A 57,671-nucleotide genomic window follows, 5' to 3' on the forward strand; every position below is an offset into this window, starting at 1 on the left:
TGGTCGATGTAGAGGTCATCGCGGCGGACGCCGGCGGCCAGAAGGTCCGCCTGCTGCCGGTCGGTGGATTGCTGCCGTGTCGAGACACGAGCGTATCCAATTAGTTTTGTCATGGGCTGCTCCAATGTGTCTCATAACTAATGTTGGATACAACGATTCCACCAGAAGGTTATGATACAAAGTTACGAGAATCGCCGACCGCAGAGGAACTCTACAAATGCAAGAAATGGGAGACAATCGCGTCGTCGCTGTCGTCGCTGTCGTGCAGCCGGTGAGACCTCTCATATCCTAAGGGTTATGACGGCAGGGCGTTGAAATTGGGGTCTTCCGGGTCATCTAATCGGACAGGGTATTCGGGATATGCCAAGCATCTGCACCACCCGGAAAGCGTCGAGGGTGGAGAGGGCGCCCATTCACCACCGTCTAACGGGATGCCTTGCGGGCGAGCCGCTTTCGGGACGTTAACCGCGGGCTGCCGGTCGATTTCAGTTCTCCACGGCGCATAGGATCCCCTTGCACATCGACAGAGCGGATCAACGCGCCGGCCAAAGGCACCGAAGCTCTGCCGAGACTTTACCAACCCGTCGCCGCGCGAAGATCTCCTATACGATCTGAGCAACGTCTCGATCAAAGGATGAAGATATGGAGAATACTCTGATGTTAATAGCAGGCTGCCTCGCAGTACTCGTGGGCATCCTGGTAATTATCAAACGCTCCTCCTTTACAAAATTCACGTCGGATGCTCAACGAGCTACATTCGGCAAAGCAGGCGACAAAGTTGCGGATCAGGCCAGCTCCGGAATGACGGCATTGGTTGGTGTTGTTTTCGTCCTTATCGGTGCAGCAATGGTTGTGTTGGCTTTAATCGGCGTAGAGATTTAGGAAAGCCCGACTTGGAAGTCTTCTGGCCCGCCGTACTCTTGGGTTCCGCCTTCGTGGTCCTCGGTTTCTTGATCCTGAGGTACGAACATCGAGCCCAAGACTTACTGCGTAAGCGCTATAGCAAAGCGCAAGAACGGCACCCAGAGGTTCGATTCCCCAGCAAGTCCTTCCTACCTCTCCTGGGGTGGCTCATCGTGGTCTTCGGCATCGTAGCCATCGGGCTAGGGCTCACCACGCCGCTACGCGTCGGATAGAGGTTGATCTTCACCTCAAGAGTGCCGAATAACGTTCCCAATCCGGGTGTCTCGAAACCTGTGCGCCTCGAATCCCTAGGGATTCGAGGCGCAAGGGTTTCGAGACAGTCACCTCGGATTAGCAGACGGTTCATGTCCGGGTAAGAAGCCTGGCCGCGGGCTACTTCAAGTGTCAGAGGGCTCAGGTGGCTTTTGCCCGGATATTTGCCGCTTGGATCTTTTGTTCAGCCACTGCTCGCGATACTCGTCGGTTTCCTTAGCGCGCTTGTTACCGGCCCTAGCTCCAATCCAGGTGCCCAAGCCAGCACCCAAGCCGATAAGAACGCCAGCGCCCCATTGCCAGCCCAACAAGAGCCCGAGTGTCACGACTACAGCGGCGGCGATTATCGCGGCTATTAAGACCTGGTGCTTTCCCAAGACGTTTGAGCCTCCCGAATTTGGTGATTGCGGCGGATTGGTGATTGAGACAACGGTGGGTCAGATTGTGCCATGAGAACAACCCGCACCACTACGTTCACGAGGAACTGTGGGCTGGCGGGGAACATTTGTCAGGCTCTCCTAATTTCGTCTCTTATCCCTAGGGTTATGAGACGGCAAGGTACCTCAGTTGAGAGAGGCTCACCGGGAGGCTAATCGGACAGGTCATACGGGGCTTCCGGCCGCCAGTGCCGCACGTAGGCGAGAACACGAGGCGCTGCACCCCTTCCATCGACTGACTAACGGGACGTTTTGCAGGTGGGCCTCGTCCGGAACATTAAAACAACTACTCACTAAACGGGGATGGCATAGTTGTAATTGGCGGCCGGTTACTCGGTGCGAAACTTTATAGGGGGCGCACAGGAACATGCGCTCCGCCGAGGGGGCGCGGTGAACAGCAAGCATTCCATCAGCTTTACCTTTCCGGAAATCCAAGAGTTTTGGGACCGTCTGGTTAGAAGGATGTTGATCACCTCCGCACTCTGGTTGATGCTTATTCTCGCAACTATAGGAACGAGACAGGGGATGGGAGACGGTCCTTACCTAGTCGTCCTCTTGGTGTTTGGCGGACTGCAATTAGCGCTGTCACTCGCTTATTGGAACCGAGAAAACAAGCTGGTACCGGGCATCAATCAGAGACTGGCCATCGAATTTATGTTGCGCACAGGCACCCCGACGCCGCGGGAAGACCTAGACATCCTTCAGGTTAAGCAGACCGTGACCGCGCATGATGCAGATGGCGCCCCGCACATCTGGATCGTAAAACGCCGACGTGACGTTTTCACGCTCCTCTCCGCATGAATATGCCGCGGCGGGCCGACTGGCAGGCAGGTGTTCCGATGACAGCCTGTACACTGCGCGGACGTGCAGGTTGGCGCGGTGAGTAACCTCCGGCATGGCAGGCTGCTCGGGCGCATTGGGGCGTTAACTTACTAGGGGACACATGAACTTATTCCGAGTGGTCAGAGATCTACCTCAACCCCAGAAGACCATCATGGTGGTGTATCTTGCGATTGCCGGGGCGGCCTTTCTAGCAGCCCTGATTGCCCTTTTGCTGGATAAGCCAACCCAGATAGTTGCGACGTCTTGGCTAACCGTTGGCGTGGGAGCGCTGGCTTTCCTCTTTGGCCTTGTTCTAGTCACCAATTTCCGCGAATCGGCGGTTGTTTATGCCGATATGTTCAAGAACCTTCGGCTCTGGGGCAAGACTACTCAAAAACACCTTTTGCTACACCTCGGTTCCTTCGCCTATTCGGAGCAGCGTTCATGCTGATGGGTGCTTTCAGTGTCGCGATAAGGCTCGCAGCGATGCCACTCGTCCCAGGAATCTGAGCTGCTTCCTAGACCTGATGTTGCCGGCCTCCGGCGCGGATCGACCCCGTTGAGGGTTCCCACTCGAGACACGTCAAGCTGGACTTGGAGAAGGATCGGCTGTCCGTAAGAGGATCCTCTAGGGGACGCTCACGCAGGCGGCCCCACCCGTAAAGTTGAGCACTTGCCAGCCGAAGCTGAGCTGCTCCACCAGGCTGCTCACTCGCTCAGGTCTGCTCTACGCCAGCCTCCCTGTGAACCGTTCTCGTGCATTCAGCAGGACGCCTTCGTATTCGGCTTCGTCAAACACAAAGTCGACTGCATTCTCGATTCGGTAGGTGTCCGCATCGAAGGAGTCATCCCAGCCTATGCCGGACCAGTAGACCTTTTCGTCCTCGTGGCGAATGTCGACGGTGACTCCGCCGCAACCTTCATCCCAGCAGGCACGACAGAAAAGCAGCCAGCCGCGGTTCCAATACTGGTGCGGTAGACGCCCGAGGAGCCGGTCGATTTGCTCGACAGCAAGATCGGGTCGTGCAGGCGTGAGCAGGGAAACTTCCTCCGGCGGCCTTTCCGCGCCTTCCCATTCCTGAATCCAGGTACGCAGCGACTTGCCGTCGATGAGGAAGTCTAGGTGCATCTCGACGGTCTCCTCGGCGCGCCGGAAAAACAGCAGCCTCCGCTTCCAGGTAATCCCTGGAACGTGCCGCTCTGCGAGGGACAGGACATTAGTCATGCTGCCATTCTGCCCGCTCCCATCGGGGGGGGTTGCTTCTCAATACGCCCTTCCATCGACCGACTTACAGACGGCTTGGTTCTGGGGTAGGAAGCCAGCCAAAGGCGCTGTCAGGGATCGGGTAGAAACGGGCCATAGAACAGATGTGATTGCATGAGGTATTCCTCGACCGTTTCAGCGGTCAGGATAACGTCAGGACTATGCGTGAACCCTTGTTAGTGGCCCTCGGATTGTTCTTCGTTGTCGGAGGCATAGGAACCTTCCTATGGATGCGCACGCTTGAGCGCAGGACAAGCCAGCTCGGTTGGACGGATCCACGTCAGGCGTTCAACAAGCGTCGTCGCGTTCAATTTGCCTTGTGCGTGGCGGCAGCCGCCGGCGTTTACTTGCTTGCGGTAGACAGGATCGGATTACACAACGGATTTGGGCTGGTGCTCCTTCTCGTCTCTGCGATTTGGTTTACATTCCGTAGGGACATAGCGCGATATCAGTACCAGACCATAATGACGATGTTCAACCGCCGCCGACCCGAGCCGGATGAAGCGCAACGGCAGGTCAAGGCTATGGAATCCCTCGGAATTGGTTTCAGCGTTTTGCTCTTCTCCACCGGGATTCTGTTGCTCACCTTGAACTTGGTGTTTGCCTGACGCCGGGCCCTCTTACTGCCCGCTTAACGATCCCTTGCGGGCACCCGAAGCTGCGTGTAGCCCGACTCAACGTGTCTCGTAACCCGGGCACCTCGAATCCCTAGGGTTTCGAGAGATGCAGCGGGAACTTTCAAAGGTCCCACAAGAGGTACTCATAAAGGCGGCAGAACAACTCTCGTTTCTCCGTATTCGAGCGTGACCTCTTGGGAGGCGTCCACGTCAATAGGAGTCTTGATTACGTAAGTACGGGGGGCCATATCGGCTGTACAGGCCTGGGCACCACGCGTTGCAATGCTCAACTTCAGGTGCTGGGAATTGAGGACCTCGATTGAGGACGGGAAGGCAGGACAGCTTGAACTGCCGCTGAGGACGACAGCAAACTTCGCGCCGGCATCCAGCCAGCCAGCCACTGGAACAGGAGAGGGAAACGACGGATCCTGAGCCCAGGAACCGGGTTTAGCGGTAATCGCCTCCGACGGAAGTCCGCCGCTAAATTCAGATTCGGCAATTGATGACGGGGCGGCTGAACATCCTGCGAGTATCGCGGCCAAGCCGAAAACAGAAAATCGAAGTGAAATCTCCATACGACCGAGGCTACGCTGTCGATCCGCCTCAGGTGATCGTACGAGACCGCACCGGCCGTATCGTGCAAGCAACCGTGCTCCGGATATGACGGGGGCTACCACCTTCGGATTGATTGTGGTTCAGTTCAAGCATGTCACCGCAATCCAGGCGTACGTGGGGCCAGTCTGTTACCCCTGCGTCTGATGAAGTGAAGCGGAGGTTTGGCCGGCTTTCTCGATACATGCTGGTCTTCACGCCGGTCTTGTTGATTCTGAACTTCTTGCCAATCGATTCGGAACCGTGGATCTGGATCAAAGTGATCATCCTGGGTATTGGAACTGCCATTCTGCTCGTACTGGCTGTCCGGTTTTCCTTGTGGCAACGAGATGAATATTGGAGGGAACGGGGCAGGGACCCGAAGCACCCCCAACGTTGGCCCGAAAAGGAAAACTGAGTAAGACCTCTACCCCCTATCCGAGTGTCTCCTAACCTTCCACGCCCCGAAACCCAAGGGTTAGGAGACGGTCCGTGCTCCAGTTTGGGGACCTTCACGGGGCGGCAAACCGAACAGGGCATACGGGCAACAGATGTCAGCCCCTCTTCCGGTCGAGAATCCCAGGGATGCACCCTTCCATCGACCGGCAAACGGGACGGCGTGAGGGGCGCCCGCTTACGGACATCTGATCATTTAGAGGCGGAAATCGTGTGGCGACCGTATGCCCAGCATTCGCAGTGGAAGGCCCCCAGGTGCCTCACCCAGCAATCTCGAAGATAGTGGGTGTGATTTTGATTTCCATGAACTACTTTGAAGCCATGAGCACAACGCCCTCTTCCCGTTACGGACCTCAGCCTCTGAATTGGTGCCTTCTCGCAATTGGCCTATTGACCGTCTTGCCTCCACTTCTGCGTTTGGACAACGAAGGCTGGACAGGGCCTAACGTCATCTTTGTTGCACTTGGCATCGTAATGATGTGCTTTTCGGCCGCGAGGCTCCTTCTTATGGGCAGGGAGAATCGGCAGGAACGAGACAGAAAACGAGCCGAGAGCCCGTAGAACGATCCCTAGTGTTACGCGGCGGAGGCTTCCGGTCTTTCGTCGGAACTTTGCGGTATCTGTGCCGTGGAGGGTTGTCCGATGGTCAACCCTTACCGCCAGTCACGGTTGTGTTCCAACCTGTTGGCTTCTGTAGGTCATCTTGCTGAGCGAGCGTAGCTTCTGATTATGGGGAAAATAGCGAGGGTGACAGCTACAGTAACTGTTCTCTTCGTACTCGGAACTGGCTGCAATAGCGGACAAACTACTACTGATGCATGTGTCGACTGGGTCCGTTTTGAGGACCCCCGAGATCAGTTCGACAAGGCCGAACTTGTTGCAGTGGGAAAGCCCCTGCGGCAGGACGGCGAGACGAGCATCTACAGTTATGCAGCGAGGACCCACCTTATAGAAATTGAAACTGTCCTTAAGGGCGAGCCAGGACAAGGCCCCATCCCTGTCTCGTGAATGCCCCAGACCTGCACGGGTGGGGAGTCTTATCCGGACGGTGACCCCTTGGACACCGATCAACAAGTCCTCATCTACGCGACCAAACAGGCCGACAATTGGTTCACCATGACCCCGGACCAAGGCGTTGTCCCATACGAACAAGGCTCGCCTCTCCCATTCCGATCCAGCTATACAACGCCGAAGGAGGGAGAGCAGCGAGCGTGGACCCCGGAACGCATGAGAAGCGCGACGCCAGAACCAATGCCAAGGGTCCCCTGAAGCCGGCTAACGACCTCCCGCATGGTGACATCTATAACTCTTGCGCCGGTAAAGGTTCCCCATCCAACTCGATGTCTCGAAACCTCTGCGCCTCAAAACCCTTGGGTTTCGAGGCGGTGAGGTTCCGAGACATATCGAACGCGACGCGGAGGACGTTTACCGGGTGTCCAGAAACCCTGTGAGCGCTTCTATCCACTGTTCAAATGCGTCAAGATGGGCGTCGTGTGACCCTCCGGCAAGGTCGATGCGTGTGACGTCGTTTCCCCTCTCGACAAACTGCGTTTTCTGTTCCTCCGTGAACATCCCGTCGGCAGCGTATACGACAAGTGTGGGTGCCTGGACGCGGGACCATTCCTGCCAGCGCGGTTCTGCCAGGGGTGCAAGCACCGCGACCATCACCTCCGGATCAAAGCGGGGGCGCAGGCCGTCTTCTTGGTGCTCCATGTCCTCAACCCAGGCACGCTGCAGCGGATCGTCGCCCAAGAACCCGGCCGCCGCCGCACGGTCTGGGAAGGGTACGGGCCAGGAGCGGAAGTAATCACCGAGAGCTGCATGCTCCGGGTCGTTGCCATCTCCTTCGCCGCATTCGAGGAGTACAAGAGTCCGGACCAGGTCCGGACGCGCCCCGGCAGCGAGCATAGCGGTGTGAGCGCCCATCGAGTGTCCGACTAGTTGAACCGGGGCCGATGCTTCACGTTCAATAACTGAAACAACATCGGCAACGAATGCGGCACGGGAGGTATCAGACGGTACCCTCGTGCTCCCGCCATGCCCCCGCTGGTCCACCAACACGATCTTGCGGCCCGACAAGGCGCCCGCGGTAGGAAGGAACTCCCGGCCACTACCGGCGAGGCCATGGAGGATCACGACGGCCGGCTCACACCCGGGCACGACGACGTAGCTGATATCAGTACCATCATCCGCGCGCAGGACGTGCCTTGTTTGATCCACCCAGCGATCCTACGCAACCAGTCGGCCGTCTTCAGGAGGAACCCTGGGTCTGACGCGGAACACCATCGGCTACGGCTACGTCAACGGGCTGACAGAAACCTCGGCATGGTCAGGGACACCTCCGGGTACTGTCAAGTCAGCTGGGGAACCCGAAGCGTACCCGCGTGGAATTTCGGCGAGGAGTCACTCTTTTTAGGCCGGGCTACCTTGCGCTATTTTGCACGGAGTGGCGACGTAGACTCACCTGAGCAACTACAAAATTGGGGGATGGATGTTCGATAAGAAGCGGACGTGCGGGATGTGCGGGCAGGCTCTGGCGGCCCACGATAGAGATGTTCGGTTCCGTCTCCCGGATCCAGTGCTGGAGAGCCCCGAACAGCACCGGGTCGAGGACAGCTGGCTGAGCGACCCGGACCCCAATAAAGCCACACTCATGCAGATCCCGAATATCAGTCCTTTCGTCCGTGCCCTGCTTCCGATCAAGCTGCAGGGCGGCCACGAGTTCCGGTTTGGGGTCTGGATCGCCATCCACCCCGATGACCTCCAGCACGCCTGCAGGGTCTGGAACGCGCCCCAGTACGCCGACCTCAAACTCACTGGGTACCTGGCCAACAGGGTCCAGCCCTGGGGTCTGTTCGCCGTGCCAGTAGATTTGGCTGTCCTGAACGTGGACCAGACTCCTTACTGCGTGTCCAGCTCGAACGAGGAGCTGAACGAGGTGCTAACCAAGGAGTGGCCACATGACATCCTGACGTCACTACCGTGATTCAGCAACGGCCAGCCCGCAGCCCATGGACGTTCGCCGCGGTCTGCGTGATGGTGACCTTGCTGACGCTACTGGTGTTCGGTCTGACGCAGGTGCCCGTGATCGAGCTATTGCCCGGGTACGTGGCCGCCTACCTGCTGATCGGGGGGTGCATCTTCGGCCCGCCCGGCAAACTCCCGGCACTGCGGCAGGCCGCGGCGTTCCTGCTCCCCGGCGCCCTGCTCGTGGTCCTGGCGCTGCTCGACCTGGGTTTTTGGTGCGGCGGCTGGCTGCTCGGGCTCCCGGCCTGGGGGCTGCTGCTGAACCGATGGACGATGGCGAACCCGCTCCGGACCGTGGACGTGTTGAAATTCTTTGGGCTGCTGGTGCTAGCCCTGGTGGTCTTCACGTTCAACATCCTCTGGGTGATTTTCAGCCTCGGCCTGTTCCTGCTCCCGATAGTCCCCCTGGTCCGGCTGGCCCACCCTGAGTACCGGGCCAGGCCTCTGCAGGCGGCTGTAGAGGTACTTCTGGCCGTGGCCTCCGTCATTATTGCCTTTGCCATTCCCACCCCCGAAGGGTCATGGTCCTCGCCCTGGGTGTATGCGGGCGGAGCCGCGACGGCTGGACTCATCATCACATATTGGGCCTGGAGCGTCCCCCGCCGCTCCCGGCGCCCGCAGCTCAATAACGGAGCCATCGTTTAGCTTCCGGTCTCCTAACGGGGAATGGTGCTGAGGCCCACTCTCATAACCCTAGGGTTCCAAGACAGCGAGCACGTGATATGCCAACCGGCTCCGGGGGCAGCGGATATTCTCAAGGTCTGTGAGACAACCTCGCCCCCGTATCCATCACCGATAAAAACGGCATAGGCAGCACCCGCTGGAAGAAGATCGGCTAAGCGTCAGATGGTGCTATTTTGCGGTTGGTACAGCCGTTCCATGGGTGTAAGTCGCCTTGCCAGCGGTGCTGAGATCGATGCGACCACCCTGATAGTTCTGCGACGTTCCCCTGGAAGTCTTATAAGCATCCGTCTTCGGGTAACCGAGGCGGCCGTTCTCGTAACCAGCCTTACCCCAAGCGGCATGCATCGCTCCGGTTGACAGGCGGGCACCCGTCGTTGGAGACCAGTAGATCAGACCACCACGGAATGCCTGGTAGTAACCGCCATTCTTGATCTTGGTCATGTTGTTGCTAGCTGTACCTAGCCAGGTTGCTCCCTGCCAGCGCGCGCCGATGGCTCCGGACTGGGCAAATGCCGTCTTGCCATTCCATGTGATGGAGATGCCGTTCTGGAACTTCTGCGCCCTACCGCCCGGAACTGCGTACTCGTCAGTCGTCGGGTAACCATAGGAGCCGTTGTAGGCTCCTGCGCTTGACCACCTATTACGGATGGCACCACCGGAAATCTTAGCGCCTGTGTTAGGTGACCAGTAAATGCCGCCGCCCTGATAAGCGCGTGCCGCCCCACCGTTCTTCAGTCCAGTGAGTTCTTTGTTAGTCGGGCTTTTCAGACCTCCAGCGACGCTGCCTGAAGCCGCGTACTTGCCCATGATCGCGCCGAACGGATTGCTGGAGTACGGAGTGAACACGTCATCCACCGCTCCCATGATGATCCTGTCACCGGGTCGCGCTGAGCGGAGAAACCGTGTTGTTGTAGCTAGGCTCGTGGATACGCAACCTGCTGACGTGGTGCGACCAGCGTGCAGGAAGATCGCATACGAAGCGCCCTGCGTCACTTTCATGTCCGGCGCGCGGTTGTAGTTAATAACTGCCGCCTGCTCGTAGTAACCCTGATTCATGTACGTCCAGAGGTTCTCGTCAGAGGGTCCACCGCGACCCTCGAAGTACTGGTTGTAAGTAGCTCCGTATTCGCCACCCCAGCGCGAGTTAAGATTCACCTTGTTGTACTTCAACGCCGTGCCCGGATTGGAGCGACCAAGCGACTCAGTGACGCTATAGGAACCAGTCGGAGACTTGAAGGTGTCCTCCCATGTCAATCCGGGCGCAGCGAATCCTTTGAGGCCGACGTAGCCCCAGTCCTGCCACTCTTGAACATAAGTGTTCCCGCGCCGCGCGCAGCTCGTGAGGGTGGCAACGTTCGCGTCACGCGTTGTTGTGGTGACGAAAGTGACACGGCTTGCTCCGAAGGTGGAGTATTTTGTTTGACCCGACGTTGCGCGTGCACAGGGGTTATATACCTGCCCCGCAGCCTGCGCTGCCGGTGCGGGTGCCACCAGAAGCGCCGCAGCACTGACAAGCACCGCAACAGCAACCGTGGTGATCCTTTTCACTGACATGGGGAGTGACTTCCTGGTCAAAACTATCCAGAAAGTTTTCTGGCCATTGTCAATATAACCGATTCCATACCATTGGCCGTCTAATCAGTAATGACAACTGAGGCGACATCGATCCCGATCTTCCGCTGATTCAAATCGATATTTCTACCTGCTTCTTTCCAAGAACTTCGACAGGACATTTAGACCAATTCCAGACGTCGTCGATCAGCCAGCGGGCGACGGCGGCGAAGATTATTAGAATTGGCCGCTGCCAGCTATCGCGTAGGGGGCCGCTCACTGCGCATCTACGCGGAAGACTGACCAAGGAGAGGTCAAAAACGATGTTCAATGTTCTTAAGGTCGGTGAGGACGGCCGGCGCTTCCTGACCGGCCAACACGGCGAATCATCAGTGAGCGCCCCTCCCCCCTGCCGACGCCCCCACCTTTCTGGTCACCAGGGAGCACAGACGATTCGAAGAATTCGCCGATATGGTGCGCAAAACCGGCATATCGACGTTTGCCACGGACCGCCAGGCGTCGGAAAAACACTCTCCGCGCGAACCTATGCGCGTGCAAACGGATGGAACGAAGGTGGGCACCATTCAGACCGTCCTGCTGGCACCGATCGAATTGACATACTCATCCATCCCTCAGACCTACGGAGCACATAAGCAAAAGACGATCGGCTTACGGGTCGACTTCCACCGGGGGCGCCACCGCGACCGTCGCGACGAACAAGGGCCTCAACGTGCAGACCGCAGCAGAAGTGGAGGCGGCCGTGTACCCGGGTCTGGCGCTTCTCGCCGGGGCTCCTCGCGGCCGGCATCGCGATACCCCCAGCCGTCGCCATGAGGATGCGCCGCTTGGAGCGCACCCGGAAGTAAGCACACCTAATTGGAACCGCAGACAACGTCCAGCCAACCCTGCCCCGTACGCCGGCGCTGGTTGGCCGTTCCTGCCCTTGCCGCGGCGGGTCTGGCAGCCGCTCCTTACCTGACGCCCTCAGGGCGACGGCGGCAGCACCGCCGTCGCCCCTTCCACCGCTCCTTCCGCGCTGAGTTCACCGAGCGCAACCGCTGCCCGCAAGCCGTCTGCGCCCACAGCAGCAGCGTCCCCTGCAGGTCTCAATCGAGGCTGCAGACCTCGAGGTGCGTGTGCTGCCGCTGACGCCGAATGCGCACGAGCTGTCCTCAAAATTGCTCGTACCGCCGCTCACGCTTGATGCCTACTGGCTCACTCGTTACGGCGTGCGAGCTCGAGCAACAGCACGTACATCGTCGGGCACAGCTGGGACGGTAGGGATGCTCCGTTCAACCGTCTCAGCGACAACAGCCTCGCGGGTAAGGCGGTCACTGTGACCACCGTGAAGGGGACACTGAAGTATGTGGTGGATGATCCGGTGACGACGCACGACAAGAACACGCTCAAGGACAGCGACATCTGGAACGTCGTACCCAACCGGGTAGTGCTCATCAGCTGTTACACCCAGGACCCGTGGGGCAAGAACGTGGTGGTCACGGCCTCCCCGCCGCTCGTCCCGGTCATCATCCGGCTGGGCAGCGTCAGCCTGCCGCGAGCGCTGTATTGACGAGCTTGGCCAGTTCGGGTGCGTCAGCTGCGGTGACCGCTCCGACGGCGCCGCTCTTCATCACAGTGACCGCCAAATTCCCTTTAACTCCCGTCACGGTGACATTACAGACCTGTTTCTGCCCGGTCGGGGTGGTCTGGATAGTCAGGGCGGCCAGCGACTTATCGGCCTGCACCGCGGCGTCCAGGGGTTTCAGCTCACTGGTGACCTTCTTCCCCTGCAACTCGATAGTGTACGTCGAACAGTCATTCAACGCCGCTGCGCTCTTCTCGAACTGGGCCGTCATCACTGAAGGGTCTTGGACGGAGAACACTGTCACGACCGTCGCCGTTTTGGCCTTCCCCGCCAGAGTCGCCCCGGCAGCGTAGGTGCTGCCCTCGGGAACCTGGGTGTTGTTATCGATCAGAACGCCGCAGGACTCGGGCGTAATGACGGCCGTCTTGAGCAACTCCCGGGCCGCGATCATCCCTTGGTCGATCTGAGCGGCCGGGGCCACGATCAGCTCCTGCCCCTGAGCATCCTTCAGGCCGGCGACAATCGCTCTGAGGTCCTCGTTGCTGTAGGCCTTGGCCGCCGGTAAGGGGGGCGGCGCGGATGAGGAAGCGGCCGCAGGCGGTGCGGTCGTATTGGTTTGGTCAGAGCCGCCGCAGCCGGTGAGGCTTAACGCCGCTGCTGCCATGGCAAGTGTCGCTGGAATGATGCTGCTGTGCATGAGTGATTCCCCGTCCCCTTAGGCCGGTCTGCCTGCGGATTTTCGCGGGCGCATCCCGGAACCGCGCCATCAAGGGCGGAATGGCCGGCATTGGCCCCCTTCACCCGGCTGGCGCGAATGCTCAGAGCCTACGACCGGCGGGCAGCCAGCAACAGGGCCGCCCAGTACCTGTCTTTCGCCAACTCACCACCTGCTTACCTGACCACCTCTGCACCATACGGGCTCCGAGAACACATACCCGTGCTTCCGCAGAGAGTCCCCATACTTCCGGGCACCTGCGGCGAAAACCAGCACCTGCTGCCGGCGGCTTTTCAGGACCTGTTGGGCGGCCGCGACCACATTCCATCGCGGTTGAGATGCCGTCCCGGTTCCCTGGAACAGGGACACCCTAGCGGGGCACTCCCCCGGCCAGGGTCGTAGAGATCGCCTCGACCCTGCCCGGAGAGCATCCGGGCGACTGTGGTTCGCAATGAGCAAGCGAGCCGCATCAGCGTCACTCACCCCCGGAGGATTTCGTCGGTGTAGGGCGTTACTACTACCTGCAGGTTGTCCTCTTCGGCCATCACCGACCACGCCCGACTTGTCTCGGCCCGCGGAGAGCCAGGAGACGGAGGCTGCGTGGCGGTGGGCCACTGCCGGCAACAACTGCGCCACACCCGGGAAAGGCGCAGGAATACCCTAACCTGGCCGGTATTTGTCACCCTGCAGCCCGTAAAAGGGGAACCTCCAACGGGTCATTACTGGGAGGGTGGGCAGCGAGTCGGACCTATTGCGCGGCCACGAGCTCTATTTCGAAGCCATCTGAGTTCTCGAGATACGCCGCGTAATGCTCGCGGCCGCCGGCGTGTGGATACTTCTCCGGGAACAACGGTGTCCAGCCGTACTCAGCACTGTCTCTAACCAGTGCGTCCACGCGGAGCCGACTGGCCACCGAGAACGCCAAGTGATTCAAACCAGGCGCCGTTCGTTGATGATGCCGGCCACTCAAATCCGGCGATTCTTCTAGAACTATGTATGTAGAACCATTCACCCAACTGATTCCATTTGGCCATGTCTGGTATGCCGCGTACCCCAAGGTGGACAATACCCAGCCCCACTCAGTGGTGGCTCTCTTCAGATCCGGCACCCACAGTTCGATATGGTGCAATGCACCTTCTGACACGTCACTCACTTTGTGAGTCTTTCACACGTCCAATGCTGTGCTATCTAATCCCCTCCTTCGCGCATTTCGCGTTAAAAAACCGGGAACCATAACCGGGAGCACTCGCCTTCCATAGTCACTTTGGGCGCAACACTGCCCTCTTCGTGACTTTTATGGCAGTTATGTGGTTGCTGATTGCGCTCATCGGAGGGCCGGAACCAACACCAACCGCGTCTCCGTGACGCCCGGGACGAATCCCGAGCCAGGGCCACGTTCATCTTCACCAAACTGGACCGCCTCGCCCGGTCAGTTCGTGACGTCTCCCAAAGCGCCGATGATTTGGCGGCCAGGGAATCAAAACTCAGTATCAGCGGCTCCGTTTACGATCTCCCACCGACCCAATGGGCAAGCTCCTATTCAACGCCACGGTTGCCGAACTCGAAGGTGACCTCATCAGGCTCCGAACGAAGGAAGGAAGGAAGGAAGATCCCAAGGGCGAAAGGCCGGCTTCGGGGTAAGAAGCCTAAGGCGTCGCCCAAGCAGGAAGCGCTCCTGGTCCAGCTGCACGGCGCCGGCGAACACACTATGTCAGAGCTGGCGGATTTGTTCCCGGCTGGGAGGTCAATTGTCTACCGCACACTGGACCGCGCCGGCTTCAGCGAAGCCGCCGCAGAGGCTAAGAAGCCCGGGCAGGGCCAATAGTGCAGGCAAACTTGTGCCCACCCCTCAGCGGCCGGTGTCGCCTTTAGTAGGGCCCCTACAAAATACGCGCAGACCTCCCCCAGTAACGTCGGCAGTACATTAGATTCCGCTTGTACAACCCGGACAGGACCACCATGAGCAACACCGACACTGCCGTCAAAAACTCCGCCACCAGCCGGCGCCGCCGCTGGAACGCCACCGACCTTGGGCTGATCGCCGTCTTCGCTGCCCTCGTCGCCGGCGCCGCCCTGGTGCCCGGACTGGCCGTCAACGGCTTCGGCGTCCCCATTACCTTCCAGACACTCGCGGTGATGCTCACCGGGCTGGTCCTTGGCCCGGGACGTGGCTTCGCCGCCGTCGGACTCTACGTCCTCCTTGGCCTCGCCGGCCTGCCGATCTTCAGCCAGGGCCGCAGCGGCCTGGGCATCCTCGCGGGTCCATCCGCCGGCTACATCATCGCCTTCCCCATCGCCGCCCTGGTGGTCGGTTGGCTGGCCACCGTGGTGATCCGCCGGACCACCAAAACCCGTGCCCTGTGGCTGTTCCTGTCGGCCACCATCACCAGCGTTGTGTTCGTGCACTCACTCGGCATCGCCGGCATCGTCCTGAACACCAAGGCCACCCTCGAACAGGCCTTCTTGGGCGACGTCGTCTTCTACCCGGGAGACGTGGTTAAGAACATCCTCGCAGCGGTTATCGCCGTCGCCCTCCACCGCGCCTTCCCGGACATCCTGGTTCGCCGCGTGCGGCGGAGCGTCCCCCAGCTCACGAAGGCCTAAGGCGTCCACCCATGCCAGTAGTCACCTTTGACCAGGTAACAGTCGCAGTAGAAACTGACCACAGCCCGGAGCCGAAGGTCCTTCTCGACGCAGTCAACCTTGAGCTGAAGGAACGTCGCGTTGGCGTTATCGGTGCAAATGGCTCGGGGAAGTCCACGCTGCTGCGCCTGGTCAACGGCCTCGTGCAGCCCACGGCCGGCACTGTCTCGGTCAACGGTGACAATACAGTCCGTGCCGTCCGGAAAGTCCGCAGAAACGTCGGCTTTGTCTTCACCGATCCCCTGTCCCAGTTGGTGATGCCCACGGGACGGGAGGACGTGGAACTGTCACTGCGCCGCTCCATCAAAAATGGCACGGAACGGCGACATGCGGCCGAGACCGCTTTGGAGCGGCTGGGGCTTCTGCGCCTCGCGGACCAGAGCATCTACGAACTGTCAGGCGGCGAACGGCAGCTTGTGGCGCTCGCCGCCGTGCTCGCCGTGGACCCCGCCGTGCTGGTGCTGGATGAGCCGTCCACCCTGCTGGATCTCCGCAACCGCGAACTCCTTCGCAGAACGCTGTCCGGACTGGAACAGCAGATCATCATGTCCACCCACGACCTTGACCTCGCCCGGGAGATGGACCGGGTGCTGGTCATCGAAAGCGGAAAGGTAGCGTTCGACGGCGGCCCGGAGGAGGCTGTTGCAGCGTACCGTTCCCTGTGCATGGACGGCCTGCAGACCCAGGGACCGGGCAGCATATGAGGGGCCACGGCTTCCTCCTAGCCAACTACGTGCCGGGGAACTCCCTTATTCACGGGTCACCGTTGGCACTGAAGTTCCTCCTGGTGTTCGGCTGCGGTCTGGCGTCGTTCATCATCCAGGACTGGCGTATCTCCGGCGCGGTACTCGCAGGCCTCGTCGGCCTCTTCCTGCTGGCGGGCGCCGGCCTGAAACGGCTTTGGGTCGCCGTCCGGCCGCTCGCCGCCGTCCTGCTGGTGATCGGACTCTTCCAGTGGTGGCAGCTGGGGGCACCCACTGCAGCCCGTATTGTCCTGAACATCCTCGTGTGCGTGGTGGCGGCGTCGCTGCTGACCGCCACCACCCCGGTGCAGGTGCTCCTGGACGGAGTGGTCAAAGCGGTGGGCCCCTTCAAAAGGTTCGGTGCGGATCCCGAGCGGTTCGCCCTCACCATCGGCATCATGCTTCGGAGCATCCCCTACATTGCCGGCACGTTCGCCGACGTCCGGGATTCAGCCCGGGCCAGAGGGCTGGAGCGAAATCCGCGCGCCCTGATCCTGCCGGTGTTCATTACCTCCGTGGCCTTCGCCCGGCAGACTGGCGAGGCGCTCGCCGCCCGCGGCCTGGGCGAGGCCGAGGACTAAGAGCCCAAGAGGCGAGCTACAACCGCTCGTACTGCAGCAAGGCGGCGGTTCCCATGCCGCCGGCGATGCTGATCATGGCCAGCGCCCGGCTCCCCGGCGTCCCGGTTCGGCGCGCCTGTGCCAGCAGGCGGGTCACCAGGACAGCACCCGACGCGCCGTACGCGTGCCCCAAAGCCAGCGCCCCGCCGTCGAGATTCACCCGCTGCGCGTTGATGCCCAACTCATCAAGGCAGGCAAGGGTCTGGGACGCGAACGCCTCATTGAATTCCACCAGGCCCAGCTCATCCGCCGCCACGCCCGCGGCGCCCAGCACATTGCGCGCTGCGGCGGCGGCACCCACGCCAAGCAGTTCAGGGTCCACCCCGGCCGTCCCCGTACCAAGCACCAGCAAACCGTCCGGCACGCCCAGGTCCCGCGCCCGCTGCAGGGAAGTGATGACGACGGCGGAGGCGGCGTCCGCGTCGAAGCAGGAGTTTCCCGCGGTGACAGTTCCCCCGTCCACGAAGGCGGGCGCGAACCGTGCAGTCACCGCGGCAGTCAGCCCGCGCCGCGGCCCGTCGTCCGCAGCAACAGTTCCGGCGCTGGTATCCAGCGGGACCAGTTCGCCGTCGAAATTCCCGGCTTCTGCGGCGGCAAGGGCCAAGCGGTGGCTGCGCAGGGCGAACGCGTCCTGCCGTTCCCTGCTGACGCCAAACTTTCGCGCCACGTTTTCCGCCGCCACACCCATGTCCGGGTCGCCGAAGCTGTCCGGCACAAACTGTGCCCGGGCGTAGAACTCCGGCCCGCCTTCGTCGTTCCGGTGCGCACGCAAGGGCGCGGTACTGGTGCTTTCCACTCCTCCGGCCAGATACAGCGGATTGCCACCGGCCGCCACCAGCCCGGCGGTGAGCACGATCGCATCCAGTCCAGAGCCGCACTGCCGGTCAACGGTAAGGCCGGGCACATTGACCGGCAGGCCCGCCTGCAACAGTGCAAGCCGAGCCACGTTTCCGCCCCCACCCACGGCATTGCCAATCACCACATCGGTGACAGCGCCAGGCTGCATCCCCGGGCCCGCCACGAGCTCCCGCAGCACCGGCGCCAGAAGCTCGTGGGCCCGGAGTTTCCGCAAAGCGCCGTTGCTGCGGCATACAGGAGTGCGTCGGGCCGCGACGATGACGGGCTGGCGGTCCGGCGGAAGGAGCTCAGGCGCCAAGGTTCCGGACCCTGTGGTCTCCCGAGCTGATCCAGTCCAGCAGCAGGTTCCGGCTGACCTTGCCGCGGTCCGTGGTGGGAAGTTCGGTGACCGCATAGTACTGAAGCGGCCACTTGTCCCGGGCCAGGATGTTCTCCAATCCCGCCTTCAGCTGGGTTGCAGTAACAGCACCGGCGGACGGCACGATGCCTGCCACCACCCGCTGGCCCCGAAGGTCGTCCGGCATCCCGGCGGCGACGGCAGCGGCGACGCCGGGCACGGCAGCCAGTGCCAGTTCCACCTCGTGCGGATAGACGTTCTTGCCGGCAGTGAGGATCATGTCTGCACGGCGCCCCAGGATGTGCAGCTCCCCCGCCTCGACGTAGCCCTGGTCCCCCACGGTAAACCAGCCGTCAAAAGACCTCAACGCCTGGCCGTCATCGCCCCAAAGGTAGCCGTTGCTGACCATCGCGCTGCGCACGCAGATGTTGCCGGCCGCCCCGTCCGGAAGCCGCGTCCCGGCATCGTCCAGGATCCTCACGTCGACGCCGGGAAAGGGACGCCCGATGCCGGTCCCGCCCACCGCCGCGGCTTCCCCGGCAGGAAGGCCTGCCCCGGAGACAAAGCTCAGCTCCGAGGCACCGTAGTACTCAAAGATGGTGGCGTTCGGGGCCCAGCGTCGTGCCGCTTCGAGGGTCCGGGCGTCGAGCTTGGAGCCGGCGCAGATGATGGTGCGCACCCCGGAGGCGTCCACGCATCCCGTCATCCCGCGCTCGCTGAGCATCCTCAGCATGGTGGGCACCAGCACCAGGCGGGTGACGCGGTCGTGCGTGATGGCCGCGTGGACGTCGCCGACGTCGAACGTTTCGAGGGTCTGGAATTCCGAGCCGGCGTAGAGGCACTCGGCCAGCGCGTAGAGGTTCAGGCTCGCGGCCAGCGGACCCGGCGCCAGCGTCACATCGCCCGCGCTGAGCCCGAAGAACTCGATGGAGGCGTCGAAGGATTCCTGCCAGGACCGCCGGGACCGCGTAAAGGCCTTTGGCACCGAGGTGGTGCCGGACGTGAGGCCGATGAGGAAGGTGGACTCCGGCGCGCCGTCGGCAAGGTCATCGTCCGGGGACACCGCCGCGGGCTGCGCGAATGAGTCGGCGCGGCGCACGATGTCCTCCTGCAACGAGGCAGGCCAGGTGGGATCGAGGACGGCGCATTGGCGTCCGCCGGCCACGGCGGCCGCGAACTTCACAGCGAAATTTACCGAGTTGGCCTCAGACAGGGCAGTCACCGCTTTGGTCTCGGGGACCATGGCGGCAGCTGAATCGCGGAGTTCCGCCCAGGTGAGGCGGTGACCGGCAACCACGACGGCGGTGTCGTGCGGCCGTTCTTCGGCCCAGCGCTGGATTCTGTTGAGGAAAGGCATCGGATCAACTTTACCGGCGGGCGGGGGTTGAGTTCCGGGTCCGTGGGTATTGTGACTTTATGAGTTTTAACGACAATGTGCAGCTGGATCCTTCGCAGGTCCAGGACCGGCGCGGCATGGGCCGCGGAGTGAAGGTAGGCGGCGGCATCGGCGGCGGGCTCATCCTGCTTATCGCCGCGCTCCTGGGTGTAAACCCACAGCTTCTGGAGGGCCTGGCAGGCGCCGGGCAGGAGCCCCAAAGCCAAGGGACCGCGCCAGCCTGCGAGACCGGGGCGGATGCGGACGCCCGCGTGGACTGCCGCATCACCGGCACCGTAAACAGCCTGAACGCGTTCTGGCCCGCCTACCTGCAGCAGTACGACGTGCAGTACCCGCGGCCCAGGACAGTGATCTTCGAGCAGGGCGTCAATACCGGCTGCGGCGCGGCTTCCAGCGCTGTTGGCCCGTTCTACTGCCCCGCCGACACCACCGCCTACTTCGATCCCGGCTTCTTCCAGGAACTCGTGAACCGTTTCGGTTCCTCGGGCGGTCCCCTGGCGCAGGAGTACGTGGTGGCGCACGAGTTCGGGCATCATATCCAGAACGTGCTGGGGAACCTTGACCAGGCACAGCAGGATCCGCACGGCCCCGAATCCGGAGCCGTGCGCGTTGAACTTCAGGCCGACTGCTACGCCGGGTTGTGGGCCAAACATGCATCAACCCAGCCCGGGCCTGCAGGCGAACCGTTCCTGGAGGCACTCACCCAGCAGGACCTGAACGACGCACTGTCCGCAGCCTCGGCCGTGGGCGATGACCGGATCCAGAAGGCAGCCACCGGACGGGTCTCCCCCGAAGCATGGACCCACGGCTCCAGTGAGCAGCGCCAGCGGTGGTTCTACAAGGGTTACAAGACCGGAGACATCAACCAGTGCGACACCTTCTCGGCGCCCAGCCTTTAAGCAGATCGACTGTTCCGTAAGTGCCCTTTTGGATTGTCGTAACGGCACTTACGGAGCAACCGACGGACGACGACGGCCGGTTACCTTCCCCGGAAGGTAACCGGCCGTCGTCGTACTGAAGAGTTTCCGCTGCAGCGGTGGGGATTTAGATGTTGAAGCCGAGGGCCCGCATCTGATCCTTGCCGTCGTCGGTGATCCGCTCCGGACCCCACGGCGGCATCCACACCCAGTTCAGCCGCCAGTCGTCAACGACGCCGTCAAGAGCCTGGCCAACCTGCTCCTCGAGGACATCCGTGAGCGGGCAGGCGGCGGTGGTCAGGGTCATGTCGATCAGCAGCGCGCCGTCGTCATCGGAGTACTTCAGGCCGTAGAGCAGGCCGAGGTCCACAATGTTGACGCCGAGCTCGGGGTCAATGACATCCTTCAGCGCCTCTTCGACGTCCTCAAGGCTCGTGCGGGACACGTTGATTTCGGTCATGGCGGGTTCCTTTACTAGGCCTGTGCGGCGGCGGGTGCAGCGGCAGTGCCGGCACCCTTGGCATAGCGGTCGTAGCCTTCTTCTTCCAGGCGGTCGGCCAGCTCGGGGCCGCCTTCCTCAACAACCTGGCCGTCCACGAACACGTGCACGAAGTCAGGCTTGATGTAGCGCAGGATCCGGGTGTAGTGCGTGATGAGCAGAGTACCCATGTTGCCGTCGGCGTGCGCGCGGTTGACGCCCTCGGAAACAACCTTCAGTGCGTCAACGTCCAGGCCGGAGTCGGTCTCGTCCAGGACGGCGAACCTGGGCTTGAAGAGTTCCAGCTGGAGGATTTCCACGCGCTTCTTTTCGCCGCCGGAGAAGCCTTCGTTGACGTTGCGCTGGGCGAAGTCGGCGTCGATGCGCAGCTGCTCCATGGCGGCCTTGACGTCCTTGGTCCAGGTGCGGAGCTTGGGAGCTTCGCCGTCGATGGCGGTCTTGGCGGTGCGCAGGAAGTTGGTCATGCTGACACCGGGGACCTCCACCGGGTACTGCATGGCCAGGAAGACGCCCGCACGGGCTCGCTCGTCGACGCTCATTTCCAGGACGTTTTCGCCGTCCAGGGTGATGGAGCCGCTGGTGACGTTGTAACGCGGGTGGCCTGCGATGGTGGAGGCCAGCGTGGACTTGCCGGAGCCGTTGGGGCCCATGATGGCGTGGGTTTCGCCGGTCCGGATGGTCAGGCTGACGCCCTTCAGGATTTCCTTGGTGCCCTGCTCCGTCTCAATGCTGACGTGCAGGTCCTTGATCTCAAGAGTAGACATGTGTCTTGTTCTCCTCTGCACCGTGCCTGGCGGCTGCGGTGCGGTTCTCTGTCTGGAAGTTGGTTCGTAATTCTGTGGTGCTAGCTGAAGTTGGGGGCTTCGGCGCCGTTGAGGATGCTGGTGAAATCCACATAGACGTCGTCTCCCCGGATCTCAACGGCGAACACCGGGACGGGATCGTAGGCTGGCAGCTGCAACGGTTCGCCGGTGCGCAGGTCGAACTGGGAGCCGTGGCCCCAGCATTCGATGGCGCAGCCCTCCACGTCGCCCTCGGACAGTGAAATGTCCGCGTGCGAGCAGGTGTCACCGATTGCGTGGATCTCCCCCATGGAGTCCTTAACGATCGCCACAGGGTAGTCGTCGATCAGGATCCGCAGCGCCTGCTTCAGCTGGATTTCATCCACCTTGCAGACAAGCTCGCCCTTTGGCTGGTCAGTCATCAGTAAACCGTGCCCCGTACCTTCTAGTTGTCCGTCAGCGCGAGTTCGCGCTCAACAGCGTCGGTCAGCCGCTCCTCGATGGAGGGAACCTTGATCTGCTGGATGATCTCGTTCAGGAAGCCGCGGACCACCAGGCGGCGGGCAACATCCTCCGGGATGCCGCGCGCCATCAGGTAGAACAGGTGCTCATCGTCCATCCGGCCGGTGGCGCTGGCGTGGCCGGCACCCTCGATCAGCCCGGTCTCGATTTCGAGGTTGGGCACGGAATCGGCACGGGCGCCGTCGGTCAGCAGCAGGTTGCGGTTGGCCTCGTAAGTGTCGGTGCCTTCTGCTTCCTTGCGGATCAGGACATCACCAACCCACACTGCGTGGGCATTGCGGCCCTGCAGCGCGCCCTTGTAGAGGACGTTGGACTTGCAGTTTGGCACCGCGTGGTCCACGAACAGGCGCTGTTCCAGGTGCTGGCCGGCGTCAGCGAAGTACAGGCCAAACAGCTCGGCCTCGCCGCCGGGGGCCGTGAAGCGGGCCGACGGCGTGACGCGGACCAGGTCGCCGCCGAGGCTCACCATGACGTGCTTGAGCTTGGCGTCGCGGCCGATCTTTGCCTGCTGGGAAGAGGCGTGCACGGCGTCGTCGTTCCATTCCTGGAGCGAGATAATGGTGAGGCTGGCGCCGTCCTCCACGATGATCTCGACGTTCTCGGAAACGACGGCGGAGCCCCTGTGGTTCAGGACAACAACTGCCTTGGAGAACTTCTCTGCCACGATCACGAGGTGCTGGGCGGCGGCGTCGAGGGACGTGCCTTCGATGTCGACGGAGATCTCCGTCAGAGCTTCGAATTCCGACGGGATGGTCACCACGGTGGCCCCGGCGAAGTTCTCCCAGGCGTTGGCGGACACGCGGTCCTCCGGGATACCGGCGGTACCGATGCGCTGGTCGTCCCGGGTGACGCTTTCCACGGTGACCTGCTCCGGTCCGTTGACAACAACGGTGGGAGCCGCGCCGGAGAGGACCTCTGAGTGCAGCCCCCGGAGGCGCTTGAGCGGGGTGAAGCGCCAGTCTTCCTCCATGCCGGTGAGCGGCTTGAAGTCGGCAAGCTTGTAGGAGGTCAGGCGGCCTGCGCGTGAGCTGTCCGGGATGCCTACGCCGCCGCCGTGGGAGTGGCTCTTGGCCGAGGCGCCGGCAAGAGGTGCCTTGGAGCCAGCGTTGATCGGCGAGAGGCTCTCGCCTTCTTCGGTGAAGCCGTCGATGAACGGCTGGGCTGAGGGCGCGCCGATGCGTGCCTTTTCAGTAGTGATTTCAGTCATCGTTATCCGACGGACCCTTCCATCTGCAGTTCAATCAGGCGGTTCAGCTCAAGTGCGTACTCCATGGGGAGCTCGCGGGCAATGGGCTCGATGAAGCCGCGGACGATCATCGCCATGGCTTCGTCTTCGCGCATGCCGCGGGACATCAGGTAGAAGAGCTGCTCTTCGCTGACCCGGGAAACAGTTGCCTCATGGCCCATCACAACGTCGTCCTCGCGGATGTCAATGTACGGGTAGGTGTCCGAGCGGCTGATGGTGTCAACCAGGAGCGCGTCACAGCGGACGGTGTTGGCGGAGTGCTTGGCGCCTTCGCGGACCTGGACCAGGCCGCGGTAGGCTGCGCGGCCGCCGCCACGGGCCACCGACTTGGAGATGATGGAGCTCTTGGTGTTCGGCGCGATGTGTACCATCTTGGAGCCGGTGTCCTGGTGCTGGCCCTCGCCGGCAAAGGCGATGGACAGGGTCTCGCCCTTGGCGTGCTCACCCACGAGGTAGACGGCCGGGTACTTCATGGTGACCTTGGAACCGATGTTGCCATCGACCCATTCCATGGTGGCGCCCTCTTCGCAGATGGCGCGCTTGGTCACCAGGTTGTACACGTTGTTGGACCAGTTCTGGATGGTGGTGTACCGGACGCGGGCGCCCTTTTTGACGATGATTTCCACCACGGCGGAGTGAAGCGAGTCCGAGGTGTAGATCGGAGCCGTGCAGCCTTCGATGTAGTGGACGTAGGAGTCCTCGTCGGCGATGATCAGGGTCCGCTCGAACTGGCCCATGTTTTCCGTGTTGATGCGGAAGTACGCCTGCAGCGGGATGTCCACGTGGACGCCCTTGGGGACGTACACGAAGGAGCCGCCGGACCACACGGAGGTGTTCAGCGAGGCGAATTTGTTGTCGCCCACCGGGATGACGGTACCGAAGTACTCCTGGAAGATCTCCGGGTGTTCCTTCAGTGCGGTATCGGTGTCCAGGAAGATGACGCCCTGCTTCTCAAGGTCTTCACGCAGCTGGTGGTAAACGACCTCGGACTCGTACTGGGCCGCGACACCGGAAACCAGGCGCTGCTTTTCGGCCTCGGGGATGCCCAGCTTGTCGTAAGTGTTCTTGATGTCCTCGGGCAGGTCTTCCCAGGTGGCAGCCTGCTTCTCCGTGGAGCGGACAAAGTACTTGATGTTGTCGAAGTCGATGCCGGACAGGTCCGCACCCCAGGTGGGCATGGGCTTCCGGTCGAAGTACTTCAGGCCCTTGAGGCGCAGGTCAAGCATCCACTGCGGCTCGCTCTTCTTGGCCGAAATGTCCCGGACAACCTCTTCGTTGAGCCCACGGCGTGCGTTGGCGCCGACATCGTTCTTGTCGGCCCAGCCGTACTCGTAGTTGCCGATGCCGTGCAGCTCGGGATTCTTTTCCAGAATCTCCGAGATCACAGTGTTTTCGGCTACCGCTTTCTCTGATAGTTGGTCCGTCATCACGGCCTTTCTTGCTGATGGTTGGTTACTTCATTCAGGCCGGCGGGGGCTGCCGGGGGCCTTGCGGGCCCCTGGGCAGACAGCCTGCCTGTGGGTATGTGGGTGGTGCAGACGTGGCCGCCGCGGGCCAGTGTGGAGAGGCGCCGGACGTCGACGCCCACCAGCCTTGAGAACACTTCGGTCTCCACGTCGCAAAACACGGGGAACCGGGCGGCGAGCTGCTGGATGGGGCAGTGGCCCTGGCACAGCTGCACGCTGGACAGGGCCGCAGGGAGCGGAGGTCTCGCCTCAATGGAAGCGGCGGAGGCCACAAAGTTGTCTCGGCTCAGCGCGTCTGCCAGGGCCTTGGCGCGGTCGGTGATGTCCGGGCCCGCCTTCTCGATTTCCGGCGCATACCGGCGTTCCATCTCCGAGAATCGTTCGACGGCGAATGCCCGCACCGCGTCCGGACCGGCGACTTTCTGCAACTCCTGGAGCGCCAGGGCGGCAATGCCCAGGTAGTCGTTTCCGAGGCTCGACTGGCCCTGGGAGCTGAGGACGTAGCGACGTGCGGGACGGCCCGCCCCGGCCCCGGACTTGGCCACGCGCTTGACTTCGATAACGCCTGCACGGGACAAATGGTCCAGGTGCCGCCGTACCGCCGCCGGAGTGAACCCCAGCAGGTCGCCAAGTTCAGCGGCACTGACGGGCCCATGTTCCAGGACGGCCGACAGGACGCGGTCCCGGGTACGCTCATCGGCGTCAGCCACCGGACCGGCGGCCGGGCGGCCGCGGTCATCGGGAGCCTGCGAGGCCCCGTGCCCTGCGAAGGGCACAGCAGTAGCGTTGGTCATGGAATACACAACACAATAGTGTCGTAATTTAGTCCCGCGATCCAGTAAGGACAGGCTGACCTGACTAGGCCCCGTCGACGAACATCCGGAAATACTACATCCCGTAGAATACTGGGGTGCGATCCCCCCAATCCCCGGTTCTGTCCATCAGCGGGCTAGTTAAGGATGTAGGCCCGCTTGCAAGCCTGGACGGAAAGATGCTCCGGGTAGTGAGCGGCGTTTCCCTCGTTGCCCAACGCGGACAGGTCACCGCCCTGCTGGGCGCCAACGGTGCGGGAAAAACAACCACGCTTGAATGTGCCCAGGGCCTTCAGAAGCGAAGCGGCGGCGACATCTCGCTGCTGGGCCGGGACCCCGCAACTGCGGGGGCGGAACTGCGCTCCCGCGTAGGTGTGATGCTTCAGGACGGCGGGCTGCCGCCGTCGTCCAGGCCTGTCCCCTTGCTGCGCCACGTCGCCGGACTTTATGCGCAGCCCTGGCCCGTGGATGACCTGATTGAGCGGCTGGGCATCGGAGCATTCAGCCGGACCACCGTCCGGCGGCTGTCCGGCGGGCAGAAGCAGCGTCTGGCCCTTGCCGCCGCTTTGATCGGCAGGCCGGAAGTCCTGTTCCTGGACGAGCCCAGCGCCGGCCTGGACCCGCAGTCCCGTCAACTGGTGTTCGACCTGATTTCTGAACTGCGCGACGCCGGGATGGGCATCATCCTCACCACGCACCTGATGGACGACGCCCAGCGGCTGGCGGACTATGTCTACATCATCGACGGCGGCCGGAACGTCGCCGAGGGAACCGTCCAGGAACTGCTCCAGCGCAGTCCGGTGGTGGAAACCGGAGCCGACCACATCCGGACGCTGGAGTTCGAGGCGGTTCCGGGATTGGATTTTGCCGGCGTCCTGCCGGACGGCATTGCTGTAGCCGAGACCCGCGCCGGCAGCTACTGCGTTACAGGCAGCCTGACGCCCGGCCACCTCGCGGCACTCGCGGGCTGGTGGGAAGCACATGGCATCATGCCGGCTTCGATGAGCCTGCAGGCGCGTAGCCTTGAAGACGTCTTTCTGGATATCTCGGGAAAGGACATCCGATGAACGGGACAGCGTCCGGCGCGGCCGGGGCCACCCAGGACAACGCCCCAGTCACAGCTTTGGGTGGGGTTTCGGGCACGCAACAGCCTGCCTCCCTGCTGCGCCGCGTGCTGCTGCAGGGCAAGTACGAGGCCTTGGCCATGCTCCGGAACGGTGAGCAGCTGATTCTGGCAGTGGTGCTGCCGCTTCTGGCGCTTGTTGGCCTGACCGTGACGCCGTTCCTGGATGGGCTGGGCGGCAGCCGCATCGACGTCGCCGTACCGGGAATCCTGGCCTTGTGCGCCATGTCCACCGCGTTCACCGGCCAGGGCATCGCCACCGGCTTCGACCGGCGGTATGGCGTGCTCCGCTTCCTTTCCACCACTCCCCTGGGCCGGGGCGGACTGATCGCCGGCAAAGCACTGTCAGTCCTGGCCGTACTCTGCCTGCAGGTAGCCGTCGTCAGCGCAGTGGCCTTGTCCTTGGGATGGCGACCACAGGCAGCCGCCTGGGTTCCCGGCCTGTTCCTCCTGGCACTGGGCGCCGCCGCCTTTACCGCCCTGGGCCTGCTGGTGGCCGGCACCGTCCGGCCCGAAGCCACCCTTGCCATCACCAACCTGCTCTGGATCCTGCTGGGCGCCCTGGGTGGAATTGTCCTCCCGGCGGAGCGGCTCCCGGCCGGCGCCCAATCGATGGTGCAGTTCCTGCCCTCCGGCGCTCTGGGTGAATCCCTGCGCGAGGCTTTCCTTGCCGGCACGCTGAATGGCGGCGCCGCCCTCATCCTGCTGCTTTGGACCGTCATTGCCGGGGCAGCAGCCATCCGTTGGTTCAAGTGGAATTGAGATATCCGTGAGCACGGCTGCACGCCTCCCCCAGTTTGTTAACCGGCTGTCCTCCCGGCTGCCCCGCACCGTGGACGTCCGGGTTCGCCGCCTCGCGGTTGCCTCCCTGATCGGCCAGACCCTCCTGGTCGTCACCGGCGGTGCGGTGCGGCTGACCGCATCAGGCCTGGGCTGCCCCACTTGGCCGCGCTGCACGGACACCTCGCTGGTAAACACCCCGGAAATGGGCATCCATGGTTTTATCGAGTTCGGCAACCGTCTCCTCACTTTCGCTCTTGCCGCCGTCGCAGCCCTGATGCTGGTCTACCTGTGGAACCTCCGCAAGGAGCGCAGGGACCTTTTCCTGCTGGCACTGGGTCTTCTGGCCAGCATCCCGGCGCAGGCGGTGATCGGCGGCATTACCGTCCTGACCAACCTCAACCCCTGGGTGGTTGGCCTTCACTTCCTGGTATCCATGGCCCTGGTGGTGTTTGCCACGCTGCTGGTGAACCGTGCCTTCGGCCGGACTGGCCGGTTCCGCACAGTGGCCCATCCTGCCTTGCCGGGCGTTATGCGTCCGGTGACGGCCGCCGTCGCGCTCTTCTCCGCCCTTGCCGTGATGCTGGGCGTGGTGGTGACCGGGGCCGGACCCCATGCAGGCGACGCCGACGCCCCCCGCAACGGCTTGGACTGGGACCTGTTCTCCCACATCCACGCCGTTCCGGCCTACTTGGTGACGGCCGGCACGGTGGTGGCACTCGTGCTGGTGTTCCTTCGCCGTATCAAGGGGTCCTTCCGCGGCGCCATCCTGGGACTGCTCGGCGTGACGCTCCTTCAGGCCGTCATCGGCTTCACCCAGTACTACAACGGCATTCCGGCACTGCTGGTCGCGGCCCATATGCTCGGGGCAGCGCTGCTGATGGTGGCGGCAACCAACGCGTGGGACATCGCCCGGTCCAGCCCGGTGGAATAGTCCACCGCTGTATTCCCAAACGTCAAGCGCCCCGGTTCCTTACGGACCGGGGCGCTTTCCTTTCCGGCCCTCTCTCGGATCCTGCCGGCGACACAAGTAACGCTCTCCCACGTCAATCATTCCCCGCACGCTCTCTCACATCCTGCAAGCGATACTAGAAACCCTCCCCCACCAGCAGGTGAGAGAGGGGTTGCGCATTTAGTGCGGTTAGTGGGAGAGCGTCCTGGAAAAACTTGCAGGACGTGAGAGAGCGTCGCAAGGGGGCCAGGAGGTTTACGGGCGGGGCTAGCTGGCCATAACCGCCGGCCCGATGAAGGGATCAACCGCGAGGGCAATAAAGAGCAGGGTGAGGTAGCTGATGGAGCCGTGGAAAACCTTCATGGCCCGCTTGTCCGAAATGTCCTCGCGCTGTGCCCGGTTGTAGAGGGAGTGTGATTCGTACAGGAACCAGGCCCCGGCCAGCACGGCGGTCACTGTGTAAACCCAGCCCGCTCCACCGGCTGGAACCATCAGCAGGGAGCAGACAACCATGGCCCACGCGTACAGGACCACCTGAACGGAAACCACCTTGGCGCCGGCGATGGCTCCGAGCATAGGGACGTTGGCGTTGCGGTAGTCCTCGCCGTAGCGCATGGACAGCGGCCAGTAGTGCGGCGGGGTCCAGAGGAAGATCACCATAAACAGAATGACTGCGGGCCACTCCACCGAATCGGTGACAGCCGCCCAGGCGATCAGCACAGGGAAGCAGCCTGCTGCGCCGCCCCAGACGATATTCTGCGCCGTCCTGCGCTTGAGGACGATCGTGTAGATCACCACGTAGAAGAAGATGGCGCCCAAGCCGAGCCAGGCGGACAGCGGATTGGCGCCGAACCAGAGGATCGCGATGGCTGCCGCGCCCAAAAGCCAGGAGAAGATCAGAGCTTCACGCGGCGTGACTTCACCGGTAACCAGCGGGCGATTTTCGGTGCGGTGCATCAGCTTGTCGATGTCGCGGTCGATATAGCAGTTGAAGGCACCGGCGCTGCCCGCGGCGAAGGCGCCGCCCACGAGCGTTGCCAGGATCAGCCCGATGGAGGGGAACCCGCGCTCCGCGTAAATCATCGTAGGCAGCGTGCTCACCAGCAGCAGCTCAATGACGCGGGGCTTGGTGAGGGCGAGATACGCCTTGGCCTTACGGGCAATCCCGGCTTTTGAAGCCCGGGATGCGTTCAGCGGCGTATCTGTAGTGCTCACGGTGGCAGTCACCCGTTCTGTTGGCAGTTCTGTCTGGCTGTCCAGCTGTGTCATGTGGCCCGCCCGTCCGGGCGCCGGCGGAACCGGAATTGTTGATCCGCGCCTTGGCCGGGAGTTTCGGGAAGCTGAGAAAGGTCCGCCACCCGGCGTGGCCTCTGAATATCATACCGTGCCGCCCCCCTCCCAGCGGCCCGCCATTTGGTGCTGTTGATCGCTCGCGCATCGATTCGAGCAGATTAACTCAGCCTCACTTCAGACAGATTCACATAAGCCGAAATTGCGTCCACAACGTGAGATTTCCGCCGCCCGAGGGATGGAATAGAGCTAAGCTGTCACCAGATCAGCACGCAGCACGGAAGCAGTGGAAAACGCGTTCCCGAACTGGCCGGTGGCTGAGTGGAAAGATCAACGTTTCGATGGTGAACGGCTGGTACACACCGCAGCGGGCGCCCAACAACGTGCCTTACCGCGGATCCCGTGTGCCGCCTGCCATCAGCACAGAGAGGGGCCCGGTTTTCGTGCCACATTTGGAAGAGCAAGAACTGTCTTGGACCAGCCTGGACCAGCGTGCGGTGGATACCATCCGCGTGCTCGCTGCAGATGCAGTGGAGAAGGTGGGCAACGGCCACCCCGGAACGGCGATGAGCCTGGCGCCCGCCGCGTACCTTCTGTTTCAGAAGATGATGCGCCACGATCCGCGCAATCCTGACTGGCTGGGCCGCGACCGCTTTGTCCTGTCCCCGGGCCACACCTCGCTCACCCTTTACATCCAGCTGTTCCTCTCCGGTTACGGCCTGGAGCTGAAGGACCTGGAGGCGCTGCGCACGTGGGGTTCACTTACCCCGGGCCACCCCGAGTACAAGCACACCGCCGGCGTGGAAATCACCACCGGTCCGCTGGGCCAGGGCCTGGCGTCCTCGGTTGGCTTCGCCTACTCGCAGCGCCGGATGCGCGGCCTGTTCGACGCCGATGCTCCGGCCGGCGAGAGCCCGTTTGACCACACCATCTGGGTGATTGCGTCCGACGGCGACCTCCAGGAAGGTGTCACGGCTGAGGCTTCCTCGCTGGCCGGGCACCAGGAACTGGGCAACCTCGTTGTTGTCTACGATGAGAACCACATTTCCATCGAGGACGACACCGACATCGCCTTCACCGAGGATGTCCTGAAGCGCTACGAAGCCTACGGCTGGCACGTCCAGCGGGTGGACTGGACCAAGACCGGCGAATACAAGGAAGACGTCCAGGAGCTCTACTCCGCGCTCGTCGCCGCCAAGGCCGAGACGTCCAAGCCCTCCATCGTCTCGCTGCGCACCATCATCGGCTACCCGGCGCCGAAGAAACAGAACACCGGCAAGATCCACGGTTCAGCTCTCGGTGCCGAGGAAGTCGCAGCCCTGAAGGAAGTCCTGGGCTTTGATCCGGCCAAGTCCTTCGACGTGGACCAGGACGTCCTCGCCCACGCCCGCGCCGTGGTGGACCGTGGTGCTGCCGCCCGCAAGGAATGGGAAGAGTCCTTCAACGCCTGGCAGGCCGCCAACCCCGAAGGCGCGGCACTGCTGCAGCGCATCGAGGCCAAGGAACTGCCGAACGACGTTGACGCAGCCCTCCCGGTCTTCCCCGCCGGCAAGGATGTCTCCACCCGTGCAGCCTCCGGTAAGGTCCTGAATGCCCTCGGTCCGGTCCTGCCCGAACTGTGGGGCGGTTCCGCCGACCTTGCGGAATCGAACAACACCACCATCGAGGGCTCGCCGTCGTTCGTGCCTGCCTCGAAGCAGACTGACGCGTGGAAGGGCAACCCCTACGGCCGTGTCCTGCACTTCGGTATCCGCGAGCACGCCGCCGCGGCGATCGTGAACGGCATCAGCCTGCATGGCCGCACCCGTGCGTTTTCCGGCACGTTCCTGATCTTCAGCGACTACCAGCGCCCCGCCATCCGCCTGGGCGCGCTCATGGGTGTCCCGTCCCTGTACGTGTGGACGCATGACTCCATCGGCCTGGGTGAGGACGGACCTACCCACCAGCCGGTTGAACAGCTCGCCACCCTGCGCGCCATCGTGGACCTGGACGTTGTCCGCCCCGGTGACGCCAACGAAGTTGCCGTTGCCTGGAAAACCATGCTGGAGAACCACAGCAACCCCGCCGGCATCGTGCTGACCCGTCAGAACATCCCCACCTGGGAACGCGGCGAAGGTGAGGCCGACGGCGACACGTTCGGTTCCGTTACCGGCGTCGCCAGGGGCGGCTACGTGCTGGCCGAAGCGTCCAAGGACGGCGCCACCGTCCCGGCCGACGTCATCCTCATCGGCACCGGCTCCGAGGTCCAGCTGGCTGTCCAGGCCCGCGAAGCCCTGCAGGCCGAAGGCATCGCCGCGCGTGTTGTCTCGATGCCCTGCGTCGAATGGTTCAACAAGCAGGACGCCGCCTACCGCGGGTCCGTGCTGCCTGCTGCTGTCAGGGCCCGCGTTTCCGTCGAAGCAGGACTGTCCCTGGGTTGGAAGGAATTCGTCGGCGATGCCGGCCGTTCCATCAGCCTTGAGCACTACGGCGCCTCCGCGGACTACAAGCGCCTCTTCCAGGAGTTCGGCATCACCGCAGAAGCAGTTGCTGCGGCCGCCAAGGACTCCCTCGCTGGCCTCCAGGCCTGAAACCCGATTTCCTAGGAGATATAAAACAATGACTACTCCCACCCAGCAGCTCTCCGACGCCGGAGTTTCCATCTGGCTCGACGACCTTTCCCGCGGACGCCTGGACACCGGCACCCTGGCCAAGCTCATCGAAGAGAAGAACGTGGTTGGTGTGACCACCAACCCGTCCATCTTCCACGCCGCCATCACAACCAGCGCCGACTACGACGGCACGATCGCAAAGCAGGCAGCAGCCGGCGCCAGCGTCGAGGACACCATCTTCGAGATCACCACCACTGACGTCGCCGACGCCTGCGACCTGTTCGCACCCGTCGCAGCAGCCACCAAGGGCGTGGATGGCCGCGTGTCCATCGAGGTTGACCCGCGCCTGGCCTGGGACACCGCAGGCACCATCGCCGAAGCCAAGCACCTGTACAAGAGGGTCAACAAGGACAACGTCCTCATCAAGATCCCGGCCACGCTCGAGGGCCTTGAGGCCATCACCGCCACCCTGGCCGAGGGCATCAGCGTTAACGTGACCCTGATCTTCTCCCTCGAGCGCTACCGCGCCGTCATCAACGCCTTCCAGGCCGGCCTGGAGCAGGCCAAGGAAAACGGCCACGACCTCTCGAAGATCCACTCCGTGGCCTCTTTCTTCGTCTCCCGCGTGGACGCCGAAATCGACAAGCGCCTCGATGCCCTGGGCACCGACGAGGCTAAGGCACTCAAGGGCAAGGCCGGCCTGGCCAACGCCCGCCTGGCCTACCAGGTCTACGAGGAGCTCTTCACCACCGAACGCTGGGCCCTGCTCGCCGAAGCCGGCGCACTCCCCCAGCGTCCCCTGTGGGCTTCCACCGGCGTGAAGGATCCGGCCTACCCGGACACCCTGTACGTCACGGAACTTGTCGCCCCCGGCGTTGTAAACACCATGCCCGAAAAGACGCTGGACGCCACCTTCGACCACGGCGTGGTCACCGGCGACACCGTCACCGGCACCTACGCCGAAGCCAACAACACCCTGGACGCGCTCGAAAAGCTCGGCATCTCCTACAACGACGTCGTGGCAATCCTTGAATCCGAAGGCCTGGACAAGTTCGTGGCCAGCTGGAAGGAACTGCTCGGCGACGTCGAGGGCGCCCTCGCCTCTGCACGGAAGGCTTCCTAACCAACAATGAGCACACTCAGCTACGAAGCCACAGGTGCCGCGCAGCAGGCCCTGGAACAGCACCTTCCCGCCCTGGTGGAGGACCGCATCGCCACACGGATCTTCGCGAAGGACCACACCCTGTGGGGTCCCGACGCCGAAGCAGAGTCCGCCATCCGGCTCGGCTGGGTTGAGGCGGCTACCGTCTCCCAGCCGCTGGTGAACGAGATCCTGGAACTCCGCGATGCCCTCCGCGCCGAAGGCGTTACCCGCATTGTGCTCTGCGGCATGGGCGGGTCCTCGCTGGCCCCGGAGGTCATTGCCGGCACCTCCGGCGTCGAGCTGACTGTGCTGGACAGCACGGACCCGGACCAGGTCCGTGCTGCCCTGGCGGACCGGCTGGCGGAGACGGCCATTGTGGTCTCCTCCAAGTCCGGTTCCACCGTTGAAACGGATTCCCAGCGGAGGGTCTTCGAAAAGGCGTTCAATGACGCCGGCGTTAACGCCGCGAGCCGCATCATCATCGTCACCGATCCCGGCTCCCCGCTGGACAAGGCCTCCCGTGAAGCCGGCTACCGTGCCGTCTTCAACGCTGACCCCAACGTCGGCGGCCGTTTCTCCGCCCTTACCGCGTTCGGCCTGGTGCCCTCGGGCCTGGCCGGCGTGGACATCCAGGCGTTCCTGGACGAGGCCGAGGAAGCAGCCGAGATCCTCAACGAGGACGCACCCGAAAACATCGGTTTGGCTCTCGGAACCGCGCTGGGCGGCACCAGCCCGCTGCGCAACAAGATTGTCATCGCCGAGGACGGTTCCGGCATCGTAGGCTTCGCCGACTGGGCCGAGCAGCTCATCGCCGAGTCCACGGGCAAGCTGGGCACCGGCGTCCTGCCGGTGGTGGCCGGTCCCGCCTCACCTGAGGTGGCATCCGACGCGGACGATGTACTGGTGGTCCGGCTGGTAGCCGCGGACACCGACGTCGAACTCGGGGAAAACGAAGTTGCCATCGCCGGCGGCCTGGCCACCCAGATGATGGTTTGGGAGTTCGCCACTGCTGTTGCCGGGCGCCTGCTGGGGATCAACCCGTTCGACCAGCCCGATGTCGAGGCAGCCAAGGTGGCCGCCCGCGGCCTGCTGGACGCCCAGCCGGAGCCGACGCCTGCAGCATTTGTTGACGGCGCCATCGAGGTCCGCGGCGGCGACTGGCTCGGCGGCGCTTCCACGGCCGAAGAGGCAGTGCGTGCCCTGCTGGAAACCCTCCGGCCGGACAGCTACCTCAGCGTCCAGGTATACTTCGACCGGCTCGCGTTCGCGCAGCTCGAGGGCATCCGTGACGAACTGGCAGCCGTCTCCGGCCGTCCCGTCACGTTTGGCTGGGGTCCGCGATTCCTGCACTCCACCGGGCAGTTCCACAAGGGCGGCCCCGCCATCGGCGTGTTCATCCAGGTAACCGCTGATTCAGCCGAAGATCTTGCCATCCCGGACCGTCCCTTCACGTTCGGGGAGCTGATCTCCGCGCAGGCCGCAGGTGACGCCCAGGTCCTGAGCGAGCACGGCCGTCCCGTGCTTCGCCTGCACCTGACCGACCGGGCAGCCGGTGTGGCACAGTTGCAGGACATCATTGCTGCGCTGTCCGCCAGGTCAGCCTCCGTCACCGAAAGCTAAGGCACAGAAGCAACATGCCAGAAACTGAATACGGCAGGACGTCCGGGACGCGTCCCGGAAAACCGTTGCGGAATCCGCTCCGGGACCCCCGGGACCGCCGCCTGAGCCGGATCGCCGGTCCGTCATCGCTGGTGCTCTTCGGAGTCACCGGTGACCTTGCCCGCAAGAAGCTCATGCCGGCCGTGTATGACCTGGCCAACCGTGGGCTGCTGCCTCCCAGCTTCGCGCTGGTGGGCTTCGGCCGCCGCCCCTGGACGGATGAGGACTTCGCCGCCGAGGTGAAGGCCTCCGTGCAGTCCTACGCGCGGACGCCTTTTGATGAGGCGGTGTGGAACCAGCTCTCAGAGGGCATCCGCTTTGTCCAGGGCGAGTTCGACGACGACGGCGCCTTCGAGCGGCTTGGCGAGACCATCAAGGAACTCGACGACGTCCGCGGCACCCGGGGGAACCACGCGTTCTACCTTTCCATCCCGCCCAAGGCTTTCGAGCAGGTCTGCCGGCAGCTGTCCAAGCACGGCCTGGCCCAGGCCGAGGGTGACAAGTGGCGCCGCGTGGTAATCGAGAAGCCCTTCGGGCACGACCTCGAGTCCGCCCGGCAGCTGAACGACATCGTGGAATCAGTGTTCCCGGCGGACGCGGTGTTCCGGATCGACCACTACCTGGGCAAGGAAACGGTCCAGAACATCCTGGCGCTGCGGTTCGCGAACCAGTTGTTCGAGCCGTTGTGGAACGCGAACTACGTGGACCACGTCCAGATCACCATGGCCGAGGACATTGGCACCGGTGGCCGGGCGGGGTATTACGACGGCGTGGGCGCGGCCCGCGATGTGATCCAAAACCATCTGCTCCAACTGCTGGCCCTGACCGCGATGGAGGAGCCCATTTCCTTCAACGCCGATGACCTGCGCGCGGAGAAGGAGAAGGTCCTGGCCGCCGTCAGGCTTCCCGAGGACCTGTCCACGCACTCTGCGCGCGGCCAGTTCACCGGCGGCTGGCAGGGCGGCGAACAGGTCCAGGGCTACCTGGAGGAAGAAGGCATCCCGGCCGATTCCACCACCGAGACTTTCGCCGCGATCCGGGTGGACATCCACACCCGCCGCTGGTCCGGTGTTCCGTTCTACCTGCGCGCCGGCAAGCGCCTGGGCCGGCGTGTGACCGAAATCGCCGTCGTGTTCAAGCGGGCACCCAACCTGCTGTTCCGAGACCACAGTGAAGATGACTTCGGCCAGAACGCCGTGGTGATCCGGGTCCAGCCCGACGAGGGCGTGACCATCCGGTTCGGCTCCAAAGTGCCCGGCACGCAGATGGAAGTCCGCGATGTGACCATGGACTTCGGCTACGGGCACTCCTTCACCGAATCGAGCCCCGAGGCGTACGAGCGTCTGATCCTGGACGTGCTCCTGGGCGAGCCGCCGCTCTTCCCGCGGCACGAGGAAGTGGAGCTGTCCTGGAAGATCCTTGACCCGTTCGAGGAGTACTGGGAGCAGCTGAACGAACAGCCCGAGCCGTACGGCCCCGGCAGTTGGGGCCCCGCCTCTGCTGACGAGCTGCTGGCACGCGACGGACGAACCTGGAGAAGGCCATGATTGTAGACCTGCCGGACACCACAACCTCGAACGTTTCCAAGAAGCTGATGGCCCTGCGCGACCAGGGCGGCGTGATCGCCCTGGGCCGGGTGCTCACCCTTGTGGTGGTCACCAAGTCAGGGCTTGAGGAAGAAGCGATCGAAGCCGCCAACGACGCCAGCCGCGAACACCCCTGCCGGATCATCGTCCTGGCCGACGCCGGGGCCGACGCCGAGGACAAGCTGGACGCCCAGATCCGCGTCGGCGGTGACGCGGGCGCGTCAGAAGTGATTGTGCTGCGCGGCTACGGCCAGCTCGCGCACGAAAGCGAATCCCTGGTGGCCGCGCTGCTGCTGCCGGACGCACCCATTGTGGCCTGGTGGCCGCACGGGGCACCCGAAAACGCCTGTGAAACCTCCATCGGCCGAATCGCACACCGCCGGATCACCGACTCCGCGAACGAACCGGACCCGCAGGCAGCACTGGAGAAGATCCACAAGACCTACCGGGCCGGGGACACGGACCTGGCCTGGACCCGCCTGACCAACTGGCGGATCCAGCTCGCCGCCGCCCTCGACGAGGTGGACGCGTCGCCGGTGACCGCCGTGGCAGTGGAAGGTGCTTCAGACTCTCCCAGCACTATCCTCCTGGCCGCATGGCTCACCCTGAGCCTGGAGGCACCGGTGACCATCGTGGCGGACCCAGCCGGGACCGGCATCCGCCGAGTGCGGCTCACCCGCCCCGGCGGCGACGTCCAGCTGTTCCGCCCGGGACTGTCCGTGGCCGAGCTGACCCAACCAGGCCAGCCGGCCCAACGCATCTCGCTTCCGCGCCGCAGCCTCCGCGACTGCCTGGCTGAAGAACTCCGCCGCCTCGACCCGGACGAGGTGTTCGGGGAAGTGATTACTATGGGACTGCCACGTACCAATCTAAGGAGTGTCCGACCCAGTGAGCGTTGAGCCAAGAGTAAGCATTCATCCTGATTCGTCCGTGCTGATGGCGGCCATTGCGGCCCGCCTAATTACCAAGCTTGTTGATGTCCAGGACAAGTACGGGGATGCTACCGTGGTCCTGACCGGCGGCACGGTGGGTATCGGCACCCTGAAGGCTGTTGCTGACTCTCCGGCGGCTCCCGCCGTCGACTGGTCCAAGGTCAACTTCTGGTGGGGCGATGAGCGGTTTGTCTCCTCGGATGACGCCGACCGGAACACGAAGCAGGCATTCGACGCTTTGCTCGTGCACATCCCGGTGGACCCGGAGCGGATCCACGAACCGGGCTCCTCCGACCAGTTTGCAACTCCCGAAGAGGCCGCCGAGGATTATGCCCGCCAGTTGCGGGACGCGGCCGCCTCTGAACACGCCGCCGATATGTCCGACGACCGGCCGGAACAGCCGGGTGCGCTCCCCCGCCTGGACGTTGTCCTGCTGGGTGTAGGACCGGACGCGCATGTGGCGTCGCTGTTTCCCGAGCAGGCCGGCATCCGCGAAAAGGAGCGGACGGTGGTGGGTGTGCGGAATTCGCCCAAGCCCCCTCCCCTGCGCGTTTCCCTGACGCTGCCGACTATCAATACGGCTGCTGAAGTCTGGATGGTTGTTGCGGGCGAGGACAAAGCCGGTGCGGTGGGGCTGGCGCTTGCCGGCGCCAACCCTGTGCAGGTGCCCGCCGCGGGTCCGCGGGGAACTTCCCGGACCCTCTGGCTCATCGATGAGAATGCCGCGTCACGCGTCCCGCAGCAGCTCGTCCGGAAGGACGCCGCGGGCGCGTAGTCTGTCCAGCGCTCCAGCCAGGAGGTCTTCGGCGTCCTGGCTGGAGCGCCGCTCTTTAACGTATTCCAGGTGGCTCTTGTAGCCGTCCTCCAAGGCGTCCGCCTCAGCCGCCGCCACGCCGTCCCTCGCTGCTGCCGCGCCGCATCGCCGGCAGTCCCACACCGCAGGAAGCTGGTCCTCAGGAAGCTTGAGGAAGACCAGCTGCGTTTCGTGGCCCTTCGCGCACCAGTACGAAACCCGGATGCGCGGGAGGGTTTTTCCCTGGTCCTCGTCAGCCTGAAGGCTGGGCCCTGTTCCTGCCGTGACACCCGCGCGGGTGCCCCGGAAACCTGAGCTTGGATGTACCATCGGGGCTCCTGCCTCTTAAACAAAACTGTGGCTGCCGGAATCCGACAGCCACAGTTTAGTTCGCAGATCTGCACGGCGGCAGTGCCCGCGCGAATCCTTTTAGCAGTGCGTCAGGAGTCGCCGCTGCCCGTAAAGCGCATAATCAGCCCCAGGGCGATGATCACAACGCCCCAAGTCACGCCGAGGATAACGGTGAACCTGTTGAGGTTGCGCTCGGCCACGCCTGAGGAGCTCAGCCCGGAACTCATGCCGCCACCGAACATGTCGGACAGTCCGCCGCCCCGTCCCTTGTGGAGGAGGATAAGCAACGTCAGCAGGAGGCTGGTGATGCCAAGGAGGATCTGCAGAATGACATGAAGAACGTCCACGACGGCCTTTCAGAAAGTTGGAATTGCGGGAGTATCCACGGCGGGACGGACTAGTCCGTCACCAAGTGACTCTCGAACCTGACAATATTAGCAAACTCCGCCGGATCCAGGCTCGCGCCGCCCACCAGCAGGCCATCCACGTCCCGTTCCTTCAGGATTGCCGCGGCGTTGTTGGCCTTGACGGATCCGCCGTACAGCAGGCGGGTCTTCGACGCTACGTCAGCTCCGAACAGCGACTCGAGCTCGGCGCGGATGGCGGCGCACATTTCCTGTGCATCTCCCGGTCCCGCTACTTCGCCGGTGCCGATGGCCCAGACGGGCTCGTAGGCCACCACAAGCTCGCTGGCCTGCTCCGGGGTAAGGCCTGCAACACCAGCGCGGAGCTGGGCCAGGGTGTGCTCCACGTGGGTGCCCGCCTGGCGGACTTCCAGGCCTTCTCCGACGCAGAGCACGGGAACCACGTTGTGCTTGAAGGAGGCCTTCACCTTGGCGTTAAGGACGTCGTCGGACTCGTTGTGGATGGTCCGGCGTTCGCTGTGGCCCACCAGGACGTACTTGCAGCCCAGCTTGTTCAGGAACTGGCCGGAGATGTCGCCGGTGTAGGCGCCGGAGTCGAACTGCGAGAGGTCCTGGCCGCCGTAGGCAACATCCAGGTCGTCGCCCTGCACCAGGGTCTGCACGCCGCGGAGGTCGGTGAACGGCGGGAAGACGGCAACCTCAACCCGGCTGTAGTCATGCTTGGCGTCGGAGAGGGTCCACGCGAGTTTCTGCAGGAGGGTGATGCCCTGCACGTGGTCCATGTTCATTTTCCAGTTGCCCGCGATAAAGGGCTTGCGGTCGAAAGCGCCGTTCGTTGACGTTGTCACGTATTCTCCAATAAGTCTTGATAAGTGTTCGGCCGGCAAGCTGCCGCGGGGCAACCTGCCGGCCGGAGGATTGAAGAGCCAGGTACTGCTACCGGTCCAGGACGCTGAGCCCCGGGAGTTCCTTGCCTTCGAGGTATTCCAGGCTGGCACCGCCGCCGGTGGAAATGTGGCCGAACTGGTCATCAGCGAAACCAAGCGTTCGGACGGCAGCAGCGGAGTCGCCGCCTCCAACCACGGTGAACGCCCCGGTTTCGGTCAGTGACTGTGCGATGGCGCGGGTGCCGGCGGCGAAAGCTTCGAATTCGAAGACCCCCATCGGGCCGTTCCAGAAGACGGTCTTGGCGCCCTTGATCCTGTCGGCAAAGACTGCTGCCGAGTCCGGTCCGATGTCCAGGCCGATGCCCTCCGCTCCGAAGCTGCTGCTTTCGATGGCGTCCGCGGCAACGGTCTCATGGGCGGCATCAGCGGCGAACTTCTCAGCTACCACGACATCCGTGGGCACCACAAATTCGGTGCCGGCGTCGGCCGCGCGCTTCAGGTAGTCCTGGACCACGGGGATCTGGTCTTCCTCAAGCAAGCTTGAGCCCACCTTGTGGCCGGCTGCGGCGAGGAAGGTAAACAGCATGCCGCCGCCCACCAGGATGGTGTCCGCTTTGCCGAGCAGGTTGTCGATGACTGCGAGCTTGTCCGAGACCTTGGAGCCGCCGAGCACCACCACGTAGGGGCGCTGGGTGTCAGCGGTGAGCTTGCGCAGCACTTCCACCTCGGTGTGCACGAGGTCTCCCAGGTAGGACGGCAGCCGGGTGGCGACGTCGTAGACGCTGGCGTGCTTTCGGTGGACAGCACCGAAGGCGTCGTCCACGAACGCGCCGTTGCCGCCTGTCAGTGCCACCAGCTCGTCAGCGAAGGCGCCGCGCTCGGCGTTGTCCTTGCTGGTTTCGCGGGCATCGAAGCGGACGTTTTCCAGAACCAGCACTTCGCCGTCCTTGAGCGAGGCTGCAGCTTCCTTGGCCGAGCTGCCTACCGTGTCCGCAGCGAGGGTGACCTTGAAGCCCGCCAGTTCCGCCAGGCGGTTGACGGCGGGGCGAAGGGAGTACTTTTCCTCCGGGGCGCCCTTGGGGCGTCCGAGGTGGGCTGTTACCAGCACGCGGGCACCGGCGTCCGTGAGCTTTCCCAGCACTGGCAGTGAGGCCTTGATGCGGCCGTCGTCAGTCACTGTAGAGCCGTCGAGCGGCACATTCAGGTCACTTCGAACCAGAATGTACCGCCCGCGGACACCTTCAGCGATCAGTTCGTTGAGGGTGTGAGATGTCATGTGTCTAACCCTAGCCCAGCTTGGCTGCGACAAGCTCCGTGAGGTCAACGAGGCGGTTGGAGTAGCCCCATTCGTTGTCGTACCAGGAAACAACCTTGACCTGGTTGCCGATCACCTTGGTGAGGCCCGAGTCGAAGATCGAGGATGCGGGATCGCCAACGATGTCCGAGGAGACAATTGGCTCGTCCGTGTAGGTCAGGAAGCCCTGCAGGTCCTCGGAGTCTGCTGCGCGCTTGAGGGCGGCGTTGACTTCCTCCACGGTGGTCTCACGGGAGACCGTGACCGTGAGGTCGGTGGCGGAGCCGGTGGGGACGGGTACACGGATGGCGTAGCCGTCCAGCTTGCCCTTGAGCTCCGGCAGGACCAGGCCGATGGCCTTGGCTGCACCGGTGGACGTCGGCACCATGTTTACGGCGGCGGCGCGGGCACGGCGCAGGTCCTTGTGCGGGCCGTCCTGCAGGTTCTGATCCGCGGTGTAGGCGTGGACGGTGGTCATCAGGCCGCGTTCGATGCCGAACTCGTCGTTGATCACCTTGGCCAGCGGGCCCAGGCAGTTCGTGGTGCAGGAAGCGTTGGAGATGATGTGGTGCGTGGCGTTGTCGTAGAGGTTGTGGTTAACGCCCATCACGATGGTGATGTCCTCATCCGAGGCCGGAGCGGAAATCAGGACCTTCTTGGCGCCCGCGTCGATGTGCTTCTGGGCATCGGCGGCCTTGGTGAAGAAGCCGGTGGACTCGATGACGATGTCCACGCCCAGCTCGCCCCACGGGAGGTTGGCGGGATCGCGCTCGGCCAGGACCTTGACGACTGTGCCGTTGACGACGATGTTGCCGTCTTTGACCTCGATGGTTTCCTTCAGGCGGCCGCCGACGGAGTCGTACTTGAACAGGTGCGCCAGTGCCTCGGGGCTGGTGAGGTCGTTGACTGCAACGATCTCCAGGTCCGCGCCCTGTGCGAGTGCTGCGCGGAAGTAGTTGCGGCCAATACGGCCAAAGCCGTTGATACCAATACGGGTCGTCACTTTTTCATTCTCCTTGGTGCTTGAAAAGCACAACTAGTTGAGCGGGCTATCAAGCCAACTAACAGATCCCGCACGCCATTGGGCAGAGATGATTTACAGACGGAGGGCGACCAGCCTCATTGCTGAAGGCTAACCGCCTTCCGTGACCTATCTTACGTTTAACTGGGTCCGCCCCCGCAAGTGCGGGGGCGGACGGTCCACATTCCGGCTGGTTTTATGCCCTAAATGTGAACTTTGTTACATACACGTGAAGCGGGGGTCACTACCGGAGGGTGATGAGTCCCGTGGCGTTGGCGCGCGCAGCCTCGAACCGCTTGGCGACGTCGGCCCAGTTCACTATGTTCCAGAAAGCCTTGACGTAGTCGGCCTTGACGTTGACGTAGTCCAGGTAGAAGGCGTGCTCCCACATGTCCAGCATCAGCAGCGGGGTGGTACCCAGCGCCGTGTTGCCCTGCTGGTCGTACAGCTGCTCGATGACCAGGTTACCGCCGATGGGCTCGTAGGCCAGGAAGCCCCAGCCGGAACCCTGCAGGCCGAGGGCGGCTGCCGAGAACTGGGCACGGAAGGCGTCGAAGGAACCGAAGGCGTCATCGATGGCCGCTGCCAGTTCGCCTTCGGGCTTGTCGCCGCCGTCCGGGGAGAGGTTGTTCCAGAACACGGAGTGGTTTACGTGTCCGCCGGTGTGGAACGCGAGGTCCTTCGACAGCCGGTTGATGTTGGCGAAGTTACCGGACTCGCGGGCTTCGGCCAGCTGGGCCAGGGCGTTGTTGGCGCCGGCCACGTAGGCTGCGTGGTGCTTGCTGTGGTGCAGCTCCATGATGCGCGCAGAGATGTGCGGCTCCAGGGCGGCGTAGTCGTAGCTGAGTTCGGGCAGTACGTACTCGGTCACAAAATCCTCCAATATCGTGGACACTCGGTCCGGTTGCTAACTCTCGGATTGTGCATCCGGGCGGCGCCCGGAAGTTTGTGGTGGCGGTGAACCCCGTCGGCGGGCAGCTGGCCGTGCTGGCCTGCAGTCCGTGCCGGTATCACCGTCACGTTGTTGATTCTAGGGTGCTGTCACTCGTCCAGCATTTCAGGCGTCACATTGGCATCCGTACCCGGGATGCCCAAGTCCAGCGCCCGTTTGTCCGCCATTGCCAGCAGCCGGCGTATCCGCCCGGCGATGGCATCCTTGGTCATGACCGGATCGGCGAGGCGGCCAAGCTCGTCCAGGCTGGCCTGCTTGTGCGCCACACGCAGTTCGCCGGCGTACTTCAGGTGGTCCGGGACGTCGTCGCCCAAGATCTCCAGGGCCCGGTCCACGCGTGCACCGGCTGCAACGGCAGCCTGGGCTGAGCGGCGGAGGTTGGCGTCGTCGAAGTTGGCGAGCCGGTTGGCGGTGGCGCGGACTTCCTTGCGCATCCGGCGTTCCTCCCAGACCATCAGCGCATCGTGGGCGCCCATGCGGGTGAGGAGGGCTGCGATGGTGTCGCCGTCGCGGATGACCACGCGGTCCACTCCCCGGACTTCGCGTGCCTTCGCCTGGATGTCCAGCCGGCGTGCGGCGCCCACCAAAGCCAGGGCCGATTCCGGGCCCGGGCAGGTCACTTCCAGCGAGGACGAGCGTCCGGGCTCGGTGAGCGACCCGTGCACCAGGAAGGCACCGCGCCAAACCGCTTCTGCATCTGCAGCAGAGCCGTTGACGACGGCGGACGGCAACCCCCGCACGGGGCGGCCGCGGCCATCGAGGAGGCCTGTCTGCCGGGCCAGCGCCTCGCCGTCGCGCACTACCCGGACGACGTACCGGCTGGCACGCCGCAGTCCCCCGGCGGAGACCACGATGATCTCGCTTTGGTGGCCGTAGACTTCCGCGATGGCGGCCCGGAGGCGGCGGGCGGTGGAAGCCAAATCCACTTCGGCCTCGATGACGATCCTGCCGGAAATGATGTGGAGTCCGCCGGCAAAGCGGAGCATGGCGGAGACTTCGGCCTTCCGGACTGATGACTTTTTGATGTCCAGACGGGACAGTTCTTCCTTGACTGATGCTGTCAGTGCCATGGCACCTTCCTAACTGTTCCCGAAAATGTCGTTGTACGCCGTGGCCAGACGCAGGGGGTCATGGACGGGTCGGCGGCCCGACGCCCCTACTTTACCCAAGACCACCTCGGCGCCGATCATCGCGGCGGCCTTCTCGAACTCCTGCCGGTCGGGAACAGAGGCCGGATCGGCCAGGACAACATCGACACTGAAGTCAGGTGCGTAGCGGCGCAGGACATGCAGATGGTCGGCAGCGGTCATGCCGGAGGTTTCCTTGGTGTCCGTGGCCAGGTTCATGGTGAGGCAGCGCTTGGCGGGGGTGTGGCACAGTGCCTGCCGCATTTCGGGGAGCAGCAGGTGCGGAAGCACTGAGGTGTACCAGGAGCCCGGGCCCAGGATGACCCAGTCCGCGAGTTCGATGGCCGTCAGTGCTTCAGCGCAGGCGGGCGCGGCTTCAGGCAGGAGGCGCACTTGCTCCAGCGAACCGGCAACGGCGCAGCGTGCCTGTCCCTGGATGGTCTGCAGCTGCGAAGTGCCATCGGGAGCGGTGACCCGGACGTCGCCCTCGATGGTCAGCGGCTCCGTGGACATGGGCAGGACCTGGCCGCGTGCACCGAGCAGCGCGCCGGCCCACCGCAACCCTGCGACGGCGTCACCAAGCAGCTCCCACAGGGTAACGATCAGGAGGTTCCCCGTGGCGTGGTCGTCCAGCGAGCCGCCCGGCCCCTTTCCGGGGCGGAAGCGGTGCTGCATCACATCGCGCCAGGTTCGTCCCCAGTCGGTGTCGTCGCACAGGGCGGACAGCGCCATCCGCAGGTCTCCCGGCGGGAGGACGCCGTACTCGTCCCGCAGACGCCCGGAAGAGCCGCCGTCGTCCGCTACCGTAACGATCGCAGTGAGCTCCGAGGTGAGCAGGCGAAGTGCCGAGAGCGACGCCGAGAGGCCGTGGCCACCCCCCAGCGCAACAACGTTCGGCCCCTTATCCTGCTGCGTTGCCGCCGTGCCTGCAGGCGGAACCAGCGGCAGCGCCCCGGTAAACAGCGACATTACTCGCGGCCCAGGTCCCGGTGGGTGGTGGTCACCGTGACCCGCGGGTATTGGGCCAGCTTCTTGGACAGTTCGACGGCGACTGCCACCGAGCGGTGTTTGCCGCCGGTGCAGCCCACTGCGATGGTGGCGTAGTGCTTGTTCTCGCGGCGGTAGCCGTCCAGGACCGGTTCCAGTGCCATGACGTAGCGGTCCACGAAGTTCTTGACGCCCTCGGCTTCGAGCACGTAGTCGCTGACGTCCTTGTCCAACCCGGTGTGCGGACGCAGCTGCGGCACCCAATGCGGGTTGGGGATGAAACGGACGTCCGCTACGTAGTTTGAGTCCACGGGCAGGCCGTACTTGAAACCGAAGCTCATAACGTTCAGGCGCAGGGCCACCGGGCCGGTTTCACTGAAGAGTTCGGTGATGGCCGTGGCGAGGCCGTGGACGTTGTAGCCAGAGGTGTCCAGTACGACGTCGGAGCTGTCGCGCAGTTCCTGCAGCAGGTCGCGTTCGGCAGCGATGCCGTCGAGGATGCGGCCCCCGCCCTGCAGGGGGTGGGGCCGGCGTCCCTGTTCGAAGCGGCGGACCAGGACGTCGTCGCTGGCGTCGAGGAAAAGGACGCGGAAGGTGACGCCGCTGGCAGCCAGCGCCCCGAGGGCCGCGCGGATGTCCGCGAACAGGCCCTTGCTGCGGACATCGATGACAACGGCCAGCCGCGGGATGGACTGGGGCGCGTGGGAGACGAGCTCGGCGAGGGTGCCCAGCATCTGCGGCGGCAGGTTTTCGACGACGTACCAGCCGTGGTCCTCCAACGCGTCAGCCGCCGTGCTCCTCCCCGCTCCGGACATCCCGGTGACTACCAGCAGTTCCGCTTCGAGCGGCTTGACGGGGAGCATCCCGTCCTGCCCTGCTCCGGATTCCGCCGTTGTGTCTGCCATTGTGTCCGCCCCGTTTCTGCTGTTGTTCTCCGGGGTGGGCCGCATCGGCTGACACCCCGCCCTCAACCCTAGCTAAGATTCTTTGAACAAAGCCAAGTTTCAGCGGTGTCCGCTAGGTTTCGATCACTTCGCCGGTGGTCATGTTGATGGCCGGAACGTTTGCTGCCTCCGGTCCCGTCGCGGAGAAATGGTTCACGATGGCGCTGGCAAGGGCCGGTCCGATCCCCTTGGCTTCGGAAAGTTCTGCCACCGTCGCCGTCTTGACGCCCTTAACGGATCCGAAGTGGGCCAGGAGGGCCTTCCGCTTGGACGCGCCGAGGCCCGGTACGCCGTCCAGGGCGGAGACGGTCATTGCCTTCCCGCGCTTTTGCCGGTGGAACGAGATGGCGAACCGGTGGGCTTCGTCGCGGATCCGCTGGAGCAGGTACAGCCCTTGGGATGTCCGGGGCAGGATCACCGGGAAGTCGCTGTCAGGCAGCCAGACCTCCTCCAGGCGTTTGGCCAGGCCCACCACATACACATCGTCAATGCCCAGATCGGCCAGTGCCCGGGCCGCGGCGTTGACCTGGGGCTTGCCGCCGTCCACCACCACGAGATTGGGCGGGTAGGCGAACTTGGCCCGCGGTGCCGGCGTGGTGGTGTCCAGCAAGGCGTCGTCCTGGGGCAGTCCCTGCGGACCCTGCTCCAACTCGTCCGGTTCCTGCCGGCCGGCGTTGAGGACGGACTCGTCCACCTGCCCGGACTTGTCCTGCAGGTAGTAGCGGAACCGCCTGGTCAGGACGTCATGCATGGCGGCGGTGTCGTCAGTGGCGGCGGCGCCGGTGATGGAGAACTTCCGGTAGTCGGATTTCTTCGGCAGGCCGTCTTCCACCACCACCATCGATGCCACCACGTTGGTGCCCTGGACATGGGACACGTCGTAGCACTCGATGCGGAGCAGCGGCACGGGGAGGTCCAGCGCCTCCTGGAGCTCCTGCAGCGCCTGCGACCTGACTGTGAGGTCACCGGCCCGGCGGGTCTTGTGCAGCTTCAGGGCGTGCTCGGCGTTCTCCCGCACCGTGGACATCAGCGCGGCTTTGTCCCCGCGCTGGGGTACGCGGATGTCAACCTTGGCGCCGCGCATTCCGCCCAGCCACTCGGTGAGTTCCGCCTGGTTGGTCGGGGCCACCGGCACGAGGACCTCCCGGGGCAGCCGTCCATGGCTCTGCCCTTCGTCCCCGTAAACCTGCTGCAGGAGGTGCTCCACCAGGTCGGGGGTGGTGGAATCCTCCACTTTCTCAACCACCCAGCCGCGCTGGCCGCGGACCCGGCCGCCGCGGACGTGGAACACCTGAACGGCGGCTTCCAGTTCGTCCTCGTGCAGGGCGAAGACGTCGGCGTCGGTGGCTTCGGCGAGTACAACGGCGTTCCGCTCAAAGACCTTTCGCAGCGCCGTGATGTCGTCGCGGAGGCGGGCCGCGCGCTCGTAGTTCAGCTCGGCCACGGCCTCCGCCATCTGCTTTTCAAGCTTGCCGATGAAGCGCTTGGCCTCCCCGCCCATAAAGGCGCAGAAATCATCCGCCAGGGCGCGGTGGTCTTCGGGGGAGATCCGCTTCACGCAGGGTGCGGAGCACTTGTCGATGTAGCCCAGCAGGCAGGGCCGGCCGCTGGCCTCGGCGCGCTTGAAAACACCGGCACTGCAGCTCCGCACGGGAAAGACGCGGAGAAGGGTATCCATGGTTTCCCGGATGGCTCCTGCGGTGTAGGGGCCGAAGTAGCGGGTGCCCTTCCTTCGGTCTCCGCGCATGACCTGCACGCGCGGATATTTTTCGCCCATCGTGACGGCGAGGTAAGGGTAGGTCTTGTCGTCGCGGAAGACGACGTTGTACCGGGGCTTGAATTCCTTGATCCAGGTGTATTCCAGCTGCAGCGATTCCAGCTCGCTGCCCACCACAGTCCATTCCACGCTGCTGGCTGCATGCACCATTGCATAGGTCTTCGGCAGGAGTCCGGCAGGGTTGGCGAAGTACGAATTCAGCCGGGAGCGGAGGCTTTTAGCCTTACCCACGTAGATGACCCGTCCGTTGGGGTCGCGGAACCGGTACACCCCCGGGTTGGTGGGAATCTCGCCCGTTTGGGGCCGATAACTTGCTGGATTTGCCACCTATCTATTCTACTGAGGCAGGCCGGGTACCTCTGACACGCGAGGGTTACCGTGCTCCGCCCAGCCTCAGCAATGGCCTATGCCGTCGGCTTTCCTACTCGGCGATCTTGCTTTGGTTGTAGCTGGTGGAGCGTTCCTGGCCGCTGAGTTCGGCAATGGCATCCATGATGCGGTCCGTGACTTGCCGGCGCGCCGGCAGCGAGTGGTCCGGTCCCGTTTTGTCGAAGTACAGCGGCTCCCCCACTTTCATGGTGAAGTGCTGCGGCCGGACGCCCTTCTCGCCGGCGCGCTGAAGATTTTCGGTCCCGATCAGGCCCACCGGGATAACAGGGGCTCCGGTGGTCAGCGCCAGCCAGCCCACGCCGGTGCGCCCTCGGTATAGGATGCCGTCCCGGGAACGCGTGCCTTCGGGATAGATCCCGATTCCCTTGCCGGACTCAAGGATGTCCAGAAGGGTCCTAAGCGCCTGGACGCTGGCAGCCTGTTCGCCGCGTTCCACAGGAATGGAACCCACGGATTCGAAGAAGGCTTTCATCGCCTTGCCTTTAACGCCGGTGGTGGTGAAGTACTCAGCCTTGGCGAAGAAGGCCACCGGGCGGGGCATCAGCGCCTGGACAATGACGCTGTCAAAAAAGGAGAGGTGGTTGGGTGCCACGATGAACGGTCCGTCGGTGGGAACGTTTTCCAGTCCGATGACGGTGGGCCGGCACGAACCCGAGATCAGGCTCCGCGTGGTCCAGCGGACAGCATCAAACAGTGCCATCGTTCGTCACCTCGCTCATCGCGGCAGTGTGGATCGCCTGCAGCCGGTCGATGGTGGCAACCAACTCCCCGGCCGTTTCCACCACGGCGACGGCTCCAGCGTCTTCAAGTTCCCCGTTCGGAGCGAAGCCCCAGGCCACGCCGATGCAGTCCAGGCCGTTGGCAATGGCGCCCGAGACATCCTGGGCCCGGTCGCCGACCATCAGCGCGTGCTGGGTGCCCAGGTCTTTCAAGGCGGCCGCGATGATCTCCGTCTTTCCCAGCGGAACACCGGCCACAGCCGATTCGTCATCTGCCGACCCGTGGATGCCGTGGAACAGTCCGTTGATGCCGTGGTATTCCAAAACCGTGCGTGCCAGCCCTTGGGGTTTCTGGGTGGCCACGGCGATCGGCCGGCCTGCGGCAACAAATGACTCGAGGACTTCGCGGACGCCCGGATAGATCCGGCCCTGGCCGATTCCGGTGGCCACGTAGTACTCCCGGTAGCGGCGGATGACCTCATCAAGCAACTCCGCAGGAACCTGGGCCACGTTGAGCAGCGAGTCACTCAGCTTGGGGCCGATCATTGCTTCGAGCAGGTCCTGGCCGGGAACAGGAAGCCCCAGCCCATGAAGGGCCGAGGCAATTCCATCTGTTATCCCACCGGCCGGGTCGACAAGAGTGCCGTCCAGGTCAAAGATCACGGGCACTGTTGTTTGAGTCACCGGGTTAGTTTCTCACGACAGCACGCGTGCCTGAAACTCGCATACCCGCAGCGGAATATTTCCGCTAATACTTTGGTCCTTACGCGAGGATTTCGGCGAGGAACGCGGCAGTATGGCTGGTGGTGGACTTGGCGAGCTGTTCAGGCGTACCGGCCGCGACGATCTGGCCGCCTCCCGATCCGCCGTCAGGACCCAGGTCCACAATCCAGTCGGCACTCTTGATGACGTCCAGGTTGTGTTCGATGGTAATCACGGTGTTGCCCTTGTCCACCAGGCCCTGCAGGACCATCAGCAGCTTCCGGATGTCCTCAAAGTGGAGGCCCGTGGTGGGTTCATCAAGGACGTAGACGCTGCGGCCGTTTGATCGCTTTTGCAGTTCCGCAGCGAGCTTGACGCGCTGGGCCTCGCCGCCGGACAGCGTCGTTGCAGGCTGGCCCAGCCGGACGTAGCCTAGCCCCACGTCCACCAGGGTGTTCAGGTGGCGCGCAATCGGCGAGAAGGCGGCGAAGAACTCCGCGCCCTCCTCGATGGGCATGTTGAGCACGTCCGCGATGGTCTTGCCCTTGTAGTGCACTTCCAGCGTTTCGCGGTTGTACCGGGCGCCGTGGCACACCTCGCAGGGAACATAGACGTCCGGCAGGAAGTTCATTTCGATCTTCAGCGTGCCGTCGCCGGAGCAGGCCTCGCAGCGCCCGCCCTTAACGTTGAAGGAGAACCGGCCCGGTAGGTAGCCGCGGACCTTCGCTTCAGTGGTCTCGGCGAAGAGCTTGCGAATGTTGTCAAAGACACCCGTGTACGTGGCCGGGTTGGAGCGCGGGGTGCGGCCGATGGGGCTTTGGTCAACGTGCACCACCTTGTCCAGGTGTTCCAGCCCCTGGACGGTCTTATGCCGGCCGGCCACCTGCTTTGCGCCGTTGAGCTTGTTGGCCAGCACCTTGTACAGGATCTCGTTTACCAAAGTGGACTTGCCGGAGCCGCTGACGCCGGTCACGGCGGTGAACAGGCCCAGCGGGAAGGCGGCGTCAACGTTGATGAGGTTGTTCTCCCGCGCGCCGACCACCTTCAGTTCACGCTTTTTGTCGTACTTCCGGCGCTTCTTGGGCACCTCAATTTTCTTGCGCCCCGACAGGTAGTCGCCGGTGAGTGACGCGGTGTTTTCCAGCAGATCCTTGTAGGAGCCGGAGTGGACCACTTGGCCGCCGTGTTCGCCGGCGCCGGGTCCAATGTCCACCACCCAGTCCGCCACGTGGATGGTGTCCTCGTCATGCTCCACAACGATGAGCGTGTTGCCCATGTCCCGGAGACGGGTGAGGGTGTCGATCAGGCGCCTGTTGTCGCGCTGGTGCAGGCCGATGGAGGGTTCGTCAAGGACATACAGCACACCCACCAGGCCGGAGCCGATCTGGGTGGCAAGCCGGATGCGCTGCGCTTCGCCGCCGGACAGCGTGGCGGACGGCCTTTCAAGGTTCAGGTATTCCAGCCCGACGTCGAGCAGGAAGGTCAACCGCGCCTGGATTTCCTTCAGCACCTGGTGCGCGATCTGCGCCTCGCGGCCGGTGAGCACCAGGTTGTTCAGGAAATCAGCGCAGTCACGCATCGGGAGAGCAGCGACGTCGGCAATGGACTTGCCGTTGATGAGCACGGACAAGGAGGCCGGGTTGAGCCTGGCGCCGTTGCACGCGGGGCAGGGAATCTGCCGCATGTACTCTTCATAGCGGTCCCGGGCCCAGTCGGAGTCCGTCTCGCCGTGCTTGCGGTGGACGTACTGGATAGCACCCTCGAAGCCGGTGCTGTACTTCCGTTCCCGGCCGAACCGGTTCTTGTACTGCACCACAACTTTGTGGTCCTTGCCGTGCAGCACTGTCTGGCGGACATCGCTGCCCAGCTTCTCCCATGGGGTATCCATGGAGAAGCCCAGTTCCTTCGCCAGGCCTTCCAGAAGCCTGTTCCAGTATTCGGTGGTGGCGGTGCCCAGGGACCAGGGAGCGATGGCGCCTTCGGACAGTGAAAGCTCGGTGTTGGGGACAATGAGTTCCTCGTCCACTTCAAGCTTGGTACCGATGCCGCTGCAGGCCGCGCAGGCGCCGAAGGGGTTGTTGAAGGAGAAGGACCGTGGCTCGATTTCGTCGATGGCCAGCGGGTGTTCGTTCGGGCACGCCAGGTTCTCGGAGAAAGCCCGGAGCCGGTGCGGATCGTCCGCCTCCAGGTTCACGAATTCGGCGAGGACCCTGCCCTCGGCGAGGCCAAGCGCGGTTTCGATGGAGTCGGTAAGCCGTTGGCTGATGCCTTCTTTGACCACCAGGCGGTCCACCACAACTTCGATGGTGTGCTTGAACTGCTTGCCCAGTTTCGGCGGGTCGCTCAGCTGGACGAGGTTGCCGTCCACGCGTGCGCGGGAGTAGCCCTTGGCGGTCAGTTCCTTGAAGAGGTCAACAAACTCCCCCTTCCGGCCGCGGACCACGGGAGCGAGGACCTGGAAGCGGGTACCCTCGTCCAGCTCGAGCAGCTGGTCAACGATCTGCTGCGGCGTTTGCCTGGCGACGGGTTCGCCGCATACAGGGCAGTGCGGCCGGCCCACGCGCGCCCAGAGCAAACGCATGTAGTCGTAGATCTCGGTTATGGTTCCCACGGTGGAGCGGGGGTTTTTGCTGGTGGACTTCTGGTCGATGGAGACGGCCGGTGAGAGCCCCTCGATGAAGTCGACGTCGGGCTTGTCCACCTGGCCGAGGAACTGCCGGGCGTAGGCGGAGAGCGATTCGACGTAGCGGCGCTGGCCCTCGGCGAAGATGGTGTCGAACGCGAGTGATGACTTGCCGGAGCCGGACAACCCGGTGAAGACGATCATGGCGTCCCGGGGCAGGTCCAGGTCCACATTGCGCAGGTTGTGCTCGCGGGCACCCTTGACGACGAGGCGGGAAAGGTCGGGGCGCTTCGGCGGCGTGGAGGGCGCTACGGTGACTTCAACGGATTGGATGGCAGATTCTTCAGCTACGGCTTTAGGCACTTACTAATGCTAATCGAAAACTTCTTCGAACACTCACGCGGAAGCCGTCAGCCGCCGTCGTACGCAGCGGCCAAGAGCTGTACCGCCTCGGCGAACGACGCTCCCTGCGCTTTGGCGGCGGCAGCATAGGCCGCGGCAGCCTCTGAAAGCCCGCCGAGACGTTCGTCACGTGCGCATACCACCGTGCCGTTCCTCCCGCGTGTGGCCACGACGCCGGCTGCCTCGAGCTCCTTGTAAGCCCTGGCCACCGTGTGCGGGGCGACGTCCAACCGCTCGGCCAGTGCCCTGACAGCGGGCAGCCGTGTGCCTGGCGGAAGCTTCCCGCCGTCGGCCAGATGGATAACCTGGAGCCTCAGCTGCTCGAACAGCGGCACCGAGCTGGCCACGTTCGGCTTCCACGAGCCCGGGAAGTCGGCCACCGTTTTCAAATGCCGGCCTCGAGCGCGCGTGTCCGTCCCGCCGGCCGGGCGAACTGCGCGTTGTAGAGCCGGGTGTAGTAGCTGTTTGCTGCCAGGAGGTCCTGGTGGGTGCCCTGCTCGACGATGTGTCCGTGGTCCATGACCACGATTAGATCAGCGTCGCGCACGGTGGACAAACGGTGGGCAATAACAAAGCTGGTCCTGCCGTGGCGCAACCGCTGCATGGCCTGCCGGATCAGCAGCTCCGTCCTTGAGTCCACCGAGCTGGTGGCTTCATCAAGGATCAGCACCGCCCGGCCGGCCAGCTGCGCCCGTGCGATGGTGATCAGCTGCCGCTGGCCCTGGCTCAGCCCGTCGCCGCCGTTTTCCAGCACCGTGTCGTACCCCCGGGGCAGGGACCTGACAAAGCGGTCCACGTAACTGGCCTCCGCCGCCGCCAGGATGTCGGATTCTGCCGCGCCCGGATTTCCATAGGCGATGTTCTCCCGGATGGTGCCCGCAAAGAGCCAGGCGTCCTGGAGCACCACCCCGAATTGCGCACGCAGGAGGTCCCGTGGAATGGCCGCGATGTCCGTCCCGCCGATTGTGATGCGGCCCGAATCCGGTTCGCAAAAGCGCAGCAGGAGGTTGATCACAGTGCTCTTGCCGGCCCCGGTGTGCCCAACGATCGCCACTGTCCGGCCCGGCTCCACCGCAAAGGTCAGTTCGCGGACCGCCGGCGCTGCTTTCCCGTAACCGAACGTCACATCGTCGAAAACAATACGTGCGCGCGCCGGGACAACTGCGCGCGGCGGATCGGCGGGCTCCTCCCCCGCATCGAGCAAAGCGAAGACACGGGCTGCGGAAGCCACGCAGGACTGCATGACGTTGAGCATCCCTCCGATCTGGCCAACCGGTTGGGTAAAGAGCCTGCTGAACTGGATGAACGCCTGGATGCCACCGATGGTCATGGCGCCGGCGATGACCTGAAGGGCCCCCACCACTGCCACAGCGATGTAGTTGAGGTTGGACATCAGGACCATCAGCGGCTGCACAACCCCGGCCGAATACTGTGCCCGCGTGGCGGCACGCGCCAGCCTCTCGTTGCTCCGGGCGAAGACTTCCGCAGCCTGGGACTGCTGCCCGAATGCCTTGATGACCTCGTGGCCGGTGACAAACTCCTCCACGTGTGCGTTCAGTTGCCCGGTTTCGGTCCACTGGCTGGCGAATTGCGTTTGGGATTTCCTGGCTACCAGCCAGGTAATAAGGGTGGAAAGGGGAACGGTGGCGATCGCGATCGCAGCCAGCAGCGGCGAGATCCACAGCATCATGGCCAGCGAGCCGCACAGCATCAGGAAGGCCATGATGAGTTGTGTCAGGAGCTGGTTTAGGGCCTGGGTGATGTTGTCGACGTCATTAGTGGCGCGGCTGAGAACATCACCCCTGGAGCGTTCCCCAAAGTAGTTCACCGGGAGCCTGTGCAGTTTTTCCTCCACTGATTCCCGGAGGCCGTACATCAGGCCCTGTACCGAGTGGGCGGTAAGCGCCCCCTGGATCCAGTTGAAAAGGGAAGCGCACACATACATCAACGCCACCGCCGCGAGGATGGCTCCGAGCCCTTCCTGGTCCAGGGCACGGCGCAGGACGCCTTCCACCACGACGTCGGTGGCGTCACCGAGGTACTTGGGCGCGGCGACGTTCAGCCCGGCGAAGGCGCAGGTGGCGGCGACTGCGCCCAGCATGCGCAAGCGAAAGGGCAGGAGCAGGGAAAGGAGCCGGCGTGCGGTGGGCCAGAACCGTACGGGGGCCTCCTCGACGCCGGGCGCCCCACTCATGGGCGTCCGTCCAGTGCCAGCTGGGAATCCGCTATTTCACGGTAGGTGGCGGATGTCTCCAACAACTCCTGGTGGGTACCTTGCGCGACGACGCGGCCGGCGTCGAGCACCAGGATCAGTCCTGCGCCTTCAACGGCGGAAATACGCTCCGCGACCACTACAACCGTTGCAGTGGCCAGCGTGGTCTGCAGTGCCTGCCGCAGCCGGGTGTCGGTGTCATAGTCCAACGCTGAAAAGCTGTCGTCGAACAGGTACAGGGAAGTTTTGCGGAGCAGGGCGCGGGCAATGCACAGCCGCTGCCGCTGGCCGCCCGAGAGGTTGGTGCCGCCCTGGCCCAGCGGCGTGTCCAGCCCCTCCGGCAGGTCCCGCATAAAGCGCATGGTCTGGGCGGTTTCCAGGACTTCCCAGAGTTCCTCATCCGTTGCCGCCGGCGCGGCCATGCGAAGGTTGCTGGCGATGGTACCGGTGAAAAGGTGGGAGCGTTGGGGAACTATCGCCATGGCCGCGCGCAGGCTGTCCAACGAAACGTCCTTGATATCCACGCCGCCCAGGCTGATGGCCCCGTCCGTGGAATCAAGGAAACGCGGGATCAGGTTGAGGAGCGTGGACTTTCCGCTGCCGGTGGAGCCGACGATCGCGGTCGTCGTGCCCGGAGCTGCGGTGAAGCTGACGCCCGCAAGGACGGGCTCCTCCGCCCCCGGGTAGGAAAAGCCCACTCCATTGAACTCCAGTATCCCGGGAGGCTCGGGATGGGACTGGTTTCCATCGGCCGCGGTTGCGGGACGTTCCAGGGTTTTCGGGTGCAGGGGCTTTGGGTGCAGTGGTTCCCGTACTGAGGGCTTCGTGTCCAGGACCGCACTGATCCGCTCCGCGCAGACCGCTGCGCGGGGTGCCGTCATCAGCACGTACATGGACATCATGATGGCCACCAGGATCTGCAGGATGTAGGAAATGAACGCGGTCAGGGCCCCCAGGTTCATCAGGCCTGCCTGGATCCGGTGTCCCCCGAACCAGACCACAGCCACCGAGGAAAGGTTGACTACCAGCATGACCAGCGGGAGCATGCCGGCAACCAGCAGCGCGGACTGCAGGTTGTTGGCAGTCAGGCTGCCGTTGACCCGGGCGAAGCGGCGGACCTCATGGTCCTGGCGGACAAAGGACCGGATGACACCGGCGCCGATGATCTGCTCGCGGAGTATTCCACCCGCGCGGTCCAGCAGATCCTGTCCTTCCCGGTAGAGCGGGATCAGCCTCCGGACAATGAGGTACATGATCAGCAGGAGCAGCGGCACGATGACGATCACCACCGACGAGAGCGCTACGTCCTGCTGCAGGGCAAGGACCACGCCGCCAACCCCCATGGCCGGGCCCGCTACCAGCATGGTGAACACCAGCACAGCGAACACCTGGACCTGCTGGGTGTCGTTGGTGGCACGGGTGGTCAGGCTCTGGGTTCCAAAGACTGCAACATCCTGGGAGGACAGCGACTGGATCCTTGCGAAAATTTCGCCCCGCAACTGCCGCCCGATCCGCATCGCAGCAACGGCAGCGAGGTATCCCGCCGCAATAGCGGCCGCCGCCTGGAGAACGGCAATAACGGCCATCACTACGCCCAGGCGGGAGATCACGGCGGTTTGGCCCGCCACGATTCCGTCGTCGATGATCGCGGCGTTGACTGTCGGCAACAGGAGGTTCGCCGCGGCCTGAACCAGCTGCAGGAGGACTATGGCGGCCACGGCAGGCTTGTGGTCTGCCAACAGCCGCCTCATCAATGCGATCAGCACCATACCTCCACTGCGCTCAGGGAAGCCGACAAGGGCGGTCCCGGCCTCCCCCATCGGCCAACTCCGCAATTGTAAGCCACATCACTTACCCTTTGCTGTCACACGCCATGACGTTTCTGTAGAGAACGTCCAGCGATTGGAATATTGTTAGTCATTCTTACGCCCTACCACGAAAATCCGGCGGAAAGGGAACACCGTTCCGTGCGGGCCTTGCGGATAAGCCTCCCTCAGCGCGGCAGCGTATTCGGCCTCAAACTCGGCGCCGTCCACAGGCGGCAGGACCGCCAGGACGGGCCGCAGGGCAGTGCCGCGGACCCATTCCAGAACGGGGTCCGGACCGGCCAGCACCTGCTGGTAGGTGGTCTCCCACGCGTCCGCCGTGAAACCGGCGTCGAGCAGTATCCGGAGGTAGTCCGCGGGCTCCCCCACCGACTCACCGCCCCGCAGCACCCCCTGAAGTTTGGGTGCCCACCGGGAGGACCCGGCCAACCCGCGCATCAGCGCATGGGACGGGGCATTGAAGTTGCCCGGAACCT

54 protein-coding genes (1 of these 54 running past the window's edge) are annotated in these 57,671 nt (G+C 63.7%); 21 read left to right on the plus strand and 33 right to left on the minus strand.

Annotated elements, in window-relative coordinates:
• Window positions 1-113 (minus strand): recombinase family protein (locus tag CXQ88_RS17950; RefSeq protein WP_181037597.1); only part of this gene is annotated, 113 nt, incomplete at its 3' end.
• A 529-nt stretch (window positions 114-642) separates the two neighbouring features.
• Between CXQ88_RS17950 and CXQ88_RS17955 the strand changes: the two genes are divergently transcribed.
• From CXQ88_RS17955 to CXQ88_RS17970, 3 genes are all read left to right on the plus strand, one after another.
• Complete coding sequence (locus CXQ88_RS17955; RefSeq protein WP_104045491.1) at window positions 643-882, plus strand: hypothetical protein; 240 nt, start codon at window positions 643-645, stop codon at window positions 880-882.
• A 1,121-nt stretch (window positions 883-2,003) separates the two neighbouring features.
• Entirely contained in the window at window positions 2,004-2,414 is a 411-nt protein-coding gene (locus CXQ88_RS17965) for a hypothetical protein (RefSeq protein ID WP_104045493.1), read from the plus strand.
• A 193-nt stretch (window positions 2,415-2,607) separates the two neighbouring features.
• On the plus strand, window positions 2,608-2,886 hold the full coding sequence (locus CXQ88_RS17970) for a hypothetical protein (RefSeq protein ID WP_104045494.1): 279 nt from the start codon (window positions 2,608-2,610) through the stop codon (window positions 2,884-2,886).
• Window positions 2,887-3,162: 276 nt separating this feature from the next.
• Here the strand turns inward: CXQ88_RS17970 and CXQ88_RS17975 are convergent, their stop codons facing one another.
• On the minus strand, window positions 3,163-3,660 hold the full coding sequence (locus CXQ88_RS17975) for a hypothetical protein (protein ID WP_104045495.1): 498 nt from the start codon (window positions 3,658-3,660) through the stop codon (window positions 3,163-3,165).
• A gap of 200 nt (window positions 3,661-3,860) precedes the next feature.
• On the opposite strand from CXQ88_RS17975, the gene CXQ88_RS17980 reads away from it, so the two are divergent.
• Window positions 3,861-4,307 (plus strand): hypothetical protein, encoded by a 447-nt coding sequence (locus CXQ88_RS17980; RefSeq protein WP_104045547.1) that lies wholly within the window; start codon window positions 3,861-3,863, stop codon window positions 4,305-4,307.
• Window positions 4,308-4,459: 152 nt separating this feature from the next.
• Here the strand turns inward: CXQ88_RS17980 and CXQ88_RS21635 are convergent, their stop codons facing one another.
• Both CXQ88_RS21635 and CXQ88_RS17990 read right to left on the minus strand, forming a co-directional pair.
• Entirely contained in the window at window positions 4,460-4,891 is a 432-nt protein-coding gene (locus tag CXQ88_RS21635; RefSeq protein WP_146069242.1) for a hypothetical protein, read from the minus strand.
• Between the two features lie 1,897 nt (window positions 4,892-6,788).
• Window positions 6,789-7,583, minus strand: a complete 795-nt coding sequence (locus tag CXQ88_RS17990; RefSeq protein WP_258061986.1) for an alpha/beta fold hydrolase — start codon at window positions 7,581-7,583, stop codon at window positions 6,789-6,791.
• Between the two features lie 271 nt (window positions 7,584-7,854).
• Between CXQ88_RS17990 and CXQ88_RS17995 the strand changes: the two genes are divergently transcribed.
• Together CXQ88_RS17995 and CXQ88_RS18000 are read left to right on the plus strand one after the other, a co-directional pair.
• Window positions 7,855-8,349 (plus strand): DUF2199 domain-containing protein, encoded by a 495-nt coding sequence (locus CXQ88_RS17995; RefSeq protein WP_104045497.1) that lies wholly within the window; start codon window positions 7,855-7,857, stop codon window positions 8,347-8,349.
• Window positions 8,346-9,035 carry a hypothetical protein gene (locus CXQ88_RS18000; RefSeq protein WP_104045498.1) on the plus strand — a complete coding sequence of 230 codons (690 nt, stop codon included), beginning with the start codon at window positions 8,346-8,348 and terminating at the stop codon, window positions 9,033-9,035. The genes CXQ88_RS17995 and CXQ88_RS18000 overlap by 4 nt, the downstream gene beginning before the upstream one ends.
• Window positions 9,036-9,242: 207 nt before the next feature.
• Here the strand turns inward: CXQ88_RS18000 and CXQ88_RS18005 are convergent, their stop codons facing one another.
• Window positions 9,243-10,628 carry a hypothetical protein gene (locus CXQ88_RS18005; RefSeq protein ID WP_104045499.1) on the minus strand — a complete coding sequence of 462 codons (1,386 nt, stop codon included), beginning with the start codon at window positions 10,626-10,628 and terminating at the stop codon, window positions 9,243-9,245.
• A gap of 1,333 nt (window positions 10,629-11,961) precedes the next feature.
• Here CXQ88_RS18005 and CXQ88_RS22450 point away from each other — a divergent pair.
• Window positions 11,962-12,195: a hypothetical protein gene (locus CXQ88_RS22450; RefSeq protein ID WP_373637781.1), complete on the plus strand. Its 234-nt coding sequence runs from the start codon at window positions 11,962-11,964 to the stop codon at window positions 12,193-12,195.
• On the opposite strand, the gene CXQ88_RS18020 is transcribed toward CXQ88_RS22450, so the two are convergent.
• On the minus strand, window positions 12,170-12,907 hold the full coding sequence (locus CXQ88_RS18020; RefSeq protein WP_104045500.1) for a hypothetical protein: 738 nt from the start codon (window positions 12,905-12,907) through the stop codon (window positions 12,170-12,172). The genes CXQ88_RS22450 and CXQ88_RS18020 overlap by 26 nt on opposite strands.
• 766 nt (window positions 12,908-13,673) lie before the next feature.
• Complete coding sequence (locus CXQ88_RS18025) at window positions 13,674-14,078, minus strand: VOC family protein (RefSeq protein WP_104045501.1); 405 nt, start codon at window positions 14,076-14,078, stop codon at window positions 13,674-13,676.
• A 165-nt stretch (window positions 14,079-14,243) separates the two neighbouring features.
• On the opposite strand from CXQ88_RS18025, the gene CXQ88_RS22455 reads away from it, so the two are divergent.
• The 4 genes from CXQ88_RS22455 (at window position 14,244) to CXQ88_RS18045 (ending at window position 16,892) form a co-directional block, all read left to right on the plus strand.
• Window positions 14,244-14,750: a recombinase family protein gene (locus CXQ88_RS22455; protein WP_441296485.1), complete on the plus strand. Its 507-nt coding sequence runs from the start codon at window positions 14,244-14,246 to the stop codon at window positions 14,748-14,750.
• Between the two features lie 134 nt (window positions 14,751-14,884).
• Window positions 14,885-15,529, plus strand: coding sequence for a biotin transporter BioY (locus CXQ88_RS18035; RefSeq protein ID WP_104045502.1), 645 nt, complete (start codon window positions 14,885-14,887; stop codon window positions 15,527-15,529).
• Window positions 15,530-15,540: 11 nt separating this feature from the next.
• Window positions 15,541-16,272, plus strand: a complete 732-nt coding sequence (locus CXQ88_RS18040) for an energy-coupling factor ABC transporter ATP-binding protein (protein WP_104045503.1) — start codon at window positions 15,541-15,543, stop codon at window positions 16,270-16,272.
• The gene (locus tag CXQ88_RS18045) at window positions 16,269-16,892 is read left to right on the plus strand and encodes an energy-coupling factor transporter transmembrane component T family protein (RefSeq protein ID WP_104045504.1); all 624 of its coding nucleotides are present in this window, start codon (window positions 16,269-16,271) and stop codon (window positions 16,890-16,892) included. Before CXQ88_RS18040 ends, CXQ88_RS18045 begins: the two co-directional genes overlap by 4 nt.
• A 16-nt stretch (window positions 16,893-16,908) precedes the next feature.
• Here the strand turns inward: CXQ88_RS18045 and CXQ88_RS18050 are convergent, their stop codons facing one another.
• Window positions 16,909-18,087: a thiolase family protein gene (locus CXQ88_RS18050; protein ID WP_258061987.1), complete on the minus strand. Its 1,179-nt coding sequence runs from the start codon at window positions 18,085-18,087 to the stop codon at window positions 16,909-16,911.
• Window positions 18,077-19,483, minus strand: a complete 1,407-nt coding sequence (locus tag CXQ88_RS18055; RefSeq protein WP_104045506.1) for a class I adenylate-forming enzyme family protein — start codon at window positions 19,481-19,483, stop codon at window positions 18,077-18,079. Before CXQ88_RS18055 ends, CXQ88_RS18050 begins: the two co-directional genes overlap by 11 nt.
• Before the next feature lie 59 nt (window positions 19,484-19,542).
• On the opposite strand from CXQ88_RS18055, the gene ypfJ reads away from it, so the two are divergent.
• Window positions 19,543-20,421, plus strand: coding sequence for a KPN_02809 family neutral zinc metallopeptidase (ypfJ, locus tag CXQ88_RS18060; protein ID WP_104045507.1), 879 nt, complete (start codon window positions 19,543-19,545; stop codon window positions 20,419-20,421).
• A 145-nt stretch (window positions 20,422-20,566) separates the two neighbouring features.
• Here ypfJ and CXQ88_RS18065 read toward each other — a convergent pair whose 3' ends face one another.
• The 6 genes from CXQ88_RS18065 to CXQ88_RS18090 form a co-directional block, all read right to left on the minus strand.
• On the minus strand, window positions 20,567-20,899 hold the full coding sequence (locus CXQ88_RS18065) for a metal-sulfur cluster assembly factor (RefSeq protein ID WP_104045508.1): 333 nt from the start codon (window positions 20,897-20,899) through the stop codon (window positions 20,567-20,569).
• Window positions 20,900-20,913: 14 nt separating this feature from the next.
• Entirely contained in the window at window positions 20,914-21,702 is a 789-nt protein-coding gene (gene sufC / locus CXQ88_RS18070) for a Fe-S cluster assembly ATPase SufC (protein WP_104045509.1), read from the minus strand.
• A gap of 80 nt (window positions 21,703-21,782) precedes the next feature.
• Entirely contained in the window at window positions 21,783-22,142 is a 360-nt protein-coding gene (locus CXQ88_RS18075; RefSeq protein ID WP_104045510.1) for a non-heme iron oxygenase ferredoxin subunit, read from the minus strand.
• A gap of 23 nt (window positions 22,143-22,165) precedes the next feature.
• Window positions 22,166-23,449, minus strand: a complete 1,284-nt coding sequence (gene sufD, locus CXQ88_RS18080; RefSeq protein ID WP_104045511.1) for a Fe-S cluster assembly protein SufD — start codon at window positions 23,447-23,449, stop codon at window positions 22,166-22,168.
• A 2-nt stretch (window positions 23,450-23,451) separates the two neighbouring features.
• A complete protein-coding gene (gene sufB / locus CXQ88_RS18085; protein ID WP_104045512.1) occupies window positions 23,452-24,915 on the minus strand; it encodes a Fe-S cluster assembly protein SufB in 1,464 nt (487 codons plus the stop codon).
• Window positions 24,915-25,757 (minus strand): helix-turn-helix transcriptional regulator, encoded by an 843-nt coding sequence (locus tag CXQ88_RS18090; protein ID WP_258061988.1) that lies wholly within the window; start codon window positions 25,755-25,757, stop codon window positions 24,915-24,917. The genes sufB and CXQ88_RS18090 overlap by 1 nt, the downstream gene beginning before the upstream one ends.
• Before the next feature lie 107 nt (window positions 25,758-25,864).
• Between CXQ88_RS18090 and CXQ88_RS18095 the strand changes: the two genes are divergently transcribed.
• The 3 genes from CXQ88_RS18095 to CXQ88_RS18105 are packed head-to-tail and all read left to right on the plus strand — an operon-like array spanning window position 25,865 to window position 28,603.
• The gene (locus tag CXQ88_RS18095; protein ID WP_104045513.1) at window positions 25,865-26,833 is read left to right on the plus strand and encodes an ABC transporter ATP-binding protein; all 969 of its coding nucleotides are present in this window, start codon (window positions 25,865-25,867) and stop codon (window positions 26,831-26,833) included.
• On the plus strand, window positions 26,830-27,651 hold the full coding sequence (locus CXQ88_RS18100) for an ABC transporter permease (RefSeq protein ID WP_258061989.1): 822 nt from the start codon (window positions 26,830-26,832) through the stop codon (window positions 27,649-27,651). The genes CXQ88_RS18095 and CXQ88_RS18100 overlap by 4 nt, the downstream gene beginning before the upstream one ends.
• Window positions 27,652-27,658: 7 nt before the next feature.
• Window positions 27,659-28,603, plus strand: a complete 945-nt coding sequence (locus tag CXQ88_RS18105) for a COX15/CtaA family protein (protein WP_104045514.1) — start codon at window positions 27,659-27,661, stop codon at window positions 28,601-28,603.
• Window positions 28,604-28,888: 285 nt separating this feature from the next.
• Here CXQ88_RS18105 and CXQ88_RS18110 read toward each other — a convergent pair whose 3' ends face one another.
• Complete coding sequence (locus CXQ88_RS18110; protein WP_104045551.1) at window positions 28,889-29,848, minus strand: heme o synthase; 960 nt, start codon at window positions 29,846-29,848, stop codon at window positions 28,889-28,891.
• 515 nt (window positions 29,849-30,363) lie between these two features.
• Between CXQ88_RS18110 and tkt the strand changes: the two genes are divergently transcribed.
• The 6 genes from tkt to pgl are packed head-to-tail and all read left to right on the plus strand — an operon-like array spanning window position 30,364 to window position 38,598.
• A complete protein-coding gene (gene tkt, locus CXQ88_RS18115; protein WP_104045552.1) occupies window positions 30,364-32,481 on the plus strand; it encodes a transketolase in 2,118 nt (705 codons plus the stop codon).
• A gap of 28 nt (window positions 32,482-32,509) precedes the next feature.
• A complete protein-coding gene (tal, locus tag CXQ88_RS18120; protein WP_104045515.1) occupies window positions 32,510-33,625 on the plus strand; it encodes a transaldolase in 1,116 nt (371 codons plus the stop codon).
• Window positions 33,626-33,631: 6 nt separating this feature from the next.
• Window positions 33,632-35,266 carry a glucose-6-phosphate isomerase gene (locus CXQ88_RS18125; protein ID WP_104045516.1) on the plus strand — a complete coding sequence of 545 codons (1,635 nt, stop codon included), beginning with the start codon at window positions 33,632-33,634 and terminating at the stop codon, window positions 35,264-35,266.
• 14 nt (window positions 35,267-35,280) lie between these two features.
• Complete coding sequence (gene zwf, locus CXQ88_RS18130; protein WP_104045517.1) at window positions 35,281-36,852, plus strand: glucose-6-phosphate dehydrogenase; 1,572 nt, start codon at window positions 35,281-35,283, stop codon at window positions 36,850-36,852.
• The gene (locus tag CXQ88_RS18135) at window positions 36,849-37,790 is read left to right on the plus strand and encodes a glucose-6-phosphate dehydrogenase assembly protein OpcA (protein WP_104045518.1); all 942 of its coding nucleotides are present in this window, start codon (window positions 36,849-36,851) and stop codon (window positions 37,788-37,790) included. The genes zwf and CXQ88_RS18135 overlap by 4 nt, the downstream gene beginning before the upstream one ends.
• A complete protein-coding gene (pgl, locus tag CXQ88_RS18140; protein WP_104045519.1) occupies window positions 37,780-38,598 on the plus strand; it encodes a 6-phosphogluconolactonase in 819 nt (272 codons plus the stop codon). The genes CXQ88_RS18135 and pgl overlap by 11 nt, the downstream gene beginning before the upstream one ends.
• Here the strand turns inward: pgl and CXQ88_RS18145 are convergent.
• The 17 genes from CXQ88_RS18145 to CXQ88_RS18225 all read right to left on the minus strand — a co-directional run.
• Entirely contained in the window at window positions 38,551-38,946 is a 396-nt protein-coding gene (locus CXQ88_RS18145; RefSeq protein WP_104045520.1) for an RNA polymerase-binding protein RbpA, read from the minus strand. The genes pgl and CXQ88_RS18145 overlap by 48 nt on opposite strands.
• Before the next feature lie 110 nt (window positions 38,947-39,056).
• On the minus strand, window positions 39,057-39,314 hold the full coding sequence (gene secG / locus CXQ88_RS18150; RefSeq protein WP_104045521.1) for a preprotein translocase subunit SecG: 258 nt from the start codon (window positions 39,312-39,314) through the stop codon (window positions 39,057-39,059).
• 50 nt (window positions 39,315-39,364) lie between these two features.
• Window positions 39,365-40,180, minus strand: coding sequence for a triose-phosphate isomerase (gene tpiA, locus CXQ88_RS18155; protein WP_104045522.1), 816 nt, complete (start codon window positions 40,178-40,180; stop codon window positions 39,365-39,367).
• An 88-nt stretch (window positions 40,181-40,268) separates the two neighbouring features.
• Window positions 40,269-41,495, minus strand: a complete 1,227-nt coding sequence (locus CXQ88_RS18160) for a phosphoglycerate kinase (RefSeq protein ID WP_104045523.1) — start codon at window positions 41,493-41,495, stop codon at window positions 40,269-40,271.
• Between the two features lie 10 nt (window positions 41,496-41,505).
• Window positions 41,506-42,516, minus strand: coding sequence for a type I glyceraldehyde-3-phosphate dehydrogenase (gene gap / locus CXQ88_RS18165; RefSeq protein WP_104045524.1), 1,011 nt, complete (start codon window positions 42,514-42,516; stop codon window positions 41,506-41,508).
• A 262-nt stretch (window positions 42,517-42,778) separates the two neighbouring features.
• A complete protein-coding gene (locus tag CXQ88_RS18170) occupies window positions 42,779-43,405 on the minus strand; it encodes a superoxide dismutase (RefSeq protein WP_104045525.1) in 627 nt (208 codons plus the stop codon).
• 170 nt (window positions 43,406-43,575) lie between these two features.
• Complete coding sequence (gene whiA / locus CXQ88_RS18175) at window positions 43,576-44,556, minus strand: DNA-binding protein WhiA (protein WP_104045526.1); 981 nt, start codon at window positions 44,554-44,556, stop codon at window positions 43,576-43,578.
• A 9-nt stretch (window positions 44,557-44,565) separates the two neighbouring features.
• Window positions 44,566-45,582 carry a gluconeogenesis factor YvcK family protein gene (locus CXQ88_RS18180; protein ID WP_104045527.1) on the minus strand — a complete coding sequence of 339 codons (1,017 nt, stop codon included), beginning with the start codon at window positions 45,580-45,582 and terminating at the stop codon, window positions 44,566-44,568.
• Window positions 45,582-46,505: an RNase adapter RapZ gene (rapZ, locus tag CXQ88_RS18185; protein ID WP_104045553.1), complete on the minus strand. Its 924-nt coding sequence runs from the start codon at window positions 46,503-46,505 to the stop codon at window positions 45,582-45,584. The genes CXQ88_RS18180 and rapZ overlap by 1 nt, the downstream gene beginning before the upstream one ends.
• Before the next feature lie 112 nt (window positions 46,506-46,617).
• Window positions 46,618-48,648, minus strand: coding sequence for an excinuclease ABC subunit UvrC (uvrC, locus tag CXQ88_RS18190; RefSeq protein WP_104045528.1), 2,031 nt, complete (start codon window positions 48,646-48,648; stop codon window positions 46,618-46,620).
• Between the two features lie 94 nt (window positions 48,649-48,742).
• Window positions 48,743-49,411 carry a lysophospholipid acyltransferase family protein gene (locus CXQ88_RS18195; protein WP_104045529.1) on the minus strand — a complete coding sequence of 223 codons (669 nt, stop codon included), beginning with the start codon at window positions 49,409-49,411 and terminating at the stop codon, window positions 48,743-48,745.
• Window positions 49,398-50,114 (minus strand): HAD hydrolase-like protein, encoded by a 717-nt coding sequence (locus CXQ88_RS18200; protein WP_104045530.1) that lies wholly within the window; start codon window positions 50,112-50,114, stop codon window positions 49,398-49,400. The genes CXQ88_RS18195 and CXQ88_RS18200 overlap by 14 nt, the downstream gene beginning before the upstream one ends.
• Before the next feature lie 79 nt (window positions 50,115-50,193).
• Window positions 50,194-53,118: an excinuclease ABC subunit UvrA gene (gene uvrA / locus CXQ88_RS18205; protein WP_104045531.1), complete on the minus strand. Its 2,925-nt coding sequence runs from the start codon at window positions 53,116-53,118 to the stop codon at window positions 50,194-50,196.
• A 47-nt stretch (window positions 53,119-53,165) separates the two neighbouring features.
• Window positions 53,166-53,546 (minus strand): GntR family transcriptional regulator, encoded by a 381-nt coding sequence (locus CXQ88_RS18210; RefSeq protein WP_104045532.1) that lies wholly within the window; start codon window positions 53,544-53,546, stop codon window positions 53,166-53,168.
• Complete coding sequence (locus tag CXQ88_RS18215; protein WP_104045533.1) at window positions 53,543-55,351, minus strand: ABC transporter ATP-binding protein; 1,809 nt, start codon at window positions 55,349-55,351, stop codon at window positions 53,543-53,545. The genes CXQ88_RS18210 and CXQ88_RS18215 overlap by 4 nt, the downstream gene beginning before the upstream one ends.
• Window positions 55,348-57,120, minus strand: a complete 1,773-nt coding sequence (locus CXQ88_RS18220) for an ABC transporter ATP-binding protein (RefSeq protein ID WP_181037599.1) — start codon at window positions 57,118-57,120, stop codon at window positions 55,348-55,350. Before CXQ88_RS18220 ends, CXQ88_RS18215 begins: the two co-directional genes overlap by 4 nt.
• Window positions 57,121-57,282: 162 nt before the next feature.
• Window positions 57,283-57,671 carry the 3' end of a trans-aconitate 2-methyltransferase gene (locus CXQ88_RS18225; protein ID WP_104045534.1) on the minus strand. It continues 391 nt past the right edge of the window, so only the last 389 of its 780 coding nucleotides appear in the window; the start codon falls outside the window, past its right edge; it ends in the stop codon at window positions 57,283-57,285.

It is taken from the genome of Arthrobacter sp. ZGTC412 (assembly GCF_002929215.1).
In the GTDB taxonomy this organism is placed as follows: Bacteria; Actinomycetota; Actinomycetes; order Actinomycetales; family Micrococcaceae; genus Arthrobacter.

Coding starts and splice junctions, on each gene's coding strand:
- CXQ88_RS18135 (WP_104045518.1), top strand. CDS start 36,849: ATGATTGTAGACCTGCCGGACACCACAACCTCGAACGTTTCCAAGAAG.
- CXQ88_RS18145 (WP_104045520.1), bottom strand. CDS start 38,946: ATGGTACATCCAAGCTCAGGTTTCCGGGGCACCCGCGCGGGTGTCACG.
- CXQ88_RS18040 (WP_104045503.1), top strand. CDS start 15,541: ATGCCAGTAGTCACCTTTGACCAGGTAACAGTCGCAGTAGAAACTGAC.
- CXQ88_RS18125 (WP_104045516.1), top strand. CDS start 33,632: ATGAGCACACTCAGCTACGAAGCCACAGGTGCCGCGCAGCAGGCCCTG.
- CXQ88_RS21635 (WP_146069242.1), bottom strand. CDS start 4,891: ATGGAGATTTCACTTCGATTTTCTGTTTTCGGCTTGGCCGCGATACTC.
- CXQ88_RS17955 (WP_104045491.1), top strand. CDS start 643: ATGGAGAATACTCTGATGTTAATAGCAGGCTGCCTCGCAGTACTCGTG.
- CXQ88_RS18045 (WP_104045504.1), top strand. CDS start 16,269: ATGAGGGGCCACGGCTTCCTCCTAGCCAACTACGTGCCGGGGAACTCC.
- CXQ88_RS17975 (WP_104045495.1), bottom strand. CDS start 3,660: ATGACTAATGTCCTGTCCCTCGCAGAGCGGCACGTTCCAGGGATTACC.
- tal (WP_104045515.1), top strand. CDS start 32,510: ATGACTACTCCCACCCAGCAGCTCTCCGACGCCGGAGTTTCCATCTGG.
- CXQ88_RS18055 (WP_104045506.1), bottom strand. CDS start 19,483: ATGCCTTTCCTCAACAGAATCCAGCGCTGGGCCGAAGAACGGCCGCAC.
- CXQ88_RS18020 (WP_104045500.1), bottom strand. CDS start 12,907: ATGCACAGCAGCATCATTCCAGCGACACTTGCCATGGCAGCAGCGGCG.
- CXQ88_RS18005 (WP_104045499.1), bottom strand. CDS start 10,628: ATGTCAGTGAAAAGGATCACCACGGTTGCTGTTGCGGTGCTTGTCAGT.
- CXQ88_RS17995 (WP_104045497.1), top strand. CDS start 7,855: ATGTTCGATAAGAAGCGGACGTGCGGGATGTGCGGGCAGGCTCTGGCG.
- CXQ88_RS18035 (WP_104045502.1), top strand. CDS start 14,885: ATGAGCAACACCGACACTGCCGTCAAAAACTCCGCCACCAGCCGGCGC.
- ypfJ (WP_104045507.1), top strand. CDS start 19,543: ATGAGTTTTAACGACAATGTGCAGCTGGATCCTTCGCAGGTCCAGGAC.
- CXQ88_RS18160 (WP_104045523.1), bottom strand. CDS start 41,495: ATGACATCTCACACCCTCAACGAACTGATCGCTGAAGGTGTCCGCGGG.
- sufB (WP_104045512.1), bottom strand. CDS start 24,915: ATGACGGACCAACTATCAGAGAAAGCGGTAGCCGAAAACACTGTGATC.
- sufD (WP_104045511.1), bottom strand. CDS start 23,449: ATGACTGAAATCACTACTGAAAAGGCACGCATCGGCGCGCCCTCAGCC.
- zwf (WP_104045517.1), top strand. CDS start 35,281: ATGCCAGAAACTGAATACGGCAGGACGTCCGGGACGCGTCCCGGAAAA.
- CXQ88_RS18220 (WP_181037599.1), bottom strand. CDS start 57,120: ATGAGGCGGCTGTTGGCAGACCACAAGCCTGCCGTGGCCGCCATAGTC.
- CXQ88_RS18100 (WP_258061989.1), top strand. CDS start 26,830: ATGAACGGGACAGCGTCCGGCGCGGCCGGGGCCACCCAGGACAACGCC.
- CXQ88_RS18180 (WP_104045527.1), bottom strand. CDS start 45,582: ATGTCGCTGTTTACCGGGGCGCTGCCGCTGGTTCCGCCTGCAGGCACG.
- rapZ (WP_104045553.1), bottom strand. CDS start 46,505: ATGGCAGACACAACGGCGGAATCCGGAGCAGGGCAGGACGGGATGCTC.
- whiA (WP_104045526.1), bottom strand. CDS start 44,556: ATGGCACTGACAGCATCAGTCAAGGAAGAACTGTCCCGTCTGGACATC.
- CXQ88_RS18195 (WP_104045529.1), bottom strand. CDS start 49,411: ATGGCACTGTTTGATGCTGTCCGCTGGACCACGCGGAGCCTGATCTCG.
- CXQ88_RS17970 (WP_104045494.1), top strand. CDS start 2,608: ATGGTGGTGTATCTTGCGATTGCCGGGGCGGCCTTTCTAGCAGCCCTG.
- sufC (WP_104045509.1), bottom strand. CDS start 21,702: ATGTCTACTCTTGAGATCAAGGACCTGCACGTCAGCATTGAGACGGAG.
- CXQ88_RS18065 (WP_104045508.1), bottom strand. CDS start 20,899: ATGACCGAAATCAACGTGTCCCGCACGAGCCTTGAGGACGTCGAAGAG.
- CXQ88_RS18075 (WP_104045510.1), bottom strand. CDS start 22,142: ATGACTGACCAGCCAAAGGGCGAGCTTGTCTGCAAGGTGGATGAAATC.
- CXQ88_RS17980 (WP_104045547.1), top strand. CDS start 3,861: ATGCGTGAACCCTTGTTAGTGGCCCTCGGATTGTTCTTCGTTGTCGGA.
- CXQ88_RS18215 (WP_104045533.1), bottom strand. CDS start 55,351: ATGAGTGGGGCGCCCGGCGTCGAGGAGGCCCCCGTACGGTTCTGGCCC.